Below are 52,965 nucleotides of genomic sequence, written 5' to 3'. Positions count from 1 at the left end.
GCCCCGCGGCGCCCCCGGGGCGATCACACCCGGGTTGGTTGACGGGTGGACGAACCAGGGCGGCGCGGGGGGGAGCCCGCGCGACCCCCCACGGTTCGAGGCCCCGAAGCGTGCGAGAGCGCGCGATCTCGTCAGTGGACCCAGCCCCGGCCAACCCGAGGACCGCTGTCAGCCCGCCGGGGTGAAGCGCTCCCGCCGGCCGGCCGTCACGAGGCGGAGCCACTCCCGGTACCCGCGGAGGTCTCGGCGCGTGACGAGGAAGAACCAGGTGAACCGCACGAGCTCCAGCGGGAACAGCCAGCGCATCCCGGGCTGGCGCATCAGGTACCCGCGGTTGCGGTAGGTGTAGAAGCGCTTCCAGTCCGTCTCGGGGTACTGCGCCGACAATCGCCCGCCGAGGATCGGCTTGAACTCGTCCCGGCCGTTGGGGTGCAGGTAGGTCGCGTCCAGCGCCGTCCCGAAGGGCAGCCCGGTCCGCACCAGCCGGCGGTGGATCTCGGTCTCGTCGCCGCGGGCGAACAGCCGCAGGTCCGGCACGCCGGTCTGCGCCAGGGTGGCGGCGGCGAACAGCGCGCCGTTGAAGAGCGAGGCGTAGCCCGGCAGGAAGTCCTCGCCGCCCAGGCGGTCCCGCTCCCCCCGCCAGCGCAGCCCGGTGCGCACCGGGAAGGCGAAGCTGCCGGGTGCGTCGATGTCGGCCACGGCGGGCGAGACCTCGGCCAGCCCGCGCGCCCGTGCCACCGACAGCAGGGTCGCCAGCACGTGCTCGTCGGCGGGCCGGCCGTCGTCGTCGGCACACCACACCCAGTCCGCGCCCTCGGCCAGGGCGGTGAGCATCCCCAGGGCGAAGCCCCCGGCGCCGCCCAGGTTGGCCTGCGAGAGCAGGTAGGTGTGCGGCAGCCCGCTGGCTCGCACGACCTCCTCGGCCGGCTGCTCGGGTCCGTTGTCGACCACGACGACCGAGTCGACCGGCCGGGTCTGGATCGCCAGCGCCTTCAGCGCCTGCGCGAGGGACTCCGGCCGGTGCCGGGTGACGATGACCGCGACGACGCGCTCGTCGTCCGGGCAGGTGGGGGTCCGCGGGGCCGCCTCGGACACTCAGCCCCCCGAGGCCGCGTGCTCGCGGCCCTTGTACGCGTCGAGGACCTCCTCGAGCGGCCCCTGCTGCCTGATGGTGCCGTGCTCCATCCACAGCGCCGAGGTGCACAGCTGCTTGAGCAGGTCGTCGGAGTGCGAGGCGAAGACCAGCAGGCCGGCGCGGTCCACCAGGTCCTTCAGCCGCCCCTTGGCCCGCTCGAGGAACGCCGCGTCGACCGCACCGATGCCCTCGTCGAGCAGCAGGATCTCGGGGTCGATGCTGGTGACGACGCCCAGCGCCAGGCGCACGCGCATGCCGGTGGAGTAGGTGCGCAGCGGCATGTGCAGGAAGTTGCCGAGCTCGGTGAACTCGGCGATGTCGTCGACCCGCGCCTCCATCTGCTTGCGGCTCATCCCGAGGAACAGGCCGCGCACGAGGATGTTCTCCAGGCCGGAGATCTCCGGGTCCATGCCGACACCGAGGTCGAAGACCGGCGCGACGCGCCCGTTGACCACGGCCTGGCCGCCGGTGGGCTCGTAGATGCCCGACAGCAGCCGCAGCAGCGTGGACTTGCCGGCCCCGTTGTGGCCGACCAGCGCCAGCCGGTCGCCCTCCTGCAGGTGCAGGTTGATCCCCCGCAGCGCCTCGATCACGACGACCTTGCGCTCGTTGGCCGCGACGTTGCCGCCCACGACACCGAGCACCGTGTGCTTCAGGGACCGCGACTTGGCGTCGAAGATCGGGAAGTCCACGCTCGCGTCGCGGACGTCGATGCTCACCATGGTGGCGTCCTCCTCAGACCCAGTACGCCACGCGGCCGCGGTAGCGACGCATGACCAGCAGCGTCAGGGCCCACCCGACCACGGCGATCCCGATGACGATGAACCACGTGCGCCACTCCTGGTCCTGACCCAGCATCGGCCGGCGGATGAGCTCCACGAAGTGGAACAGCGGGTTGATCTCCACCCACCGGGCCCGCTCGGCGACGGCCGGGTTCTCCAGCAGGACGTCGTACATCCAGACGATCGGCGTGAGGAAGAACAGCAGCTGCACGACGCTCTGGGTCACCGGCGGCAGGTCGCGGAACCGGGTGCTGACGATGCCGATGAGCAGCGCCACCCACATGCCGTTGACCACGAGCAGGCCGAACGCCGGGAAGACCGAGAGGTCGGTCCACCACAGCGGCTGCGGGAAGACCACCAGCATGACCGCGTAGACGATCAGGTTGTGGGCGAAGAACAGCGTCTGGCGCCACACCAGCCGGTACACGTGGATGCTGATCGGGGCCGGGAGGTGGGTGATCAGCCCCGAGTTGGCGACGAACACCTCCGACCCCTCGGAGATGCACCCGGCGATGAACGTCCACACGATCATCCCGACGAGGACGTGCGGCAGCAGGGTCGCCAGTTCGAGGCCGAACAGCGCCGAGTACAGGATGCCGAGCGCGATGGCGGTGACCGCCATGCTGATGGTGATCCAGATCGGGCCGAGGACCGAGCGCCGGTAGCGCTGGCGGATGTCCTGCCAGCCCAGCTGCAGCCACAGCTCCCGCTGAGCCCACCCCCGGCTCAGGTCACGGAAGGCGGACCGGAAGTCCCGCCCGGGCGGAGCCGGCATCGCCGCTGCTGCCTCCTGGCCGTTCGTGTGCCCGGCGACCACGTCCGGCTCCTGCTCGCGCGTGTGGCTCGACGACATCGCGGTTACTCGGCTCCGCCGTCGAACAGGCGCCGCCAGTTCTCCCGGCTGGTGAGCTCGGGCAGCGCGGCGCGGTACGCCGCGGCGGCGGCCGGTCCCTCGGTGGCGAGGCGCTTGCAGGCAGCCAGGCCCTCGCGGATCAGCCGCAGGCTGGTCTGCTTGTCGAACTCACGGATCCGCACGCCCTCCTGCGAGGCGTCGGTGACGACGACCTTGCGGAAGCGGGCGACGTGCCACCAGTGCGAGTCCTCGAGGGTGACGTTGGCCGCGCCGGCGTTCCGGCCGGTGAGCTGCCACAGGACGCGCTTGGCCAGCACCGCCTTCAGCATCGAGGGGTGGGGGGCGGCCCGCTCGGTGCTCTCGCCGCGCAGCGGGAGTCCCGGGACGTCGGACGCCGAGTGCCGGACCGTCTCGGGGTAGGCGCGGCGCAGCTCGCGGACCTCGGTCAGGGCCCGCTGCCCGCCGTCCCGCAGCAGCTCCGGGCCCTCCAGGAAGTCCTGGATGCCCTTGATCGCCGTGGCGGCCAGGCCGTACTGCATGGCGGTCACGTAGGCCAGCAGCCGGCCGAACAGGACCCGCGCCAGGCTCTTGCTGTTGAACTCCGAGTGCAGCGCCGCCGTGATCAGGCTGTTCCGGACGCTGAAGTACCGCGACCAGTCGTCCTGGTCCTTCCACGTGAAGTCGGCGTGCCAGACGCCCGCCCCCGGGAGGGTGACGGTGGTGAACCCGTTCTCCCGGGCCCGGTAGCCGTACTCGATGTCGTCCCACTGGAAGAACACCGGCAGCGGGTAGCCGGTGGCCGACACGATCTCCGAGGGGAGGATGGCGCTCCACCAGGCGTTGTAGACGCCGTCGACCCGGAGCTCCTGGTTCTCCTCGGTCATGTCCTCGTTCCACAGGGCGCCCGGCACGACCTTGCCCGCATCCAGGGTGGCGAGGTCGGCGTACTCCGCGCCCGTGTGCAGCCGCTTCGGGTGCAGCGCGTAGAGCATCTGCGCGCCGACGATGATCGGCTGCCGCGCCGAGTTGGCGAAGGAGGTGAGCCGGATGATCGACTCGGGCTCGAGCACGATGTCGTCGTCCATGAACAGGACGTTCGCGTGGTGCTCGTCCTCGACCTCGGTGATCTCGTACATGCCGCGGGTGAAGCCGCCGGCGCCGCCGAGGTTGGCCTGGGTGATGTAGCGCAGCCGCCCGGCCAGGTCCGCCTGCACCTTCTCGAACTCCGGCTGCGCCGAGACCCGCTTGTCGCCCTGGTCGATGACGTAGACGGTGTCCAGCTCGTCGAGCGCCGGCAGGTCGGCGGCCAGCGCCTGCAGCGTCTTGATGCAGTCGGTCGGCCGGTTGTGGGTGCAGATGACCACGGCGGTCTTCCGGGGCCGCGGCGGGTGCGGGATCGTCCACCGCGCCGAGGAGATCCGCAGGTCCCCCTCGCCGGACCGGAAGTCGGCCCAGATGGCGCCGCCGTCGACGAACTTGTCGACCGCCACGGTCAGCCGGACGTGGCCCGAGCCGAGCAGCTCCTGGCCCCCGACGGTCCGCTCCTCGCCGGCGAAGTCGCTGGCGAAGAGCTCGACCACGCCCTCGCCGGCGAACTCGGCCTCGAAGGTCATCTCCGTCACGCCGGTCCACCGCTGCCAGTAGGAGGCGGGGACGCGGCCGAAGTAGGTGTTGGTGCTGAGCGCCGCGTGCGGGTCGAGGGTGAACGCGGTGCGCTCCAGGTGCACCCGGCCCTCGACCGTCTTCGCGTACAGCTCGGCGGGCAGGCCCAGCGCCGGGGGCAGTGTGAGCACCCGCTGGGCCAGGCTGGCGATGTCAGTCGGCTCGCCCGCTGCGGTGGCGGGCTCGGCGGAGATGGTGCTCATTGTGATCTGCAGTCCTCAGGACGACGGCATGACGGGGCCGGCCCGCTCGGCGACTGGCCAGGCGCGGACAACCCACCGGCCGCATCGAGGACTCCTGACCCCGGGCCGGTTGATGTCCGCAGCATAACCGCGCACGGCGGTGGCGGCCCGGCACCGGCGGGAGTCGGGACCCCATCCGTCACACCGCCACCAGGAGGGCCCCGGCACCCCGGCGGAACGGGTCCGTCACGCTCTGGCGGCCGTGTCGGCAGGCCGTGACGGACCCCGGAGACGGACAGCGGCCGCCATCCCTCGCGGGGTGGCGGCCGCTGTCGTCGGTCCCGGACCTCAGGGGTGCCGGTGGGCGCTGGTGGTGCCGTCCGCGGCGACGGCGATGTAGCCGCCCTGGAAGTCGGTCCTCCTCCCGTCGCCGCTGGGCGCGGTGCTCCCCGTCGGGAACCCGAGGAAGGAGGTCGTCTCGCCCACCCGCGCGTAGGCACCGGCGGTCGGGCCGTCCAGCACGTGCGTCCCCGCGGTGGCCGACCAGTAGATGGCCCCGCCGTCGGCCAGCACGACCTTCGCGCCCCGGCCGGCCGGGATGTCATCGGTGATCGGGAAGCCCAGCGCTGCCGGCCCGCCGGCGGCCACGTAGCGCTCGAGGATGGCGCCGCGCACCACCCTGGGGCCCGTCGCCTCCGACCAGTACACCGTCCCGCCACGGAACACGGTGACCGCACCCCCCGGGGCGTTCGGCGTCGGGGCCTCCGAGGCCACCGGGTACCCGAGGGCACCCCCCTCGGCGCCCCACTCCCGCCACTTGGCCAGGATCCAGCCGCGGACCACGTGCGCCCCGGTCGCGGACGACCAGTACACCGAGCCCCGCTGCAGGTCCACCTTGGCGCCGCCGCCGGCCGCGGGGCCGTCGTGCCCGAGGGGGAAGCCCAGCGCCTGCGGCCCGCCCGCGGTGACGTACCGCTCCAGCAGCGCGCCGCGCACCACGCGGGCGCCGGTGGCCTCCGACCAGTAGATGCTGCCCCGGCGGAAGGCGGTCACGGCGCCGCCGGCGATCGGCGCCTCGTCGACGGTCGGGTAGCCGAGCTCCCCGCCCTCGGCACCCCATTCCCGGTACCGGGCCAGGATCCAGCCGCGGACCACGTGGGCGCCGGTGCCGGAGGACCAGTAGACCGCGCCGTGCTGGAGGTCCAGCTTGGCGCCGCCGCCGGCGGCCGGTAGGTCGTCGCTCGTGGGGAAGCCCAGCGCCGCGGGCCCCCCTGCAGCCACGTAGCGCTCCAGCAGCGCCCCCCGGACCACCCGGGCTCCCGTGGCCCCCGACCAGTACACCGACCCGCCACGGAACACGGTCACCGCACCACCCGGCGCGTTCGGCGTGGGGCCCTCCGAGGCGACCGGGTAGCCGAGGACGCCGCTCTCAGCACCCCACTGCCGCCACTTGGCGAGGATGTTGCCCCGCACGACGTGCGCCCCGGTCGCGGACGACCAGTAGATCGCGCCGCCCTGCAGCTCGGCTCTCGCTCCACCGTCGGCCGCCGCGATGTCATCCGTGGTGGGGAACCCGAGGACCGGCAGCCCGCCGTAGGCCAGGTAGCGGTCGAGGATGGCCCCGCGCAGGACCCGCGCGCCGGTGGACTCCGACCAGTACACGTGCCCGTTCTGGAAGGTGCTGCGGGCGCCACCGGGCACGACGGTCTCGTCGCTCGTCGGGTAGCCCAGCACGCCGTTCTCGGCACCCCATTCCCGGTACTTGGCCAGGATCCAGCCGCGGACCACGCGGGCGCCGGTCGAGGAGGTCCAGTACACGGCACCGTGGGTCAGGTCGACGGCCGCGCCGCCACGCGCGGCGGCGCGCTCGTCGGCCACGGGGAACCCGAGCGCCCCCGTGCCACCGGCCGCCTCGAAGCCCGCGAGCAGCGCGCCGCGGATCATCCGGGCACCGGTGGGAGCCGACCAGTACAGCGTCCCGCCCTGGAAGCGGGTGCGGTACCCGCCGGGGACCCCCTCGTCGCCACCCACCGGGTAGCCGAGCACGCCGGCCTGGGCCCCCTTGGCGCGCCACGTCGCGAGGAGGTCGCCGCGCACCTCGCGGGCCCCGGTGGCCTGCGACCAGTAGATCGCCCCGCCCTGGAAGTCGGTGTACCAGCCGGGGTTCACCGGCGCCGGGGTGTCGTCGCCGGTCGGGTAGCCGAGGTGGCCCGGCCCGCCGAGGGACAGGTAGCGCTGCAGGATCGCGCCGCGGACGACGTGGGGGCCGGTGTCCCGGTGCCAGAAGATGGTGCCCCCCTGGTAGCTGCGCCAGCAGCCGCCCCACGGGAGGTCGCAGGTCACCTCGGACGTCGAACCGCCCAGGTCCACCCCAGAGGCCTTGAGGTGGACGTACTTGTCGTTGATGGACGCCGGGCCGGACTGGGTGCTGCCGAACCAGTCGACGAAGTGGTGGAAGAAGTTCCGGTTGCCGTAGGCCGAGCAGCCGTCGCCGGTGCCGTAGCCGGCGTCCAGCGCCGCCCTGTTGGGGGTGTAGGGGGTGTAGTTGTAGAGCCCGGCGGTGGCCTGGTTCTGGATGTAGACGGCCACGGTGCCGCAGGCGGAGTTCGGGTGGTACCGGACGTTGTTGGTGACGCCCGCCCGGTGGCCGAACTTCGCCGGGTTGGCCCGGTAGTACTGGAACCGGTGAGCCGCGTTGTAGAGCTGGTTGTAGAAGCCGTAGTACTGGGTGTCACAGGGGGCGGTGTCCGGGCAGCCGTACCCGACCGCCTTCTGCAGCTTGGTCTCCGTCGGGGCCGTCGTCGTGACCAGCCCCTGCTCCTTCTGCAGGAGCACCAGGAGCGCCTGCGGGTTGATGCCGCAGGCGCGACCGACCTTGGCGATGATCGAGGCCGCCGTCTCACCGGCCTGCCCCGGGTAGGACGCGCAGTACTGGTCGGCGGCTCGGGTCCAGGTGTCCTGCCGGTAGTTCTTCAGGCACAGATCGCCGGAGCACGCGCTGCCCTTGGTGGTGAGGAAGCCCTGGACCTGCGCGGCGTCCATCGTGCCGGCGTTGTAGAAGATGTCGTCGTCGATGATGTTGCCCGGGTCGAACAACCCCAGGTCGGCCGACTCGGTCAGGTCGGGCTGCTGCGGCGCGGACCCGGCGGCGAAGACGAACGCCAGCCCCAGGGTGACCAGGCAGGTGGCGACCAGGCGGAGACGGGACCTCCTCACGGGACCATGACCTCGACGGCCGCGGACTCCCCGGCCGACGTCTCCGACGTGTAGCTCAGCACCGCCTCCCAGGTGCCGGAGGTCAGCGCGTCGCCGCCCACCCGCACCTCACCGCAGTCGGTCGTGGTCGCGCTGGGCGTGCCGAGCGCCTCGCCCCGCAACTCCACGCCCTCGCGCCGGAGGACCAGCGTGCAGGTGGCGTCGACCTCCACGACGTCGGCGGCGTACCCGCCGGCGACGACGGCCCCGGCAGCGGCGTCGTAGCCGGTGTAGGTCAGCGAGACGGCAACCAACGCGAGACCACCCGCCTCCTCCTCGGGCTCCGGTGTGGCGTTGGTCGCCGTCGGCCGCGACGGCGGCTCCGTCCCCTCCTCGCCGGCCGCCTCCGCCGTCTCCTCGGCGTCCTCCCACGGCGGGGGTGCCCAGGGCGCGGGTTCCGTCGGCGCGCTCGCCGACGTCGGGTCCGCGGTGGTGCCGGCGGCGGCCGGGGCGGGATCGCCGGCCCGGGTCCAGAGGACGAACGCCCCGACGGCCACCAGTGCCACGAGGACCAGGGCGGGACCACGACGGCTGCGGCGGGTCTTGCGGGACATGGGCACCCCCAGGTCGACCCACGGCAGGGGTCGGTCATCGCTGTCCGGCGGGAGACGTCGTCGTCCGCGCGCACGGTGGTCGCGGACGCACGTCGGCGTCCGTGTTCGGGAGGCTACTTCGGGTGACGACCCGCGTCGGGGATCGACGCGGTGCCCGCGGCGGGTGTGGTCACTGCGACACGGCGACGGCGCCGCTGGTCGCGTTCCACGTCATCGAGCCGCGCTGGAAGTCGGTGCGCGTGCCACCGGCGACGGGGTACGTCGAGCGCGTCGGGAAGCCCAGCGTGGAGCCGCTGCCGCCCCGGTCCCAGTAGGGCTGCGCCGTCGCGCCGGCCACGACCTGGGCGCCGGTGACCGGCGACCAGTACACGTCCCCGCCCTGGAACCGGACGACAGCACCGCGGCCGTCGGCGGTGGGCGCGTCACTGGTCGTCGGGAAGCCCAGCGAGCCACCCGAGCCGCCGGCGGCCAGCCAGGTGTCCCGGATCGCGCCGCGCACGATCCGGGCGCCGGTCGCCTGGGACCAGTAGACGTCGCCGCCCTGGAAGCGCACGACGTAGCCGCGCCCGTCGGGCGTCGGCGCGTCGCTGGAGACCGGGAAGCCGAGGAAGCCGGTCGGCCCGCCCACGGCGCGGTAGGCGTCGAGGATGTTGCCGCGGACGATGCGCGTCCCGGTCGTCGGGGACCAGTAGACGTCGCCGCCCTGGAACCGCACGAACGCCCCCCGACCGTCCGCGGTCGCCGCGTCGTCGGTGACGGGGAGGCCGAGGTAGCCGGTCGCGCCGCCGGTCTGCAGCCAGGTGTCCCGGATGGCGCCCCGCACGACGTGCGCCCCGGTCGCCTCCGACCAGTACACGTCCCCGCCCTGGAACCGGGAGAACGCCACCCGGCCGTCGGCGGTCCGCGCCTCGCTGGTCGTCGGGAAGCCGAGGAAGCCCGACGTCCCGCCGGTCCGGAGCCAGGTGTCCCGGATGGCGCCGATCACGATGCGCGCGCCGGTCGCCTCCGACCAGTACACGTCGGCGTTCTGGAACCGCGAGAACGCCCCTCGGCCGTCGGCGGTGCGCGCCTCGTTGGTCGTCGGGAAGCCGAGGAAGCCCGACGTCCCGCCGCTGGCCAGCCAGGTGTCCCGGATCGCGCCGAGCACGATGCGCGCCCCGGTCGCCTGCGACCAGTAGATGTCCCCGGTCTGGAAGCGCACGAGGTACCCGCGCCCGTCGGGCGTGGGCGCGTCGCTCGTCGTCGGGTAGCCCAGCCACCCGGTCGCGCCGCCGACCGCGCGGTAGGCGGCGAGGATGTCGCCGCGCACGATCCGGGTGCCGGTCGTGGGCGACCAGTAGACGTCGCCCCCCTGGAACCGCACGAACGCCCCCTTGCCGGCAGGGGTGTCGCTGGTCGTGGGGAAGCCGAGGAAGCCGGACGTGCCCCCTGCCGCCAGCCAGGTGTCCCGGATGGAGCCCATGACGATGCGGGCCCCGGTGGTCGCCGACCAGTAGATGTCGGCGCCCTGGAAGCGCACGAACCAGCCACGGCCCTCCGGGGTCCGCGCGTCGCTCGTCGTCGGGAAGCCGAGGCCGCCGGTGGCTCCGCCGGCGGCCAGCCACGCCGCCAGGATGTCGCCGCGGACCAGCTGCGAGCCGGTCGCCGGCGACCAGTAGACGTCGCCGTGCTGGAAGCGGACGAAGGCGCCGCGGCCCCCGGGTGTGGGTGCGTCGTCGGTGATCGGCGGTCCGAGCACCGCCGGCCCGCCGGCGGCGAGGTAGCGGTCGAGGATGCCGCCGAGCACCAGCCGGACGCCACCGACCGGCGAGGAGTACAGCCGGGCGCCGTTGGCGTAGACCTGCCAGGTGACGCCGGCCGCCGACTGCTCGCTCCCCACGGGCGCGCCGAGCCACGCCCGCAGCCCGGCGTCGGAGTCGTAGCGGGTGGCGATCGGGGACTTGGTGTTCGCCATCCGGGCGGCCGCCTTGTCGCGGATCTCGCCCAGCCGCGCGTAGCCGTACCTCCCGGGGCAGGCGGTGCTCTTGGTGTCGATGTGCCCGAACACCGTCGGCAGCGTCGCCCGGGCACCCGCGGGGTACTTGTCCGTGCCGCCCGACGTGAGCGTCGTCGTCCCCCTCGGGTCCACGCCGTACAGGGAGAACTTCCAGGCGATGATCGCCGCGACCGAGTCGACCATCGCCTGGGGCGTGTCGACGACGTCGTAGTTGCCCATCATCGACACCCCGAAGGTCGAGGTGTTGAAGCCGCCCGCGTGCGCGCCGACCACGGTGCTCGCCAGACCGCCGGAGCGGCCCTCCCAGATCCGGCCGAACTTGTCGACCAGGACGTTGTAGCCGATGTCGCCCCAGCCCAGGCTCCGCGCGTGGTAGGTGTACGTCGAGCGCAGGATCGCCGGCACCTGGTCGGCGGTGTAGCTGTTCGAGCCGGCGGTGTGGTGCAGCGTCGCGGCCTTGATGGTGCTGGCGTACTGCGGGTCCCAGGTCATGAGGCTCTCGTCGGCGCCCCACTGGGCGCGCGAGAAGACCGGCGGGATGGCGACCGCGGCGTCGGCGGTGTCCTGGATGTCGGGGTCACCGAGGGCTCCGTCGGCCGCGCTCTCCCCCGGGTCGACCAGGTCCAGCTGGACGTCGGTGGGCTGCGCGCCGGAGCGGGTGACCAGCTCGGCCTCCACCGCGGTGGCCGGGCCCGTCCACAGCGGCGCCGTCCCGCCGCGGACGGGGGTGCCCGTCTCGGCCTCGGCGGCCTGACCGACGTCCTCCGCACCGACCTCGGTCCACTCCCCCCAGGCGCCGTCGAGGCCGCGGACCCGCACCTGCACGACGGTGTCGGTGACCGCCGGGTCGTGGGCCCAGGTGACGCCGACGAGCGAGAACTCGGCGACGTCGGTGGCCCTCGCCGAGAGGGTCGGCACGGTGGCCGGGACCCCCTCGACGGGCTCGGTCGTGCCCTCCTGCACCTCGGCCGCGGGGGCCGGGGAGTCGAACGAGCCCATCGCCACCTCCTCGACCGAGGTCTCGACGGGCACGGCCTCGGGGGCCGGCTCGGCCACGACGGGCAGCACGAGGACGGCGCCGGTGAGGGCGACGACGGCGGTCGTTCCGGCGAGCAGGCGGCGACGCACGGGGTTGGTCCTCCGGTGGAGCGTGGCGGCTGCGCCCCGTACGTGGGCGCATCGGTCCACGGAGAGCATCGGCGCGTACACCGTCGGTCTTGAGCCGACGCGACCGCGACATGCGGGAGAACCGGTTCGTACCGCCCCGCTGACCACGGGGGTCCCACGGACCCGGGCCTCAGCGGGGCGGCCACCCCTGCAGCGCGAGGTGCAGGGCCGTGCGCCACGGTCGCGGAGCCGGCAGCCCCGCGGCCAGCCACGCGCTGCCGTCCAGCACCGACCACGCCGGTCGCGGCGCCGGGCGCGGGAAGGCCGCGGTCGTCGTCGGCGTGACCAGGCCGGGGTCGGCGCCGACCTCCTCGTAGACGGCGCGGGCCAGGCCGTACCAGCTGACCGCGCCGGCGTCGGTGCGGTGCAGCACCGGGGGCACCGGCCCGGGACGGGCACCGAGCGCCACCAGCCCCGCGGCCAGGTCGGCGGCCCACGTCGGCGAGCCGACCTGGTCGTCGACCACCGAGACCGGAGCCCCGTCGAGCGCGCGCCCGGCCATGGTGCGCACGAAGTTGCCGCCGTGCCGCCCGTACACCCACGCGGTGCGGACGACGGTGGTGTCGCCCCCGGCGGCCGCGACCGCGCGCTCCCCCGCCGCCTTGGTGCGGCCGTAGGCGGAGCGGGGCGCCACGGGGGCGTCCACCGGGTAGGGCTCGGTGGCCTCCCCGTCGAAGACGTAGTCGGTGGAGACGTGCACCAGCCGCCCGTGCCCGGCGAGCTCCTCGGCCAGCCAGCCGGGCGCGCGGCCGTTGACCAGCAGCGCGGTGTCCTCGTCGGTCTCGGCGGCGTCGACCGCGGTGTAGGCGGCGGCGTTCAGGACCACGGGACGGGCCCTCCGGACGCCGGCCAGCCAGTCGCGGACGACGGCGCGGACGCAGGCCTCGTCGGTCAGGTCCAGCTCCGCGCGCCCCAGCGCGGTGACGGAGTCCCCGGGACGGCCGGCCAGGACGGCGAGCAGGTCGCCGCCCAGCTGCCCGCGGGCCCCGGTGACCAGCCAGGCGGTGGCGGCGTCCCCGCTCATGCCCGGGCGGTGGCCGCCGCGACCTTGAGCGGCTCCCACCAGGCCCGGTTGTCCCGGTACCACTGCACGGTCAGGGCGAGCCCGTCCTCGAAGCTCATCCGCGGGGCGTAGCCGAGCCCGGCGGTCTTCGAGTAGTCCACCGAGTAGCGCAGGTCGTGGCCGCCGCCGCGCGGGTCGACGATGTTCTCCACGTAGCTCCAGTCGCGGCCGGTGGCCTCCAGCAGCTTCTCGGTCAGCTCCCGGTTGGACAGCTCGCGGCCGCCGCCGATGTTGTAGAACTCCCCGGGCCGGCCCCTCTCCACGACCAGCTGGATGCCGCGGCAGTGGTCGTCGACGAACAGCCAGTCCCGCACGTTGGCGCCCTCGCCGTACAGCGGCACCTTGTGCCCGTCGAGCAGGTTGGTGACGAACAGCGGGATGACCTTCTCCGGGAAGTGGTAGGGCCCGTAGTTGTTGCTGCACCGGGTGATCGAGATGTCCAGGCCGTAGGTCTTCGCGTACGCGCGGGCGATCAGGTCGCCGCCGGCCTTGGCCGCCGAGTACGGCGAGTTCGGCTCGAGGACGTGGTCCTCGGTCCACGAGCCCTCGTCGATCGAGCCGTAGACCTCGTCGGTGGAGACGTGCACGACCCGGCGGACGCCGTGCCGCAGGGAGGCCTCGAAGACCTGCTGGGCGCCGAGCACGTTGGTGAGCACGAACTCCGACGCCCCGGTGATCGAGCGGTCGACGTGCGACTCGGCGGCGAAGTTCACGACGACGTCGGAGCCGGGCAGCGCGGCGTCGAGGTCGGCGGCGCTGCAGATGTCCCCCCGGACGAAGCGGTAGCGGGGCGAGTCCGCCACCGGCGCCAGGTTGGCCGGGTTGCCGGCGTAGGTGAGCTTGTCGAAGACGGTCACCTCGGCGTCCTCGAACCCGGGGTATCCACCGGTCAGCATGGTCCGGACGTAGTGCGAGCCGATGAAGCCCGCTCCCCCGGTGACGAGCACGCGCATGCGCCGATCCTCCCGTCCACCGGCGGCCCGGGCATCCTCCCGCGGGGTGAGGCGTGTCGCGGGTCCTCCGGCCGGGGCGCCCGCCGCGTCGCCCTGGCACCGCTCGTCACACCCGTCCCGTTTCGCCACGGAACGTGAGCCGGGGGCGCTGACCGCGCCCCTAGCATCGACCGCAGCCCCCGGGTCGACGCCCGCCGCGCCGGCGGTGCGACCGAGGCCGGCCCCGGTCACGACGGATCGGCGTCGTGTCCGCGCGGACCAGCACGAGGAAGGACCTCCACGTGAGCCCGAAGAAGCCCGGATCCCCCGCAGCGGGCGGCGACCGGCAGCTGCCGGCGCGCCTGGACCCGCGGGCCGGCCGTTCCGGCTCGGGACGCGCCCGCTCCCGGCACCAGGCCGCCGACTCCCCCGACGAGCAGGCCCCGGAGCCGCGCCGGCGCACCGGTCGCGCCGCCACCGCCGCACGCGCCGTCGCCGGTGTGCTCTCGGTGGTCCTGCTGGCCGGGTCCGGCTGGGGCTGGTACCTCGGTCAGGTCGCGGAGGCCACGGTCAACCGCACCGACGCCATCCCCACCGACGGCAACGCCGACAAGGGCGACGCCCCCGAGGCGATGAACCTGCTGCTGGTTGGCAATGACAGCCGGGCGAACCTCACCGACGAGCAGCTGGCCGACCTCAACGCCGGCACCGACTCCGGCATCAACACCGACACCATGATCCTGGTGCACATCCCGGCCGACGGGTCGCGCGCCTCCTTCGTCTCCTTCCCGCGCGACTCCTACGTGGCGATCCCCGGCTACGGGATGGACAAGCTCAACGCCGCCTACGCGTACGGCTACGCCGAGACGCCGGACAGCGCGAGCGACGAGCAGCGGCAGGCCGGCGGCGCCCGCCTGCTGGTGCAGACGATCAGCGGGCTGACCGGCCTGCAGATCGACCACTACGCCGAGGTCGACCTGCTGGGCTTCTTCAACCTCAGCTCCGTGGTCGGCGGCGTCGAGGTGAACCTGTGCGAGCCCGTCGACGACTCCGAGTGGTCCGGCGCGGTGTTCCCTGCCGGCGTCCAGACCATCAGCGGCGCCGACGCGCTGAAGTTCGTCCGCCAGCGGCACGGCCTGCCGCGCGGTGACTTCGACCGGATCGTCCGCCAGCAGGTCTTCATCGCCGGCGTGCTGCGCAAGATGCTCTCCGAGGACGTCATGCTCGACCTCGGCAAGCAGCGCGAGCTCACCGAGGCCGCGTCCCAGTCGCTCACCATCGACCAGGGCCTGGACCTGTTCCGGCTGGCCGAGCAGATGCAGTCGGTGACCGCGGGCAGCATCCAGTTCCAGACGATCCCGAACGTCGGCACCGACCGTGACGCGCAGAACCGCTCGATCATCCGGCTGGAGGACGAGGACACCCTGCACGACTTCTTCGCCGACCTGTCGGCCGAGCCGGAGGCGCCGGCCGCGACGACGCCGGCGGCGCCGGAGACGGTGGCCCCGTCCGCGGTGACGGTCGACGTCTACAACGGCTCGGGCACCTCCGGGCTGGCCGCCCAGGCCGCCGGCGCGCTGCAGACCGCCGGGTTCGCCATCGGCACGACCGGCAACGCCGACTCCTCCTCCTACGACACCACCGTCATCCGGCACGCCGCGGGCGACGAGGCCCTGGCCGCCACGCTGGCCGCCGCGATCCCGGGCGCGGCCGTGGAGGCCAGCGAGGACGCGACCTCCGGCACGGTGCAGCTCGTGCTCGGCTCGGACTTCAACGCGGTCGGCCAGGCCGTGGACCCGGCCGCCCCGGCTGCCGAGGTCGAGGGCGAGGACCCCCGCACCGCGGCGGACACCGGCTGCATCTACTGAAGAAGGACCTCCCCGCCCCCCCGCTCGCAGGCTCCCGGTGGGACCCTGCGGGGAGGCCGGCGGCGGCCCCTGCAGGAGGGTCGCACCCTGGGAGACTGGGGGCGTGACCCCCGCCGACCTGCTCGCCGCCACGCTGCGCCACGCGCCGGCGGCGCCGCTGCTGACCTCCTACGACGACCTCGGCGGCGGGCGGGTCGAGCTGTCGGCGGCCACCCTCGCCAACTGGGTGGCCAAGACGGCCAACCTGCTGCAGGACGAGTTCGACGTCACCGGCGGCAGCAGGGTCGCCGTCGCCCTGCCGGTGCACTGGCAGACCGCGGCGGTGCTGCTGGGGGTGTGGAGCTGCGGGGCGACGGTCCTCGACACCGCGGCCGAGGACGACGGCCGGCTCGACGAGGCCGACGTCGTGCTGGCCGCGCAGGACCGGCTGCCGCCGCTCGAGGAGCAGCAGCTCCCCGAGCTGCTCGGCCTCTCCCTGCACCCCCTCGGGATGGGCATGACCGGGTACGCCGGCCCCGCCCGCGACTTCGCCCTCGAGGTCCGCGGGCACGGCGACGTCTTCACCCCCTGGCAGCGGCCCGACCCTGCCGCCCCGGGCCTGCTGCTGGGCGGGCTGGAGCTGACCCTCGGCGGCCTGGTCGACACCGCCCGGGAGCTGGCCGCTCGCCTGGGCCTGGTCGAGGGCGACCGGGTGCTGGTCGACGACCGCACCGCGGCCGAGGCCGGGCCGGTGGCCTGGCTGCTGGCCCCGCTGGCCGCCGGCGCGTCGATCGTGCTGGTCCGCTCCCCCGACCCGTCGCTGCTGCCCGGGCGCGCCTCGGCCGAGAGGGTCACCGCTACGCTCGGCCGGACGATCGACGGCATCCGCGAGCTGGGCCGTCCTGCCTGACGCAGCCGCCCAGCCGCCCGGACGGACGGACGGTGTGCGGCATGGACAAGGTGGTGGGCAGCGCCGCTGAGGCGGTGGCCGACGTGCCCGACGGCGCGGTGCTCGCAGTGGGCGGTTTCGGCCTGTGCGGGGTGCCGATCAGGCTGATCGACGCGCTGCTGGAACAGGGCGCCTCGGGGCTGACGACGATCAGCAACAACTGCGGCGTGGACGACAAGGCCCTCGGCGTGCTGCTCTACGCCGGGCGCATCACCCGCACGATCAGCTCGTTCGTCGGGGGCAACAAGGAGCTGGCCCGGCTGTACCTGAGCGGGGAGCTGTCGGTGGAGCTGACCCCGCAGGGCACGCTGGCCGAGCGGCTGCGCGCCGGGGGCACCGGCATCCCGGCCTTCTACACCCCCACCGGCGTGGGCACGATGGTCGCCGACGGCGGCATCCCGGTCCGCTACGACGCCGACGGCAATGTGGTGGAGACCTCCGCGCCCAAGGAGATCCGCGAGTTCGGCGGCCGCCAGTACGTGCTGGAGACCGCGCTGACCGCCGACTTCGGCCTGGTCCGCGCCGCGCGGGGTGACCGGCACGGCAACCTGGTGTTCCACGAGTCGGCGCGCAACTTCAACCCGCTGGCCGGGATGGCCGGGCGGGTCACCATCGCCGAGGTGGAGGAGCTCGTGGAGCCCGGCGAGATCACGCCCGAGGACGTGCACCTGCCCGGCGTCTTCGTCGACCGGGTGGTCGTCGTCGGACCCGAGGGCAAGGCCATCGAGAAGCGCACCACCCGCTCGCGCACCGACGACTCCACCGCGCCGGCCGCCGCCGGCGAGGAGGCCACGACCGACACGACCGGGGAGGCCCCGTCCCGATGACCCTGACCCGCGACCAGCTCGCCGCCCGCGTCGCCCTCGAGCTCGAGGACGGCCAGTACGTCAACCTCGGCATCGGCATGCCGACCCTGGTGCCCAACTTCGTGCCCGACGACGTGCACGTGGTGCTGCACTCGGAGAACGGCATCCTCGGCGTGGGCCCCTACCCCGTCGAGGGCGAGGAGGACCCGGACCTGATCAACGCCGGCAAGGAGACCGTCACGATCCTGCCCGGGGCCAGCTTCTTCGACTCGTCGCTGAGCTTCGGCATGATCCGCGGCCAGCACCTCGACGTCGCCGTCCTCGGGGCCATGCAGGTCAACCCCCGCGGCGACCTGGCCAACTGGCTCATCCCCGGCAAGATGGTCAACGGCATGGGCGGCGCGATGGACCTCGTCCACGGCGCCCGCACGGTGATCATCATGATGGAGCACGTCGCCCGGGACGGGTCGCCGAAGCTGGTCCAGGAGTGCACGCTGCCGCTGACCGGCAAGGCCTGCGTGGACCGGGTGGTCACCGACCTCGCCGTCGTCGACGTCACCCTGGACGGGTTCGTCCTCCGCGAGACCGCCCCCGGCGTCAGCGTCGAGGAGGTCCAGGCCGCCACCGGCGCCCCGCTCACCGTCGCCGACGACGTGCGGGAGATGCCGCTCCCGGCAGCTGTGTGACCTTCTCGGTCGTCGCCCGCGACCCGGCGACCGGTGAGCTGGGCATCGCGGTGTCCTCGTGCATCCTCGCCGTCGGCCGGGCGGTGCCCAGCGCCCGGCCGGGGGTCGGGGTGGTCGCCGTCCAGGCGCGCAGCCGGCGCGGGCTCGGCCAGTCGCTGCTGGCCGGGCTCGCCGACGGCGCCGACCCCGCCGACCTGGTGCGGGCGGCGGCGCACGCCGCCGAGGACGTCGACCGGCAGATCGCCGTCCTCGACGCGACCGGACGGGTCGCCGCCGACACCGGGCGCGGCTCGTTCCCGGTCAGCGGCCACCAGCTCGGCGACCAGCTGAGCGTGCAGGGCAACATGCTCGCCTCGGCCGAGGTGCTGCCGGCGATGGTGCAGGCCTACACCGCCGCCCGCGGCGATCTGCCCGACCGGCTGCTGGCCGCGCTCACCGCCGGCCAGGACGCCGGCGGCGACGTGCGCGGGCGGCAGTCCGCGGCGCTGCTGGTGGTGAGCGGCACGCCGGCCAGCGACGAGGACGACGGGGTGCGGGTGGACCTGCGGGTCGACGACTCCGGCGACCCGGTCGCGCAGCTGCGGATGCTGCGCAACCTGCAGCGCGCCTACGACGAGGGCGACTACGAGACCCTCGCGCTGTTCGCGCCCGAGGGAGCCCGCGACCTCTACGCCGCGCTGGCCGCCTCGCGGCGGGGCGACCGCGACGCGGCACGGGCCGCGCTGGAGTCGTTGCGGGCCCGGCCGGGCTGGTCGGCGTGGCTGGCCGCCATGGCCGGCGACGCCCGGCTGGCCGGGGTGTCGCGGCTGCTGGAGTGAGCGCGGGGCCGCCCGCCGGGACGGGCAGGCGGGCGGGCGACCCCGGGGCGGTCAGGCCGGCTCGACGCCGAACGTCAGCGCCAGCCGCTCGATCTTGCGGGCCCGGCCGAGCCGCGGCTTGTCGCTGCCGTCGCGGATGACCCGCCCGCGGGCCTCGAAGTCGGCCAGGAAGTCCCGCGCCCACGCCACGTCGGACGGCGTGGGGCTGATGACCTCGTTGATCACGGGCGTCTGCTCCGGGTCCAGGCACAGCTTGCCGGTGAGCCCGAGGGAGACGGTGACGGCGGTCTGCTCGCGCAGCACCGGGTGGCTGCTGCTCACCGTCGGGCCGTCGATGGGCCCCGGGAGCCCGCCGATCCGGCTGGCCAGGACCAGCCGCGAGCGCGGGTAGGCCATGGCCAGGTCGTCGGCGCTCGTACCGGTGTCGCGGCGGTAGTCGCCGCTGCCGAAGGCCAGCCGGAAGGCGCCGCGGGCGCGGGCGATGGAGACCGCCTCCTCGATGCCCAGCGCCGACTCGACCAGCGCCAGGACCGGGGTCGACCCGCCGAGCCGGTCGGCGGTCTCGGTGACCTGATCCGCGGCCTCGGTCTTGGCGAGCATGACGCCGAGCAGGCCGGGCACCCCGGCCAGCTTCGCGACGTCGTCGTCCCAGAACTGCGTCGAGCGGTCGTTGATCCGGACCCAGGCCGGCCGGTCCCCCGACGAGAGCCACTCGATGACGCCGGCGCGGGCCTCGTCCTTGTGCGCGGGGTCCACCGCGTCCTCGATGTCCAGCACGATCTGGTCGGCCCGGGAGTCGGCGGCCCGGTCGAACAGCTCGGTGCGGGCGCCGTTGACCAGCAGCCAGGAGCGGGCGTCCTCGGGACCGACCTTGCGTTGTCTCACCACGCCCCCATCCTCGTACGGGGGTCGCGGCCGCCTGCGACCGGGCAGTGCCGCAGCGTCAGGTGCCGGCCCGGATCTGCTCGATGATGGCCGTCGTCGACACCGAGGGGGTGCGGGCCAGGTAGACGACGCGGCAGGTGTCGGAGAACTCGTCGAACCGGCCCGCCCAGTCGTCCCCCATGACCAGCACGTCCGCGCGGTGCTCGACCAGGTAGTCCCGCTTCGCCTCGAGGCTCCGCTCCACGAACACGCCGTCGACACAGCGCAGGGCGGCCACGATGGCCATCCGGTCGTCGAGCCGGTAGACCGGCGCACGGCCCTTCTTGGCGAGGTTCAGCTCGTCGGAGCTGACCCCCACGACGAGCTCGTCGCCCAGGGCGGCCGCCCGCTCCAGCAGGCGCAGGTGCCCGGCGTGGAAGACGTCGAACGTGCCGAACGTGACCACGCGGGTGGAGGGTGCGGACCCGGCCCTCACAGCGTGTCCGGGCGGAGACGGCCGAGCACGGCCGGGTTGATCTCCCGGTCGTGCAGCGGCAGGACCAGTTCGGTGACGAGGTCGACGAGCTCGGCGACGCGGAGGTTCAGCCGCCGCGCCTCCTCCAACCCGTCCCGCAGCCCGTCGTTGGTCTCCTCGGCCGCCGCGAGCCGCGCGTCGCCGGCCTCGGCCCGGGAGCGGAGTCCGGCGGCGTCCTCGCGGACCTCGGCCAGGCCGGCGGAGAGCGCCTCGACCTGCCCGCGCAGGGTCGCGATCTCCGCGCGCAGGCTCACGGTCTCGGCGCTGAGCGCCTCGACCTGCCCCCGCAGCTCGAGGGCAGCCGGAGCGACCGCGCGGCGCACCGGGTGGGCCAGGCGCTGGACCAGCGCCCGGCCGCGGGGTGGATCTCCCTGTTCGGTCATCGTGCCCTCCGTCGGAACGTCATGCGGGTCAGCTCCACGAGCTGCTCGTCGGGAGCGCCGATCCACGTCATGGGCTCGGTCCGGCGGCTCGCCTCGGCCAGGACCAGACCGGCCGCGCCGGCCTCACCGACCAACTGGTCCACGGTCAGCCTCAGGTGGGGCGGCACCCCCTCGTAGGCGGGATCGGCGACGTCGAAGTGCGCCGTGCCCCCGCGCCGCAGCAGCATCGCGCAGAGCCGGAACACGTTGGCCCTCGGGATGGGGTCCAGGGCGTTGAGCAGCCGACGGCCGAACACCGTCCACGGCCGGTCCTCCGCCGCGCAGCGGGCACCGAGCCGGACCGCGGCCCGGAGGTCGAGCAGGTTGACCGACTCGAACTCCGGCCGGCCCCCGGCTCCGGCGTCCCGGGACCGCGCCACCTCCAGGGCGGGCCGCGAGAAGTCGACGGCGCGGACGTGCCGCCCGCGCCCGGCCAGCGCCCAGGCATCGACCCCGACCCCGCAGCCCAGCTCGAGGATCGCGTGGTCGGCGGGCGCCTGCCGGTCGACCTCCTCGGCGAAGCCGCTCGGCCGGTCCTCCGCCGGCAGCAGCGGGCCGGTGGCCATGAGGACGAGGTCCTCCCACGTCTCGCGCTCGGCGTGGTAGTCGCCGAACCAGTGCGCGAACCGGTCGGTCGTGCTCCGCGGCAGGGCGAAGGTGAACGCCGGGTCCGGGACCCGCCACCCCGGCCCGAAGAGCTCCCGGAGCATCACCTCCGGCTCCCGGGGGGCCGGCTCCTCCCGTCCCTCCACCACCACGGTGGTCGGGGGCAGGACGGCGGACGGCGGCACCTGCGCGCGGATCGCGAAGTGCTGGTACCACCAGCCCTCGAGGTGGAAGCCGGCGAAGACGTCGACGTAGTGGTCCGGCACGCCCTCGTGCCCGTAGTGCACCTGCACGTGCGCGGCCGTCAGCCGGATGGCCTCGTGCCCCCGTTCCCGGAGCAGCCGGCCGAGCTCGAACTGCTCGAGAGCGACGTCGGCCGGGTGCGACCGGGAGCTCAGGTACGCCAGGTCGGCGTCGTCGTCGTGCGGGATCAGCGCTCCACCGTCGCGGAGCGGCCCCAGCAGCGTGCCGCCGGTCACGAACACCACCGGCCCCAGGCGCTCGACGAGCTGGTCCCGGATCTCGTCCATGTGGTCGAGCATCCGGTCGACCATGCCCGGCGGGGCGTCGGCGAGCGTGTGCCCGAGCCGCTGCCACTTGTTGACCACCAGGGGCCGCCCGTGGACGTCGGTCAGGTCGGGCCGGGCCGACGGGTCGCCGAGGACGGCGACGGCGCCGGCGGTCTCACCCGTGTCCACGAGCCGCAGGTCCACGCGGAAGCGGCCGACGAGCCGGTCACGGAGCACCGCGGGCCACGGCGCGAACCGGAGGTCCGCCCCCTCCCGGTCCGTGGGGAGCAGCTCGGCGGGGGCGGCCTCCGCGGGCTCCCGGAACGACCAGATCCGGCGTCCGTCCACCAGCACGTCGATCGAGCGCCCCCCCGGCTCGTCGACCGCGAACAGCACGCCGTGCTCCGACGGCTGCACGGAACGGATCGGACACATGTGCCGACGCTAACAGCGGCCTCCCGGTCCTCCGGGCGGTGCTCAGGAGTGCCCGTGCCCGCCCCGGTGGTGGGCGTGCACGACGGCGTGACCCCTGCCGCGGCTGATCAGCCAGCGGTTGACCGGCAGGGTGACGACGAAGGCGACGGCGAGCGCGAACGCGAGCGCACCCCAGAACAGCCAGCTGTCCAGGTGGGCCTCCATCGCGCCGGGCACCAGCAGCAGGACGGCGTTGTCGACGATCTCCATGACGGTGATGGAGACGGTGTCGGCGGCCAGCGCGACCGGGATCGCGGCGCGCAGCGAGAGCCCGGAACGCAGAACCGGGCCGATGGTGAACGAGTACCCGAAGACGAACGCCAGGGCGACCGCGAGCACGATGGTCGACACGTCCGACCAGCCCAGCGCGGTGCCGATGACCATGCCGAGGACCTCGCCGATCGCGCAGCCGGTGAGGCAGTGCAGCGTGGCGGACACCGCCAGCCGGGTCAGGGCCGTGCCGGTGGGGCGCTCGGTGTACGTGGAGTGGTCCATTCCTGCTCCTCGGTCGGTGTGCCCGGTCCGTCTGCGAGCGGGCCGGACGGCGGATCAGCGGGTGGCGCCGGCGGGTGCGCCGCCGACCGCGGTGGTCGAGCGGGCAGCGGCGCCCTCGTCGGTCGGGTCGGGGGTCAGCGGGCGGAAGCGGCGCAGCCGCAGGCTGTTGGAGACGACGAACACCGAGGAGAACGCCATCGCCGCGCCGGCCAGCATCGGGTTGAGCAGCCCGGCCGCGGCCAGCGGCAGCGCGGCGATGTTGTAGGCGAAGGCCCAGAACAGGTTGCCCTTGATGGTGCCCAGCGTCCTGCGGGACAGCCGGATGGCGTCGGCGGCGGCCCGCAGGTCCCCGCGGACCAGGGTGAGGTCGCCGGCCTCGATCGCGACGTCGGTGCCGGTGCCCATCGCCAGGCCCAGGTCGGCCTGGGCGAGCGCGGCGGCGTCGTTGACGCCGTCGCCGACCATCGCCACGACCCGGCCCTGGTCCTGCAGCCGCGTGACGACGGCGGCCTTGTCGGCGGGCAGCACCTCGGCGATCACCTCGTCGATGCCGACAGCAGTGGCGACCGAGCGCGCGACGGTGGCGTTGTCGCCGGTCAGCAGCACCGGGGTCAGGCCCAGGCTCCGCAGCTGGCCGATGGCCTCGGCGGAGGTGTCCTTGACCGCGTCGGCGACCACCAGGACGCCGCGGGCGGCGCCGTCCCAGCCCACCGCGACCGCGGTCCTGCCCTCGGCCTCGGCCACGGCCTTCGCCTGCTCCAGGTCGGCGCTCAGGCGCACCGACCACTCCTCGAGGAGCCGGGTGCGGCCGACCAGCACCGCGTGCCCGTCGACGACGCCCTGCACGCCCAGGCCCTCGACGTTGGTGAAGCCCTCCACCGGCGGCAGGGTGCCGACCCGTTCCGTGGCGCCCTTGGCGATGGCGGCAGCGATGGGGTGCTCGGAGGCGTCCTCCAGGGCGCCGGCCAGCCGCAGCACCTGCTCGCGGTCCTCGCCGGGGGCGACGACGACGTCGAGCAGGGTCATCCGGCCGGTGGTCACGGTGCCGGTCTTGTCCAGGACGACGGTGTCCACCCGGCGGGTGTTCTCCAGCACCTCGGGGCCCTTGATCAGGATGCCGAGCTGGGCGCCGCGGCCGGTGCCGACCATCAGCGCGGTCGGGGTGGCCAGCCCCAGGGCGCAGGGGCAGGCGATGATCAGGACGGCGACCGCGGCTGTGAAGGCGGCGGCCAGCCCGCCGCCGGTGCCCAGCCAGAAGCCGAGGGTGCCCACGGCCAGGGCGATGACGACCGGCACGAAGATGCCCGAGACGCGGTCGGCGAGGCGCTGCACCGCGGCCTTGCCGTTCTGCGCGTCCTCGACCAGCCGGGCCATCTGGGCCAGCTGGGTGTCCGCGCCGATCCGGGTGGCCCGCACCACCAGCCGACCGCCGGCGTTGACGGTGGCACCCACCACGGTGTCGCCGGGGCCGACCTCGACCGGCACGGACTCGCCGGTGAGCATCGAGGCGTCCACCGCCGAGGAGCCCTCGGCGATCACCCCGTCGGTGGCGATCTTCTCGCCGGGCCGGACGACGAACAGGTCGCCGACGGCCAGCTGGTCGGTCGGGATGCGCTGCTCGCGCCCGCCGCGCAGCACCGAGACCTCCTTGGCGCCCAGCTCGAGCAGGGCACGCAGCGCGGCGCCGGCGCGGCGCTTGGAGCGGGCCTCGACGTAGCGCCCGGCCAGGATGAACGTGGTGACCCCGGCGGCGGCCTCGAGGTAGATGTTCCCCGACCCGTCGGTGCGGGCGATGGTCAGCTCGAACGGGTGGGTCATGCCCGGCTCGCCGGCGGTGCCCCAGAAGAGCGCGTACAGCGACCAGGCCAGCGCCGCGAGGGTGCCCATCGAGACGAGCGTGTCCATCGTGGCCGCGCCGTGGCGCAGGTTGGTCCACGCGGCCCTGTGGAACGGCCAGGCGCCCCAGACGACGACCGGCGCGGCCAGGGTCAGCGACAGCCACTGCCAGGAGGTGAACTGCAGCGCCGGGATCATCGCCATCGCGATGACCGGGACGGTGAGGACGGCCGAGATCAGCAACCGCTGCCGCAGCGGCCGGGTCGCGTCGTCGTCGGCCGGCTCGGCAGGGCGGGGCGGCCGCGGCTCGGGTAGCCGGGCGGTGTAGCCGGTCTGCTCCACCGTCGCGACGAGGTCGGCGGGGGTGACGTCACCGGTGAAGCTGACCTTCGCCTTCTCGGTGGCGTAGTTGACCGTGGCGGTGACCCCGTCGAGCTTGTTCAGCTTCTTCTCGATGCGCGCGGCGCACGAGGCGCAGGTCATCCCGCCGATCGCCAGCTCGACCTGGCCTCCGCCGGCTGCGGCCGGTGGGGTTGTGCGCTCGATCGCGGAGCTCATCGTCTTCTTCCTTCGGGACTGCTGGGGTTGGGATCGGACGTGCGTCGCCTCAGCCGTGGCCGTGGCCGTCGTCGATGTGGCCGCTGCCACCGTCAGTCGGGCCCGGAGTCGCCGTGGTGCCGCCGGCGCTGGTGGCCGCCGGGGCGGTGTCGCCGGCGCGGACGGTGAACTCGGCGGTGCGCACGACGTCGCCGTGCCGGAAGTCCAGGAACAGCCGGTAGTCCCCGGCCGAGGGGGCGGTGGCGGAGAAGGTGACGTCCGGCCCGGGCGCGGTGGTGCCGTCGCCGGGCTCACCGGCCGGGTGCACGTGCAGGTACGCCAGGTCCCCGTCGCGCAGCGCGACCAGGTGCCCGTAGGCGGCCAGGTAGGGCTGCAGGTCGGTGACCGGCTGCCCGTCCCGGGCGACCGACAGGGTCAGCCGGGACTCCTGGCCGGGCACCAGCTCGCCGTCGAGGGTGACGGTGTAGCCGTCGACCTCGGTCGAGGTCGAGGGCTCGGGCAGCGGCTGGGGCGCGTGGTCGCCGGCGACGGCGACGTCGGCACCCAGCACGAGTGCGGCGTCCGGACCGGCCGGGTCGAAGTCGCCGAACAGCCGCCACGTCCCGGCGGTCAGGTGCAGCGGGACCGACCAGGTGCCGTCGGCGGCCAGGTCGGGGTGCACGTGCTGGTAGCCGCTCAGGTCCCGGCGGACCGCGATCAGGTGCAGGTCCTCGTCGTGGGCGGTGTCGTAGGCGGTGACCGGGCGCCCGTCGGGGCCGAGGACCCGGAAGGACACCGGGGTGGCCGCGCCGGCCGGCAACTGGCGGGCGACGTCGAGGGTGTAGCCGTCCTGGGAGACCTGCAGCCCGCCGGGCAGGTGGGCGCCGGGGACGGCGAAGGTCTGCGGTGCAGTGGTGTCCGTCGGGGACTCCAGGTGGGGTCCGGTGTCGTGCGTGGTCGCGGCCGGGCCGACGGGGCCGACCGCGGAACCGATGCCGGCGGCCGTGCCGAGGACGGCGACCAGCCCGAGGGCGTAGGCGCCGAGTCTGGCGGGGGTGTTCATCGCAGGTCCTCCGGTTCAGGAGCGGACGAGACGGGCGATCGCCTCGGATGCCTCGCGCACCTTCGCGTCGGCCTCGGGGCCGCCCTTCTGCGCGGCGTCGACCACGCATCCGGCCAGGTGCTCGTCGAGCAGGCCGAGGGAGAACGACTGCAGGGCGCGGGTCGCCGCCGACACCTGGGTCAGGATGTCGATGCAGTACGCGTCCTCCTCGACCATGCGCTGCAGTCCACGGATCTGGCCCTCGATGCGACGCAGCCGCGTGCGGTGCTCGTCCTTCGCGTGGGTGTAGCCGGCCATGTCGTCCTCCTCGTGCTGTGGGCGGGACGGAGCGCCGGTTCCGGCCGAGGTCGGCGCTCCGTCCGGACCGGGATCAGGCGGGCACGACCTCGTAACCGGCCTCGTCGACGGCGGCGGCGACCGCGTCGGCGGACACCGGCTGGTCGGCCTCGACGGTCACCCGGCCGGCGGCCACGTCGACCTGCACGCCGGTGACGCCCGGGATCTTCGAGACCTCCTCGGTCACCGCGCCGGCGCAGTGGCCGCAGGTCATGCCGCGAACGGCGTAGTCGGTGGTGCTCACGGCGTTCCCCTCTCCGAACCGGGGTGGATACCCCCTAGTGGTATGCGGTACAAGTTGTACCCCCGGGGGGTACATTCCGCAAGAGTGTGTGCCGCCGGTCACGTCCGCATCGGTGTCCGTCAGCGGTCCGAGCGCCGGGCCAGGACGCGGTGCTGCGCCGGCGGGCTCGTAGCCTCGACCGCGTGGGGACGGCGGCGCGGGGCTGGGCGGCGGCACTGCTGTTCGCCGCGGTCCTCCTCGGGCACGGGCTGCAGTGCGGCTCGGCAGCCGACGGCGTCGTGCACGGCGTCCACGGCGGGGACGCCGCGGCCCTGTCGGTCGCGCTCACGGCCATCGACGCACACCTGAGCGGATCCGCGGCGGATCACGGGGCGGACGTCTCAGCGACGGCTCCACCGGCCACCCACCACGACGCCGCGCCGGCCACCACCGCGGGCAGTGCACCGGGCCACTGGCACGGCCTGCCCGGCCACCTGTGGGCCGTCTGCCTGGCCGTGCTCGCAGCCGGCCTGGCGATCCTCCTCGCCCTCGCCGCCCTCCGACAGCCATGGCCCACCGCATCGCCGGTGCGGCTCCGCGGGCTGTTCTGGCCCACCCCGCCGCGGCCTCCGGACCTGTTCTCCCTCTGCGTCCTGCGCACGTAGGTCCACTGCTCGACCGTCCCGTCCCAGCACAGCTGCCGCGGCGGCGGTCCACGCACGCCTGCACCCAGCGACGACCACAGGAGATCACCCCGATGACCCGCACCACCGCACGCCGTCCCGGCCTGACCGGCGCCCTGCTCGCCGGCACGCTCGCCCTCGCCGGCTGCTCCGGCGACTCCGGCCACGAGGGGATGTCGGGCATGTCCGGCAGCTCGTCGGCCAGCGCCTCCGCGAGCGCGTCCGACGACACCGCGGCCCGGTTCAACGACGCCGACGTCGCCTTCGCCCAGGGCATGCTCCCCCACCACGAGCAGGCCGTGGAGATGGCCCGGCTGGCCGTCGACCGGGCCGCCGACCCCCGCGTGGCAGACCTCGCCGCCCGCATCGAGGCCGCCCAGGCCCCCGAGATCGAGACGCTGTCCGGGTGGCTCGAGGCCTGGGGCGCCGAGGCCACCGGTCCCGTCGGCACGGCCCACGGGAGCACGGACCACGGCGACATGGGCGGGACGATGTCCGCCGAGGAGATGACGGCCCTTGCCGACGCGTCAGGCGCCGAGTTCGACCGGGCGTTCCTCGAGATGATGACCGCCCACCACGACGGGGCGGTGCAGATGGCCGAGACCGAGATCGCCGAGGGCGAGAACCCCGACGCGATCGCGATGGCCGAGGAGATCCGCGACACGCAGCAGGCCGAGATCGCCGAGATGCGACAGCTGCTCGCCGAGCTCGGCGGCTGAGTCCGACCCGCGGCGGGGCGGGCCAGACCCGGCCCCGCCCCGCCGTGGGGCGTCCGCCGCTCAACTCGCGCAGCCCGGAGGACCCGCATGCCCCTGACCCGTTCCACCACCCCCTCCGCCCGCGCGCTCGCCGTGGGCGCCGTCGCGACGGTCCTCGGCACGCTGCTGGCCGGCTGCTCGGGCGCCGGGCCGGCACCGGCGGCCGACCCGCCGGCGTCCGCCACGTCACCGCTGGAGCTCACCCACGTGCACGGCGCGGCATTCGACCCCGAGGACGGCTCCCTGCGGCTGGCCACCCACCACGGCCTGGTCGAGGTCGCCGGCGGTGCGCCCACCCCGGTGGGCCCGGTGATCGACCTCATGGGCTTCACCGTCGCCGGCCCCGGTCACTACCTGGCGTCCGGCCATCCGGGCCCGCACGTCGACCTCCCCCAGCCGGTCGGGCTGATCGAGAGCACCGACGGCGGACACACCTGGACGCCGGTGTCCCGGCAGGGGCAGTCGGACTTCCACGCCCTGACCGTCAGCGCCGCCGGGGTCCTCGGCTACGACGGGACGCTGGTGGCCAGCACCGACGGCCGGGCCTGGCAGCAGCTGCAGATCCCGGCCGAACCGCACACGCTGGCCGCCACCCCGGACGGCGGCCCGGTGCTGGCCACCACCGCACAGGGCCTGCTGCGGTCGACCGACGGCGGGACCTCCTGGACCGCGGTCGACGGTCCGCCGCCGCTGCAGGTGGCCGCCTGGGCCGACAGCACCACCGCGGTCGGCGTCGACCCGGGGGGCACCCTGTGGACCAGCACCGATGCCGCCACCACGTGGCAGGAGGGGCCGGAGCTGGGGTCACCACCGGAGGCGGTGGCGGCGACCACGGTCGAGGGCAGGTTGCGGATCGCCGTGGTGACCGCTGCAGGCGTCCTCGAGACCCGGGACGGCGGGCGGACGTTCACCGACGTGCTGAGCGGCTGATCCGTCCTGACGCCGCAGCCCGGCGTCAGGCGAGCGGACGCAGCCCGTCCAGGATGACGTCGACCAGCCGCTCCCGCGCAGCCGCACCGCGGAGGCCGGCCGCGGCTGAGGAGGCGGCCAGGACATAGCCGACGAGCTCGTCGGCGGGCACGTCGCCGCGCACGCAGCCGGCGCGGACACCCTCCGCCAACAGGTCGCCGATGAAGGCGCGCAGGTGCGCATGGGCCCGCCCCACGTGCTCCCCGCCGTGCAGCGACACCGCGAGGGGTGAGCCGTCGTGCCGACCGGTGGACGTGGCGTAGGCGCGCAGCACGGCCGCCAGGCGGGCCCGGACATCGCGGTGGGCGCCGTCGGCGGCCGCCACCAGCTGCTCGAGGTGGCGTCCGACCTGCCGCTCGTGCCATGCGCGCAGCACCGCGTCGAGGTCGGCGAAGTACTTGTACAGCGTGGCGCGGCCGATGCCGGCGCGCTCGGCGATCTGGGACATCGCCACCCCGGCCAGACCGTGCTCGGCGACCAGTTCGGCAGTCGCATCGAGGACGGCGTCGCGGACCGCGTGCCGGTGATCGGCGATCGTCTCCGTCCACAGCCTGGGCACGTGGCCAGCATACGAGCGGGACGCACCGCACATGGTGTAGACAGGTTGTCTCGATCCGATGCCGGTGTGCACTGGCGCCACCAGGGGAGCAGGCATGACCGATCCGTCCACCGGCCCGACGCCGGGAGCCGAGCGGTCGGGCGGGACACCGCGCTGGGTGAAGGTCCTCGGCGCCCTCGTGCTGCTCCTGGTCCTGCTGGTCGCGGTGCTGCACGCCACCGGCAACGGTGTGGGCGGCCCGGGCGACCACCTCGGCCTGACCGCGGGCGCCGGCGCCTCCAGCAACGACGGACCGGCCGCGGCGCCGCGGTGAACGCCGCGCTCATGCCGGCAGCCCTCCGTCGGTGGTCACTGACGGTGCACGTGGTCACCTCGGTGGGCTGGCTCGGCGCGGTGGCGGCGTTCCTCGCCCTGGCCGCCGCCGGCCTGACCGGGCGGGACGCGGCGACGGTGCGCGGCGCCCACGTCGGCGCCGAGATCCTCACGGAGGCGGTGATCGTGCCGCTGGCGCTGGCCTCGCTGGTCACGGGCGTGCTGCAGTCGCTGGGCACCCCCTGGGGCCTGCTGCGCCACTGGTGGGTGGCGGTCAAGCTGGCGCTCACGGTCGCGTCCACCGCCCTCCTGCTGCTGCACACCCAGCCGATCGGCCACCTCGGCGAGCTCGCGGCCAGCGGTGCGGCCTTCGGCGCCGATGCCCGCCACATGCAGGTGCAGCTGCTGGTCGACGCGGCCGCCGCACTGCTCGCGCTCATCGGCGCCACCGCGCTCGCCGTGGTGAAGCCGCGGGGGCTCACCCCCCTCGGTCGCCGGCGCGCCTGACCGTCGGGGAGCTCGGTCAGGCGGTGCGGGGCGCGTACATGATCACGGCCACCCGACCAGGCAGATGAGCGCCCCGACGACGTCGTAGCGGTCCGGCCGGAAGCCGTCGGCGATGACGCCCCACGCCAGCGAGCCGGTGACGAAGACCCCGCCGTAGGCGGCCAGGACCCGCCCGAAGTGGGCGTCGGGCTGCAGCGTGGCGACGAAGCCGTAGACGCCGAGGGCAGCCACTCCGGCACCCATCCACATCCAGCCGCGGTGCTCCCGCACGCCCTGCCAGACCAGCCACGCACCGCCGATCTCGGCCAGCGCGGCGAGGGCGAACAGCAGCAGGGACCGGGCGACCGTCATGGCCGCGATGCTGTCAGGCCCTCTGCCGCGGCCGGGTCCGGTCAGGTGGTGGTGCTGCGCCCGCGGAACTGGCGGCGGCGGTCGTCGTCGTCCGGGCGGACGACCCCTCCAGGCGCCGGTCCGGGTGCCCGAGCCGCGGACGTGCCCCACGACGCCGTAGCCCTCCCGACGAGGGCGGCGACCTCCATCCGGACGTCGGGGGGTGCGGCCCGGAACGGCGCCACCCAGTCCTTCGCCGCATGCGCGATCCCGGGGGCGTACAGCTCGTCGACCGCGTCGAGGGGGCGACCGTTGATGACCTCGGCGACCGCGCGGACCACCAGCGCCTCGTTCGCCGCCACGGCCGCCGGTGGCGCGGTCACGACCGGGCCGCCACGTCCGGCTCGTGGGCGGGTACGCGTGGACGACGGCGCTGCGGAGCTTCGGGATCGAGTGGGTGAGCCGGTGCTCGGCGTCGTGGGCGAGCCGGTGGGCGTCGGCCACGCTGACGTGGCCGTCGATGTCGAGGTCGGCCTCGGCGTGCAGCGAGTGGCCGATCCAGCGCATCCGCACGCCGCGCACCGCGGTCACGCCGGGGGTGACGAGCAGCGCCAGCTCCGCCCGGTCGACCAACTCGGGATCGACGGCGTCCATGAGCCGGCGGTAGACGTCACGGACGGCGGTGCGCAGCACGGCCAGGATGGCGACGGTGATGAGCAGTCCCACGACGGGGTCGGCGAGCGGGAACCCCGCGGCGACGCCGCCCGCGCCGGCGAGCACGGCCAGGGAGGTGAAGCCGTCGGTGCGGGCGTGCAGTCCGTCGGCGACCAGCGCGGCCGATCCGATGCTGCGCCCGACCCGGATCCGGTGGACCGCGACCAGTTCGTTGCCGAGGAAGCCGATCAGTCCGGCTGCGGCGACCCAGCCCAGGTGCTCGACCGGCGCCGGCTGACCCAGGCGGCGGATCGCCTCGACGGCGGCCAGGACCGCGGACACGGCGATCATCGCCACGACGACGAGGCCCGCGAGGTCCTCGGCGCGGCCGTAGCCGTAGGTGTAGCGCCGGGTGGCGGCCCGTCGTCCGACGACGAAGGCGATCCACAGCGGCACCGCGGTCAGCGCGTCGGAGGCGTTGTGGACCGTGTCGGCCAGCAGGGCCACCGAGCCGCTGGCGGCCACGACGAGCGCCTGCAGGACCGACGTCACCCCCAGCGCGACGAGGCTCGTCTTCACCGCGCGGATGCCCCGGACCGAGGACTCCAGCTCCGCGTCGACCGAGGCGGTCGCGTCGTGGCTGTGGGGGCGGACGAGGCCGGTCACCCAGCCGCGCACGCCTCGGGGGTGGTCGTGGTGGTGCGGATGGCGGTGGTCGTGGCCGGCGTGGGCGTGCCGCGAGCCCATCTCATGCCCTCTCGGCACCGCTGTGCAGCTGCACCAGGTCGGAGTCGGCGAGGTGGTGCCCCGGCACACCCGGGCTGGTGTGCTCGGCGTTGTGGATGGCATCGGTCACCAGCTGGGCCACGTGCTCGTTGTCCAGCCGGTAGAACACCTGGGCGCCCTCCCGCCGGGTCTGCACCATGCGGGTCATGCGGAGCTTGGCCAGGTGTTGGGACACCGACGCGGGCGGCTTCCCGACCTGGGCCGCCAACTCGTTGACCGACAGCTCCCGGCCGATCAGCGCCCAGAGGATCCGGACCCTGGTGCCGTCGGCGAGCATCCGGAACCCCTCGACGACCAGGTCGACCTGGTCGTCCGGCAGGGGTCGTCGGCACACCTGGTCATCTGCGCGCATGCGCAGACAGTAGAGCGAGGAGCGTACTGGGCGACACTGCCAGGAGTTCCCCTGGCCGCCGACGTCCTCGCGGGTGGGCTCAGGGCCGCTCTGGCGCGGGGGCGGTCGCGTCGGCGGTGGCCGCCCAGCTGGCCAGCAGCTTGAGGCCGTCCTCGGACGCTGACCCGGGTTCGGCGGTGTAGACGGTCAGGCGGAGGTCCGAGCGATCCTCGGTGGGCAGGTCGAGGGTGCAGTAGCTGAGGTCGAGAGTGCCGACGACGGGGTGGTGGAACTGCTTGGCGCCGTTGTGGTGGATACGCACGTCATGGGCGGCCCAGCGGGTCCGGAACTCCTCGCTGACCGTCGAGAGCTCCCCGACGAGTTCACGCAGCTGCGTGTCGTGCGGACGGCGGCCGGCCTCGGCGCGGAGCAGGGCGACGGTGGTGTTGGCCGCGCCCTCCCAGTCCTGGTAGTAGTCGTGCGCCTGCGGGTCGAGGAACTGGAACCGGGCGAAGTTCGCCGGCCGCCGCGGGCTGTCGAACACCGGTGAGTGCAGTGCCCACCCCAGGGTGTTGGTCGCGAGGATGTCCAGGCGGCCGTTGGCGACGAACGCGGCCGACCCCGTCATCGAGTCCAGCATCCACTGCACCCGCGGTTGGATCCGGGCCTTGCTGCGGCGCTGCGGCGCGCGGGTCGGCTTGGCGGCGGCGCGAGCCAGGTCGAACAGGTAGGTCCGCTCGGCCTCGTCCAGCTGCAGCGCCCGCGAGACGGCGTCGAGGACGCCGTCGGAGATGCCGGCGATGTGCCCCTTCTCCAGCCGGGTGTACCAGTCGGTGCTCACGCCCGCGAGGACGGCGACCTCCTCGCGGCGCAGCCCGGGGACCCGCCGCCGGCCACCGCCGGGGAGCAGCCCGGCCTGCTCCGGGGTGATCCTGGCCCGGCGACTGGCGAGGAAGTCGCGGATGTCGGAGCGGTTGTCCACCGCATCGACGGTACGGCGACCCGCCGGTCCAGGGAGGTCGTGCTTCCACCCCCCACAAACCCGACCCCCCGCGCGTGCGTCCGGCGCGGTTCGGTGGGGTGGACAACTCAACCGCCTCCGAAGGAGCACCGTCTTGCGAGCAGCAGTCCTGCACGCCCCCGGCGACGTCCGCGTCGAGGACCGCCCCGACCCGGCGATCGAGCAGCCCACCGATGCGGTCATCCGCCTGGCCGCCACCTGCGTGTGCGGCTCGGACCTGTGGCCCTACCGCGGCGTCGAGGCCGTCAACGGGCCGTCGCCGATGGGTCACGAGTACGTCGGCGTCGTCGAGGAGGTCGGCAGCGCGGTCAGCACGATCGCGCCCGGCCAGTTCGTCGTCGGCTCCTTCTTCGCCTCCGACAACACCTGCGAGATCTGCCGGGCCGGGTACCAGACCCACTGCGTCGACCGGCAGCCCGGCGCCCCCACCGGCGCGCAGGCGCAGTACGCCCGCATCCCGCTGGCCGACGGCACCCTCGTCGCCACCCCGGGCATGCCCGCCGACGACCTGGTCCCCGGCCTGCTGGCCGCCTCCGACGTGCTCGGCACCGGCTGGTTCGCCGCCGTCGCCGCCGAGGCCGGCCCCGGCAGGACCGTCGCCGTGGTCGGTGACGGCGCCCGTCGGCCTGCTCGGCGTCCTGGCGGCCGAGCAACTGGGCGCCGAGCGGATCATCGCGATGAGCCGGCACGAGGACCGGCAGGAGCTGGCGCTGGAGTTCGGCGCCACCGACCTCGTCGCCGAGCGCGGCGACGAGGGCGTGGCCCGCATCAAGGAGCTCACCGGCGGCCTGGGCGCGCACTCGGTGATCGAGGCCGTGGGCACCCAGGAGTCGATGATGCAGGCCACCCGCCCCGGCGGGCACGTCGGCTACGTCGGCGTCGCCCACGGTGTGGCACTGCCCGGTGAGGAGCTGTTCTTCTCCGGCGTCCACCTGCACGGCGGACCCGCCCCGGTGCGCCGGTTCCTGCCCGACCTGATCAACCTCATCTGGAACCGGACCATCGACCCCGGCAGGGTCTTCGACCTCGAGCTCCCGCTCGACGAAGCCGCCGAGGGCTACCGCGCCATGGACGAGCGCCGCGCCGGCAAGACGCTCCTGCGCCCCTGACCGACGAGCACACCGCACCCCCGGGGAGAGGAACGACCGTGCAGATCACCCGGAGCTCGATCGACACCGTCAAGGGGCCCACCGACCGGTTCACCGGCGACGTGTACATCGACGCCATCGCCGCCGCGCCCGCGCCGTCCCGCGTCACCGCCAACCTGGTGCACTTCATGCCCGGCGCCCGCACCCACTGGCACCGCCACCCGCTGAGCCAGACCGTCTTCGTCACCGAGGGCGTCGGCCTGTGCCAGCGCCGGGGCGGACCGGTCGAGGTCATCCGCCCCGGCGACCGCGTCCTGTTCCAGGCCGACGAGGAGCACTGGCACGGCGCCGCGCCGAACCGGCTCATGGTCCACCTGGCCATCAACGAGGGCGACGCCGACCACGCCGTCATCCACTGGCTGACCCCCGTCACCGACGAGGAGTACGCCGCCGCCCCCGCCGTCGACTGACGGCCACCACCCCGAAGCCCTTGAACGAGGAGCACTCCCGCATGCGCGTCAACGCCTACGCCGCCCCCGCCGCCGGCCGGCCCCTGACCCCCACCACCATCGAGCGCCGGGATGTCGGCCCGAACGACGTCCTCATCGAGATCCGGTACGCCGGCATCTGCCACTCCGACATCCACACCGTCAACGGCGACTGGGGCCCGCAGCCCTTCCCGGTCGTCCCCGGCCACGAGATCGTCGGCGTCGTCACCGAGGTCGGTGCCGACGTCACCCGGCACCGGGTCGGCGACCGCGTCGGCGTCGGCTGCATGGTGAACTCCTGCGGCGAGTGCACCAACTGCCGCAACGGCGACGAGCAGTACTGCCTCCAGGGCATGGTCCCCACCTACGCCGGCACCGACCGCGACGGCAGCACGACCCAGGGCGGCTACTCCACCCACGTCGTCGTGGACGCCGACCACGTCCTGCGGGTGCCGGACGGCATCGACCCCGCGGCCGCCGCGCCGCTGCTCTGCGCGGGCATCACGACCTACGCCCCGCTGCGTCGCTGGGGCGCCGGTCCCGGCAAGAAGGTCGCCGTCGTCGGCCTCGGCGGACTCGGCCACATGGCCGTCAAGCTGGCGCACGCCATGGGCGCCGAGGTCACCGTGCTGTCGCAGTCGTTGAAGAAGCAGGAGGACGGGCTGCGGCTGGGTGCCGACCACTACCACGCCACCAGCGACCCGGACACGTTCACGCAGCTGGCCGGCCGGTTCGACCTCGTCGTCAACACCGTCAGCGCGCCGATCGACGTCGACGCGTACCTGTCCCTGCTGGCCGTGGACGGGGCGCTGGTCAACGTGGGTGCGCCCGCGGAGCCGCTGAGCCTGAACGTGATGTCGCTGATCGGCGGCCGGCGCACCTACGCCGGCTCGATGATCGGTGGCATCGCCCTGACCCAGGAGATGCTCGACTTCTGCGCCGAGCACGGCATCGGCGCCGAGGTCGAGGTCATCGCCGCCGACCGGGTCAACGACGCCTACGAGCGCGTCCTGGCCTCCGACGTCCGCTACCGGTTCGTGATCGACACCGCGACCCTGGGCTGACCCCGGCCCGCCCGGCCGCCATCCCCGGCGGCCGGGCGGGGGCGCTCCGCGGATGGACCCTGTGCCTACTTCAGCAGGCTCCGCGCGATCACCATGCGCTGGATCTGGTTGGTGCCCTCGTAGATCTGGGTGATCTTGGCGTCGCGCATCATCCGCTCGACCGGGAAGTCCTGCGTGTAGCCGGCCCCGCCGAAGAGCTGGACGGCGTCGGTGGTGACCTGCATGGCGACGTCGGAGGCGAACGCCTTGGCCGAGGCGGAGACGCGGGTGACGTCGGGGCGGCCCTGCTCGCCGGCGGCCGCGGCGACGTAGACCAGGTGGCGGGCCGCCTCGATCCGCATCTCCATGTCGGCGAGCATGAACTGCACGCCCTGGAACTCGCCGACCGCCTTGCCGAACTGGCGGCGCTCCTTGACGTAGGCCACCGACGCGTCCAGCGCGCCCTGCGCGATGCCGACGGCCTGCGCACCGATGGTCGGCCGGGTGAAGTCCAGCGTCCGCAGCGCGGTCTTGAAGCCGGTGCCGGGCTCGCCGATGACCCGGTCGGCCGGGATGGTGCAGTCGGTGAAGTACAGCTCGCAGGTGGGCGAGCCCTTGATGCCCATCTTGCGTTCCTTGGGGCCCACCGCGAAACCGGGGTCGTCGCGGTGGACGGCGAAGGCGGAGATGCCGTTCGCACCCTGCTCCGGGTCGGTGACCGCCATGACCGTGTACCACTCGGAGATCCCGGAGTTGGTGATCCATGCCTTGGTGCCGTTGAGCACCCAGCTGTCGCCGTCCAGGCGCGCGCGGGTCCGCATCGCGGCGGCGTCCGAGCCGGCCTCCCGCTCGGAGAGGCCGTAGCTGATCATCGCGTCGCCGGCGGCGATCGGCCGCAGCACCCGCTGCTTGAGGTCCTCGGACGCCGCCAGGATGACCGGCATCGAGCCCAGCTTGTTGACCGCCGGGATCAGCGAGGCGGACGCGTCGACCCGGGCCACCTCCTCGATCACGATGCAGGTCGCGATCGCGTCGGCGCCCTCGCCGCCGTAGGCCTCGGGGATGTGGGTGGCGTGGAAGCCCGCCGCGGTGAGCGCCTTCTGCGCCTCGACCGGGAAGCGCGAGTCGGCGTCGACCTCGGCGGCGTGGGGCGCGATCTCCCGCTCGGCGAGATCGCGGACCGCCTCGCGGACCGCCTGGTGCTCCTCGGTGAGGGCGTACAGCCCCGCAGCGTTGTTACCCACGGGTACGGATAGTAGGACGTCCTGCTATCCGTGGGAAGCGAGCCGCTCCTGCAGCGTGGCGTCCCGGGCCACCACGGATTCGGCGAGGTCGGCCTGGAAGCGCTCGACGGCGGCCCGCAGCTCCGGGTCGGCGGCGGCGAGGATCCGCACGGCGAGCAGCCCGGCGTTGCGGCCCCCGCCGATGGACACCGTCGCGACCGGCACTCCCGCCGGCATCTGCACGATCGACAGCAGGCTGTCCAGCCCGTCGAGCCGGTCCAGCGGACGCGGGACGCCGATGACCGGCAGCGGCGTGGCCGCCGCGACCATCCCGGGCAGGTGGGCCGCTCCCCCGGCACCGGCGATGACCACCCGCAGCCCCCGCCCGGCGGCGGTCTCGGCGTACTCGAGCATCCGGCGCGGCGTGCGGTGCGCGGACACCACGTGCGCCTCGTACGGGACGCCGAACTCGGCCAGCGCCGCGGCGGCGGGCTCCATCACCGGCCAGTCGGAGTCGCTGCCCATGACGATGCCGACGATCGGGTCCACGCCGCTCCTCAGTGCTCGGTCGGGAAGGCGAACGCCGGATCGACCTCGCCGTCGGCCAGGTAGCGGGCCGCCGCGCCCGCCCGGGCGCGCACCTCGTCGAGGTCGGTGCCCAGGGCCGTGACGTGGCCGAGCTTGCGACCGGGGCGCTGGCCCTTGCCGTACCAGTGCAGTTTCACGTCGGGCCAGTGCGCCATGAGGTGGTGCACCCGCTCGTCCAGCGACGGCCCGGTCCAGCCCTCCGCGGCCGCGCGCCCGCCGAGCACGTTGGCCATCACGACGACCGGCGCGGCCATCGCGGTGCCGCCCAGGGGGTAGTCGAGGACGGCGCGCAGGTGCTGCTCGAACTGGCTGGTGCGCGAGCCCTCGATGGTCCAGTGCCCGGAGTTGTGCGGCCGCATGGCCAGCTCGTTGACCAGGACGCCGTCCGCCGTCTGGAACAGCTCGACGGCGAGCACGCCGACGACGCCGACCCGGTCGGCCACCCGCACCGCGAGCTCCTGGGCGGCGGTCGCGGCGGCCTCGTCCAGCCCCGGTGCCGGGGCGAGCACCTCGGTGTTGATGCCGTCGCGCTGCACGGTCTCCACCACCGGCCAGACCGCGACCTGGCCGAAGGGCGAGCGGGCGACCAGCGCCGACAGCTCCCGGACCATCGGGACCCGCTGCTCGGCCAGCAGGACGTCGTACCGGGTGAAGATCTCCGCGACGTCGTCCGGGGCGTCGACGACGAAGACGCCCTTGCCGTCGTAGCCGCCGCGCGGCGTCTTGATGACCACCGGCCAGCCGTGCCGGTCGCCGAAGGCCGCGACCTCGTCGACGGAGGCGACCTCGGCCCAGGCCGGCTGCGGCTCCCCCGCCGCGGCCAGCGCCCGGCGCAGGACCAGCTTGTCCTGGGCGTGCACCAGCGCGTCCGGGCCGGGCGCGACCCGGTGCCCGGCGGCCTCCAGGGCACGCAGGTGCTCGGTGGGCACGTGCTCGTGGTCGAAGGTCACCACGGTGGCGCCGTCGGCGACGGCGAGGAGGGCGTCGAGGTCGCGGTGGTCGCCGAGGCGGACGTCGGCGGCCACGAGCGCGGCCGACTCGTCGGGGCCGGTGGAGAGCACCCGCAGCGACTGGCCCAGCGCGATCGCGGCCTGGTGCGTCATGCGCGCGAGCTGGCCGCCGCCGACCATCGCCACGACGGGCAGTCCGGTACGTGGATCGAGTCGGGACGCCATGGTGCGCCCGAGCCTAGCGAGGTGGGGAGACCGGGATCTCGGGCCGGTGTCCGGCGATGGACGGCCTCGGCCCGGCCCGGTTCCGTACAGTCGACGGTCATGCCCCTCCTCGACGACCTGGCCCGCCGGGCCGGCACCACCTGGCGGCTGCTGCTCAAGGAGGTCGGCGCCTTCGGCGTCGTCGGCGGTGCGTGCTTCCTCGTCGACATCGGGCTGTTCCAGCTGCTCTACGCGTACGCCGACGTCCCGGCGGTCATGGCGAGGCTGGTCTCGACGCTGGTGTCCATGACGCTGGCCTACATCGGGCACCGGCACTGGTCGTTCTCCCACCGCGCCCGGACCGGCGTGCGCCGCGAGTACACGGTGTTCGCCGTGGTCAACGGCCTCACCCTGGCGCTGAGCCTGGGGCTGGTCGCGTTCGTCCGGTACGGCCTGGACCAGGAGGGCGCCCTCGTCCTCCAGCTGACCAACGTGGTCTCGATCGGCCTCGGCACGGTCGTCCGCTTCCTCTCCTACCGCCGCTGGGTCTTCCCCACCGTGGAGGTGCCGGGCGCGGTCGCCCCTGCCCGCCAGTGAGGCCCGGCGACCGGCGCCCCGGCCTCGGTCGGGCCGGGTCGCTCGCCGCCGGCGTCCTGCTGACGCTGACCGCGTGCTCGAGCGGCACCGAGGCCACCCCGCCGGCGCCGCCGGCTCCACCCACTCCCACTGCCGCACCGGGCACCACCCGGTTCCAGGTGGCCGGCGTGGACGCCGTCCTGCGGGTGCCGGAGCAGGCCAACGGCCGGCTGGTGGTCTACCTCCACGGCGCCGGCGGGACGGCGGAGAGCATCCTGGGCACCGAGCCGCGGGCCCGGCTGGTCGAGGGGCTGGTGGACGAGGGCTACGCGGTCGTCGCCAGCGACGCGCACGGTGACGCCTGGGGCAACGCGGAGTCCGTCGCCGCCCACGCCGCCGCCGCCGAGGAGGCCGCGGCGCGCACCGGGACGACGTCGGTGTTCCTGCTGGCCGAATCGATGGGTGGCCTGCCCGGTGCCCAGCTGACGACCGGGTCCGAGCTCGACGAGGTCGAGGCACTGGCCGGCATCTACCCCGTGTGCGATCTGTCGTCGGTCTACCCGCGCTTCGCCGACTCCGTCGACGCCGCCCACGGGGACGACGTGGACGCGGCCCTCGACCGGCTCTCCCCCGTCGACCCGGCTGGCTCGGTGCCGGTCATGGTGTGGGCGTCCCCGCAGGACACCGTCGTCCCGAAGGCCGCCAACGGCGACGCCTGCGTCCGGCAGGCCCGGGAGGCCGGCGCCGACGCGATCGTGGTGGAGAGCACCGGCGAGCACGGGGACCCGTCGCACTTCGACCTGCCGACGGTGCTGGCCTTCTTCCACTCCTCCGCCGGGGAGGGCTGACCGGTCGTGCCCGCCGCGCGGGCACGACCGGCGCCGTCAGCCGCGCGAGCGGGGGGTCCGCCCATCGCCGGCGGCCAGCGGCGCGTCCACGGGCAGGCCCGCGGCAGCCGCCGTCCGCGGCTGCGGGGGCGTCGCCAGGGGCCACGCCCGGCCGGAGGCGCTGGGCAGCGGCGTCAGCCAGCGAGCGGTCGCGTGCTCCCCCGCGGGAACGGCGTCGGGAGCCGGCTGGGCCTGCTCCGCCGCGGGAGCCGGGTCGATGACGCGCCGGCCACCCCAGAGGCGGACCAGTCCTCGGCGGACCGGCTCCTCGACGCCGTGGTGGAGCCCGGCGGCGAGGGCGAAGCAGACCACGACGAGGACGGGGACGGCGAGCGCGCCGCCCGGCGACTGCGCACCGGCACCGGCCGGGTCGCGCATGATCACGGCCATGCCGACGTCCCGCACGGTCCAGTGCACGAGGTACAGGCAGTAGGAGATGCGGCCGCCGTAGACCATGGCGTCCCGTGCCAGGAACCGCGCCGGCCCACCGTCGGTCAGCGCGAGGCCGGCGATCAGCGGCGGCCAGCACAGGACGGCCACGGCCGCGTACTTGCCCATCTCGCCGCCGGTCGTGAGGTCCTGGCCGGTCCGCCAGTTGGCCCAGAGCAGGACGACGCCCGCGGCGACCAGCCCGGCGGTGGTCAGCCGCTGGCCCCACCGCTCGCCGCGCTGGGTGCCCTCCAGCTGGGTGACGGCGCAGGAGGCGAGGATGCCGGCGACGAAGCTGCAGGCGATGCGCAGCACCCAGTTCATCTCGATGTCGTCGGTGCCGTGCAGGAACGACGTCAGGGCCAGCGGGGACATCGCCGCGGTGGCGAGGACCAGCGCGAGCGCGGGGTGGACGCGCAGCATCGGGCGCATCGCCAGGGCGAGCAGCGGGAAGGTGAGGTACGCCAGCCACTCGGCGCTGATCGACCAGCCCGGCGGCACCCAGCTCACGTCGACCAGCGAGGACTCGCCCCACATCTGGGTCATGGTCACCTGGCGGAGCAGGACCGTGAGGTCCAGCGGGGGGTGGGTGCTGACGACGTGCGGGTCCAGCCCCAGCCGCGGGGCGGCGAGGAGCCACGCGCAGGCGGCCACCGTCACCGCCATCCAGGCCGGCCACACGCGGGCGAAGCGGTTGGCCACGAACCGGGCCGCGCCCGCGGTGGACCAGCGCCGACCGCACTCCTCCAGGTAGCTGCGGGCGATGACGAAGCCGCTGAGCACGAAGAACAGCTCCACGCCGATCCACCCGGCACTGATGACGGCGTGGGACCCGGGCAGCTGGTCGACGTAGGGCATCAGCTGGCCCTCGAAGTGGAACAGCACCACCCACACCGCGGCGACGATCCGCAGCCCGGTCAGGGCCCGGATCTCGGACCGCGACCGGCGGGGAGCGTCGGTCGACGAGGGACGGGCGGCAGGTGCGCTCGGCGCTGCGGACATCGGCGTCTCCCGGGGAAGGGGTGGTGTCGACCCGGCGATCGGGACCCCCTGGACGCTAGTCACGCTCCGCACACGGTTGTTGACTCGAAAGTCACTGAAATCCGGCCGGGAAAGCCCAGAAGCTGCCAGGACGAGTCACACTCGACCCAGCAGTCCCCCTCGCCCCCGGGGCGGGTTGGGGTTGCCTGCGCCGAGGGGCCGCTGTGACCCCTGTGCCCCGGGAGGCCGGACGAGGCGACACCTCCCGCCTCCTGGCCGGCCGCGCCCGCGACGCTCGGCAGACTGGACGGCGTGCAGCTGCTCGAGCCCGGGGAGTCGGACCTGCGGGCCTGGGACGCGGCGGTGGCCCAGCTGGTCCGGGTCGCGGTCGATGCCGAGGCTCGGCTGGCGCGGCTGGTGCGGGTCCTCACGCGGCTCGACCACCCGGCCGCTGCGGTGCTGCTGCCCGCGCAGGTCTCGACGACCGCCGACGTGGCCGACCGGCTGGTCACCGTGGTCGTCCGCGACCCGCGGCTGCGCGACGACCTCCGCGGCTGGGTGACCGCGGTGACGCGGTTGTGCCGCCTCCGCGACACGGTGGTGCACACCGTGTGGGAGCGCGGGGAGGGCGACCGGGAGTCCACCATGTGGCCGGTGTGGTCCCCGGACCCGCTCGAGCCCGCGCGCACGACCGCCACCGAGCTGCGTCGCACCCTGTCCGCGCTGTCCCGGCGGTGCGGCCCCGCGTCGGACGAGCTGCTGCTGCGCCTGGACAAGTCCCAGCCGGAACTCGAGGTCTACAGCCGGGTCTGACGGTCAGCCGGCCAGGCGGTCAGCCGGCCAGGCGGGACCCGTGCCGCCCGGCGACGACCTCCAGCCGGGTGGGGATGCGGGTGCGCAGCTCCTCCAGGTGGCTGATGACGCCGACCGTCCGGCCACCGCGACGCAGCTCGTCCAGGACGTTCATCACCGCGTCGAGGGCCAGCGCGTCCAGCGTGCCGAACCCCTCGTCCACGAACAGCGTGTCCATCTGGATGCCGCCGGCCTCGGCGGTGACCACGTCGGCGAGCCCGAGTGCGAGCGCCAGCGACGCCATGAAGCTCTCCCCGCCGGAGAGCGTCTTCGTCGGGCGCCGGGTGCCGGTGTACTCGTCGAACACGTCCAGGCCCAGCCCGCCGCGGGCGCCGTGCCGGGCCTGGGCGTCGCTGTGCAGGAACGTGTAGCGGCCGCCGGACATCTCCTGCAGCCGCCGGCTGGCGACCTCGGCGACCTGCTCGAGGCGGGCGGCCAACACGAAGGACTGCAGGCGCATCCGCAGCGTGTTGGCGCCACGGCCCGCGACGAGGTCGGCCAGGCCTGCGACCCGCCCGGCCCGGGCGCGGCGCTCGGCGAGCTCCAGCTCGGCGGAGACCACCTCGCCGGCCAGCCGGTCGAGCGCGGTGGAGCAGCGCCGGGCCCGCTCCAGCGCGGTGACGGCCTCCTCCCGGCGGGCGGTCAGCTCCGCGCAGCGCTGCTGCAGCGCCGGGACGTCGGGCCGCGCGGGCAGGTCGGTGAGCTCGGGGTCGGCGAGCGTCGCGGCGGCGACCGACCGGGCCTCGTCGTGCTGCCGCAGCCGCCGCTCGAGGCCGGCCAGCTCCCCCGCGTCGAGCAGCGCGTCGGCGGCGTCGAGCGGGTCGGCGAAGCCGGCGGCGGTGGCGCGCGCGGCCGCGGTCTCCCGCGCGGTGTCGGCGGCGGCCCGGGCCCGCAGCTCCTCGGCCTCGGCGGACAGCACGGCCTCGCAGCGTTCGGCGGCCCGGGTCAGCCGACGGACCCGCGCCGGCAGGTCGGCGTCCTCCCCGCGGGCGGCGTCGAGCCGCATGGTGAGCTCGGTCAGCGCCTGCGCGCGCCCCTCGCGCTCGGCGGTGCGCCGCTGCAGCTCCTCCCGGTCGGCGGCCAGCGCGGCCGCCGCGGCGTCCCGGCCGGCCTCCCGGGCGGCCAGGTCCCGGCGGGCCGCCTCGACCCGTCCGGCGAGCGCGGCGACCTCGTCGCGCTCCGCGCGGGCCTGCCGGGCCCGCGCGGCGAGCTCGGCGGCCGGCAGCTCCCCGGCCCGCTCGCGCAGGACGGCGAGCTCGCGCTCGCGCTCCTCGACGACCCGGCGGGCGGCGACGGTGCGCTCCTCGGCCGCGTCGACGACCGCCCGCGCCCGCTCCTCGTCGTCGGGGGAGACGCGCGGGCCGCTGTGCCCGGCCGGCCGGGGGTGCTCGGTGGCGCCGCAGACGGGGCAGTCGGCGCCGGGCACCAGACCGGCGGCCAGTTCGGCGGCCATGCCGTCGAGGCGGGCGGCACGCACCTCGAGGAGCGCCTCGCGGGCGTCGACCCAGGCGGCACGGGCGGCCTCCGCCGTCGACCGGGCGGCGGCCAGGTCGGCGGCGACCCGCTCGGCGCGGGCGGCGGCGTCCAGCGCCGTGCCGGCGGCGTCGGCGGCCGCGGTGAGCCCCGGCAGCCGGGCGGCGGCGGCCGAAGCGGCGTCCAGCCGGGCCTGCGCCTCGGCGACGCGCTCCGGCCAGCCGGCCGCGGTGCGCGCGCCCTCCGCGCAGCGCGCGGTGAGCGTCTCGACGTCCCGGTCCAGCCGGGTGAGCTCCCGGGCGAGGCCGGCCGCGCGCTCGGCCTCGGGCACCAGCGCCCGCGCCGCGGCGGCCTCGTCGCGCAGCTCCCGGGCGCGCAGGGTGTCGGCCGCGCCGCCACCGGCCACCTCGGCCCAGGCGGCGCGCGCCGACTCCAGCGCGGCGGACGCGGCATCGGCGGTCACCGCTGAGCGGCCGGCGGCCTCCAGGACGTCGCGCAGCACCTCGGCCCGGCGCCCGGCGTCGGCCCGTGCCCGCAGCGGGCCGAGCTGCTCCTCCTCGGCGGCGAGGCGGGCCAGCTCCCCGCGGGCGCGGTCGCGCCGGGCGTGCCGGTCGGCCAGGGCGCGGGCGTCGGCCAGCTCGGCGTCCAGGCGAGTGCTCGCGGCGGCGGCCGCCTCGGCCGCGGCGGTGACGGCGGTGAGGTCCCCAGCGGCCCGGCTGCGCACGGCCGCGACCCACGCGTTCACCGATGCTCCGGGCCGGGCGCCGACCAGCTCGGGGGCCAGCTCCTCGGGCACCGCCACGTCGGCGGCGTGCGCGATCCGGTCGAGCAGCCGGCCCAGCCGCTCCCGGTCCGTGCGCAGCGTCTCCTCGGCGGCCCGGCGCTCGGCGGCCAGCCAGTCCTCCGCCCGGGCGAAGCGGCCCACGTCGAAGAGGGTGCGCAGCAGGCGGGCGCGGTCCTCCGGCTCGGCGCGCAGGAAGCGGGCGAAGTCGCCCTGCGGAAGCAGCACCACCTGGCAGAACTGCTCGGCGGACAGGCCCAGCCGCACCCGCAGGTACTCCGAGCCCTCGTCGATGCGGGTGCTGACCGGTGCCCAGGCGGCGCCGTCCCACCGCTGCACGGTGAGCCTGGCCTGCTCGGTGGTCTCGCCCGCGCCGCGCTTCTTCGGCCGGGTCTGCTCGGGCCGGCGGACGACGAGCAGCCGCTCGCCGGCGAGGGTGAGCTCGCAGGAGACCTCGGTGCGGGTGGCGGCGTCGGCGTGGTCGCTGCGCAGTCGCTTCTCCTCGCCGCGCGCGCCCGGGACGGTGCCGTAGAGGGCGTAGACGACGGCGTCGAGCAGCGTCGTCTTCCCCGCGCCGGTGGGGCCCCACAGGAGGAAGAGCCCGTCGCGGGCGACGGCGTCGACGTCGACGGTCTCGGTGCTGGGGAACGGCCCGAACGCGGTGAGCGACAGGGAGTGCAGCCTCACCGGGCCAGCTCCTCCCGGGCCGCCGCACCGAGTGCCCGGAGCAGCAGCTCCCGCTCGGCGTCGCTCACGCCGACCCCGTTGCGGACGTGGGTGACGAACTCCCCGGCCACCTCCAGGTCGCTGCGGCCGCGCAGCCGCTCCTGGTAGCTGCGGCCGTCGCCCGCGCCGGTGCCGCCGGTCCACTCCAGGTGCACGCAGCGCGCGAAGCGGGTCTGCAGCCGCCGCATCGGGTCCGCCGGGCGCACGTCGTCGGTCAGCCGGGCCGAGACGAAGTGCTCCTCGACGCCCGTGTGGGCCGGGTCGGCGAGCAGCTCGTCCAGCGTGCCGGTGAGCACGGTCAGCGGACGCGGGGTGGGCAGCGCCAGCGGGCGGGCACCGGCCAGCCCGGTGGCGTCGAGGTCGACCAGCCACACCTGCTTCTCCTGCCCGGCCTCGCCGAAGGAGTATGCCAGGGGCGAGCCGCTGTAGCGCAGCCGCGGGGTGATCGTCTGCGGCCGGTGCAGGTGACCCAGTGCCACGTAGTCGACGCCGTCGAAGACCGCCGCCGGCACCAGGTCCACGCCGCCGACGCAGATGTCCCGCTCGCTCTCGCTGGGCACCCCGCCGCCGACGAAGGCGTGCGCCAGCACCACCGACCGGGCGCCGGGGCGCAGGAACAGGTCGCGCCGCACCCGCTCCATCGCCTCGGCCAGCACCGCCTCGTGCGAGCGGGCGCCCGGCACCCCCAGCTCGTGCCGGGCCAGCTCCGGCTCGAGGTAGGGCAGCCCGTAGACGGCGACCTCGCCGTGCTCGTCGCGCAGCAGGACCGGCTCGTCGAGCGCGCTGGTGGCGGCCCGCACGTGCACGCCGGAGCGCGCCATCAGACCGGCCCCGAAGGAGAGCCGCCGCGCCGAGTCGTGGTTGCCCGGCGTGAGGACCACGACCGCCCCCGCGCTGCGCAGCCGCATCAGCACCCGGTCGAGCACGCCGGTCGCGTCGGCGGAGGGCACGGCGCGGTCGTAGACGTCACCGGCGACGACCACGACGTCGACCGCCTCGGCCGCGACGACGTCGGCCAGCCCGGAGAGCACCGCCTCCTGCTCGCGCAGCAGGTCGGCGCCGTGCAGTGAGCGGCCGATGTGCCAGTCCGAGGTGTGCAGCAGCCGCATGGGCGCAGAAGGTAGGTCGGGGTACCGACAGAACCGCCCAGCCACGCCGGAACGGGCCGGTCACAGCCCGGTCAGAGGCGGGTGGTGCGCTGCTGGGGCGTCCAGCCGGCGGGGGTCCAGCCGTCGTCGTCCCACCCGTCGCGCGGGAGCGGCACACCGGCGCCGCCGCGCCGGTCGGCGTCCTCCTCCATCAGCGCGACGAGCAGCTGCTGGACCCCGTCGCTGTCGGGCACCCGCTCGAGCACGGTGGCGCCGCCGTCGCCCACCGTCTCGATGGTGAGCGTGCCCGAGCGGACCAGCCGCTGGCCCAGGGTCTGCCGGTAGGAGACGTCGGCGATCCGGGACAGCGCGATGTCGCGGCCCCGGCGGGCGAGGACGCCCTCCCGGAGCAGCACCCGGCGCGTCGTGATCACGTAGTGCGTGGAGCGCCAGCGCAGCACCGGCCGCAGGACGGCGGCGGCGAGGAGGAGCAGCGCGAGCCCCGTGACGACCGCCCGCACCGTGCCCTGCGACGGCCCCGCGGGTACCAGCGCCGCGCCGAAGGAGGCACCGCCCACCACGAGCAGCAGGACGAGCACCGGCCTGGCGAGGGTCAGCCAGTGCGGGTGCAGGTGCCGGACGACCTCTTCGTCCTCGGCGAGCAGCTTGTCCGGGTAGGCCACCAGCTCAGGATGACGGAGGGCGACCCTCCGATCACGCCTCCCGCGCCGGTGCGCGCACGTGTCGCACGTCGCCGCTGGTCAGCTCCACCGTGCCCTGCGCCGTCCGGACGACGAGCCGGCCGTCCCAGTCGACCGACTCGGCGACCCCTTCGAGGGTGGAGCCGTCGGGCAGCGTGACGACGACGACGGCCCCGACCGTGGAGGACCACGCGAGGTAGTCGCGGGCCAGCCCGCTGGAGACCGGGTCGCCGAGGCTCTGCACCCACGCGAGGTAGCGGCGCTCGAAGCCGCGGAGGAACTGCAGCAGCACCGCCGCGCGGTCGACCGGCCGCCCGGCCACCAGCGCGAGGGAGGTGCCGGTCTCCGGCAGCTCGTCGGCGCGGGTGGAGACGTTGAGTCCCACGCCCACGACGACCGCGGGTGGGCCGGGTGCAGCACCGCCCGCCTCGGCGAGGATGCCGGCGAGCTTGGCGCCGTCGGCGGCGAGCAGGTCGTTGGGCCACTTCAGCGACGCCCGCACCCCCGGGACCTCGCCCACGGCCTCGGCCAGCGCGACACCGGTGAGCAGCGGCAGCCACCCGCGGCGGGCGCTCGGCACGTCGGGGCGCAGCAGGAAGGAGACGGTGATGCCCGCGCCCGGCGGGGAGGTCCAGACCCGGTCCAGCCGCCCCCGGCCGGTCACCTGGTGCTCGGCCACCAGGACCGTCCCCTCGGGAGCGTCGTCGGCCGCGGCCGCGAGCAGCGCGGCGTTCGTGGAGCCGATCTCGGGGACGACCTCCAGCGAGCGCCACAGGTGGCTGTCGGCGGTCAGCGCGGTCGCCAGCGACGGACCGTCGAGCGGGGCCCGCGAGGGGTCGGCGGAGGGGGACGGCGGGCGCTCGGGCACTCTTCTACGCTACGGAACCCGTGAGCGACGGAGCTCACGCCCGGGCACGGCAGCGCACGGTCGCCGCCGGCGAGCCCCACCGAGGAGAGATGCGTGAGCGCTGCTGAACTCGAGAGCGCCGGGGACTCCGTCCCTGGCGGCGTCGACCTGCACACCACCGCCGGCAAGCTGGCCGACTTCGAGCGCCGCGTGCAGGAGGCCACCCACGCGGGGTCCGAGCGCGCCGTGGAGAAGCAGCACGCCGCGGGCAAGATGACCGCCCGAGAGCGGATCGAGGCGCTGCTGGACCCGGGCTCGTTCACCGAGCTCGACGAGTTCGCCCGCCACCGCTCCACCAACTTCGGCATGGACTCCAAGCGGCCCTTCGGGGACGGCGTCGTCACCGGCTACGGCACCGTCGACGGCCGCCCGGTCTGCGTCTTCTCCCAGGACGTCACCGTCTTCGGCGGCAGCCTCGGCGAGGTCTACGGCGAGAAGATCGTGAAGGTGCTCGACCTCGCGATGCGCAACGGCTGCCCGGTCATCGGGATCAACGAGGGCGGCGGCGCGCGGATCCAGGAGGGCGTGGTCTCCCTCGGCCTCTACGGGGAGATTTTCCGGCGCAACGTGCACGCCTCCGGCGTCATCCCGCAGATCTCGCTGGTCATGGGCGCCGCGGCCGGCGGGCACGTCTACTCCCCCGCGCTCACCGACTTCATCGTGATGGTCGACCAGACCAGCCAGATGTTCATCACCGGCCCCGACGTGGTGAAGACCGTGACCGGCGAGGACGTCACCCTCGAGGAGCTCGGCGGCGCCCGCACCCACAACACCAAGTCCGGCGTCGCCCACTACCTGGCCGAGGACGAGGCCGACGCCCTGGACTACGTCAAGGCGCTGCTGTCCTACCTGCCGAGCAACAACCTCGACCCGCTGCCGGCGATCGAGGTCGCCCCGGCCGACACCACGACCGACGGCGTCACCGACGACGACCGCGAGCTCGACACGTTCGTCCCGGACTCGGCCAACAGCCCCTACGACATGCACACCGTCATCGAGCACGTGCTCGACGACGGCGAGTTCCTCGAGGTGCAGGCGCTGTTCGCGCCGAACATCGTGGTCGGCTTCGGCCGGGTCGAGGGTCGGCCGGTCGGCGTCGTGGCCAACCAGCCCACCCAGTTCGCCGGCACGCTGGACATCGACGCCAGCGAGAAGGCGGCGCGGTTCGTGCGCACCTGCGACGCCTTCAACATCCCGGTGCTGACCTTCGTCGACGTCCCCGGGTTCCTGCCGGGCACCTCGCAGGAGTGGGAGGGGATCATCCGCCGAGGCGCCAAGCTGATCTACGCCTACGCCGAGGCGACCGTCCCGAAGATCACCGTGATCACCCGCAAGGCCTACGGCGGCGCCTACGACGTCATGGGCTCCAAGCACCTCGGCGCGGACCTCAACCTCGCCTGGCCGACGTCGCAGATCGCCGTCATGGGCGCGCAGGGCGCGGTGAACATCCTCTACCGGCGCGAGCTCGCCGACGCCGAGGACCCCGACGCCCGCCGCGCCGAGCTGATCACCGAGTACGAGGACGCGCTGCTCTCGCCGTACATCGCGGCCGACCGGGGCTACGTCGACCAGGTGATCCGCCCGTCGGAGACCCGCATCGAGGTCACCAAGGGGCTGCGGCTGCTGGCCAACAAGCGCCAGACCCTGCCGCCGAAGAAGCACGGGAACATCCCGCTGTGACGACGACATCGTCGTCCTCCGGACGACCACCGCGGCCAGCGGAAGGACCCCACTCCTCACGACCTCCGTTGTTGCGTGTCGTCAAGGGCGAGCCCTCGGCCGAGGAGCTCGCCGCACTCACGGTCGTCGTCGCCGCGCTGTCCCAACGGCGCCCCCGTCGACGGCCCACCCCGGTCGGGGCCTGGGCGTCATCCGGTGACGCCCACCGGCGTCCGCTGCGTCCCGGCCCTGGTGGTTGGCGCGCGTCCGGGCGGTTCGCGTGAACGAGCTCGCGGGTCCGTGCGGCAGGACGGCGGAGCGGCGGATGCTGACGACGGGCACCAGTGAGGAGAGAGCATGAGCGTGGACCGCCGTCTGGTGCTGGCCTCGGCGTCGCCGGCCCGCCTGACCCTGATGCGCCAGGCCGGGCTGACGCCGGAGGTCGTGGTCAGCCAGGTCGACGAGTCGTCGGTGCGGGCTCCGCGGGTCGGCGAGCAGGTCGCCCTGCTGGCCGCCGCCAAGGCCCGGGCCGTCGCCGAGCAGGAGTCCGACGCGCTGGTCGTGGGTGCCGACTCGCTGCTGGAGTTCCGCGGGAAGCCGCTCGGCAAGCCCGCCGACGTGCACGACGCCCGCGACCGCTGGCAGCGGATGAGCGGTCGGAGCGGCGTGCTGCACACCGGTCAGGCGCTCTTCGACGTCCAGGACGGCCAGGTGGTCAGCCGGGACGTCGCCGTCGTCTCCACCGTGGTGCACTTCGCGAGCCCGACGCCCCAGGAGATCGAGGCGTACCTCGCGACCGGCGAGCCGCTGGCCGTGGCCGGCGCGTTCACCCTCGACGGGCTCGGCGCGCCGTTCGTGCGACGGGTGGACGGCGACCCCGCGGCGGTCGTCGGCCTGTCGCTGGCCACGCTGCGCGACCAGCTCGCCAAGCGCGGGCTGGCGATCACCGATCTCTGGCGGCGCTGAGCTCCGCTCGCCCGCCCAGCCCCGCAGACTGAGCAGTACGAGACCGAGGGAGAACACCGGTGGAGAAGGTCCTGATCGCCAACCGCGGCGAGATCGCGGTACGCGTCGCCCGCGCCTGCACGGACGCCGGGCTGACCAGCGTGGCCGTCTACGCCGAGCCCGACCGCGACGCGCTGCACGTGCGCGCGGCCGACGAGGCCTTCGCCCTCGGGGGGACGACGCCCGGCGACTCCTACCTGGTGATCGACAAGATCCTGGACGCCGTGAAGCGGTCCGGCGCCGACGCGATCCACCCCGGCTACGGCTTCCTGTCGGAGAACGCCGACTTCGCCCAGGCGGTCATCGACGCCGGCCTGACCTGGATCGGCCCCTCCCCCGAGGCGATCATCGCCCTCGGCGACAAGGTGCAGGCCCGGCACATCGCCATGGCCGCCGGCGCGCCGCTGGTGCCCGGCACCAAGGACCCGGTGGGTGGCGCCGACGAGGTCGTCGCCTTCGCCGAGGAGCACGGCCTGCCGGTCGCGATCAAGGCGGCGTTCGGCGGCGGCGGGCGCGGGCTGAAGGTGGCCCGCACCGTGGCGGAGATCCCCGAGCTCTTCGACTCCGCCGTCCGCGAGGCCGTGTCGGCCTTCGGCCGCGGCGAGTGCTTCGTCGAGCGCTTCCTGGACAGACCGCGGCACGTCGAGGCGCAGGTGCTGGCCGACACGCACGGCAACGTCGTCGTCGTCGGCACCCGCGACTGCTCGCTGCAGCGGCGCAACCAGAAGCTGGTCGAGGAGGCCCCGGCGCCGTTCCTCACCGACGAGCAGCGGGCGCGCATCCACTCCTCGGCCAAGGCGATCTGCCGGGAGGCCGGCTACCACGGCGCCGGAACCGTGGAGTACCTCGTCGGCGTCGACGGCTCGATCTCCTTCCTCGAGGTCAACACCCGGCTGCAGGTCGAGCACCCGGTCAGCGAGGAGACCAGCGGCATCGATCTGGTCCGCCAGCAGTTCCGCATCGCCGACGGGCTGCCGCTGTCGATCACCGAGGACCCGACCCCGCGCGGGCACAGCATCGAGTTCCGGATCAACGCCGAGGACGCCGGGCGCAACTTCATGCCGGCCCCCGGCCCGGTGACCCGGCTGGAGATCCCGCAGGGCCCCGGCGTGCGCTGGGACTCCGGCGTGGAGACCGGCGGGGAGGTGGCCGGCGCGTTCGACTCGATGCTGGCCAAGCTCATCGTCACCGGCGCCAGCCGGGAGGAGGCTCTGCAGCGGGCCCGCCGCGCGCTCGACGAGCTGGTCGTCGAGGGCATGCCCACGGTCGTCCCGTTCCACCGGGCGGTGGTCCGCGACGCGGCGTTCACCAGCGAGCCGTTCACCGTGCACACCCGCTGGATCGAGACCGAGTGGGACAACCAGGTCCCGCCGTACACCGCCGCCCCGGCCGGGCATGAGGAGCCCGAGGAGCGGCAGACCGTCGTCGTCGAGGTCGGCGGGCGCCGGCTGGAGGTGTCGCTGCCCGCGGGCCTGGCCGCGGGCGGGGGTGCCCCGGCCGCGGCCGGCGGCGCCAAGCCGCGCAAGCGTGGCGGCGGGCACGGCGGGTCGGCGGCGTCGGGTGATGCCCTGACCAGCCCGATGCAGGGCACCATCGTCAAGGTCGCCGTCTCCGACGGGGACACCGTCGCCGAGGGCGACCTCGTCGTCGCCCTCGAGGCGATGAAGATGGAGCAGCCGATCACCGCGCACAAGGCCGGGACCGTCAGCGGCCTGTCCGCCGAGGTGGGCGCCACGGTCACCAGCGGCGCGGTCATCTGCACCATCGCCGACGCGGGGTAGCCGCCCGGCCGACGAGGGGCCGCCACCGGTTCTCCGGT

Annotated in this window: 50 protein-coding genes and 1 pseudogene; 21 read left to right on the top strand and 30 right to left on the bottom strand. The window is 74.7% G+C overall.

The annotated features are described in order from the left end of the window. Positions 1-168 precede the first annotated feature (168 nt). The 9 genes from glfT1 to rfbB all read right to left on the bottom strand — a co-directional run bounded on the left by glfT1 (position 169) and on the right by rfbB (position 13,602). Positions 169-1,095 (bottom strand): galactofuranosyltransferase GlfT1, encoded by a 927-nt coding sequence (glfT1, locus tag ACI78Z_RS17335; RefSeq protein WP_457037787.1) that lies wholly within the window; start codon positions 1,093-1,095, stop codon positions 169-171. Further along, positions 1,096-1,857 carry a galactan export ABC transporter ATP-binding subunit Wzt/RfbE gene (gene wzt / locus ACI78Z_RS17330; protein ID WP_457037786.1) on the bottom strand — a complete coding sequence of 254 codons (762 nt, stop codon included), beginning with the start codon at positions 1,855-1,857 and terminating at the stop codon, positions 1,096-1,098. It lies immediately after the preceding gene. 13 nt (positions 1,858-1,870) lie between these two features. After that, on the bottom strand, positions 1,871-2,770 hold the full coding sequence (gene wzm / locus ACI78Z_RS17325; protein ID WP_457037785.1) for a galactan export ABC transporter permease subunit Wzm/RfbD: 900 nt from the start codon (positions 2,768-2,770) through the stop codon (positions 1,871-1,873). Between the two features lie 5 nt (positions 2,771-2,775). Continuing rightward, entirely contained in the window at positions 2,776-4,635 is a 1,860-nt protein-coding gene (locus tag ACI78Z_RS17320) for a glycosyltransferase (RefSeq protein ID WP_457037784.1), read from the bottom strand. 327 nt (positions 4,636-4,962) lie between these two features. Continuing rightward, on the bottom strand, positions 4,963-7,830 hold the full coding sequence (locus ACI78Z_RS17315) for a hypothetical protein (RefSeq protein ID WP_457037783.1): 2,868 nt from the start codon (positions 7,828-7,830) through the stop codon (positions 4,963-4,965). Beyond that, positions 7,827-8,423, bottom strand: coding sequence for a hypothetical protein (locus ACI78Z_RS17310; RefSeq protein ID WP_457037782.1), 597 nt, complete (start codon positions 8,421-8,423; stop codon positions 7,827-7,829). The genes ACI78Z_RS17315 and ACI78Z_RS17310 overlap by 4 nt, the downstream gene beginning before the upstream one ends. Positions 8,424-8,592: 169 nt before the next feature. After that, on the bottom strand, positions 8,593-11,547 hold the full coding sequence (locus ACI78Z_RS17305) for an N-acetylmuramoyl-L-alanine amidase (protein ID WP_457037781.1): 2,955 nt from the start codon (positions 11,545-11,547) through the stop codon (positions 8,593-8,595). Between the two features lie 169 nt (positions 11,548-11,716). After that, the gene (gene rfbD, locus ACI78Z_RS17300) at positions 11,717-12,610 is read right to left on the bottom strand and encodes a dTDP-4-dehydrorhamnose reductase (RefSeq protein WP_457037780.1); all 894 of its coding nucleotides are present in this window, start codon (positions 12,608-12,610) and stop codon (positions 11,717-11,719) included. Further along, positions 12,607-13,602 carry a dTDP-glucose 4,6-dehydratase gene (gene rfbB / locus ACI78Z_RS17295; RefSeq protein WP_457037779.1) on the bottom strand — a complete coding sequence of 332 codons (996 nt, stop codon included), beginning with the start codon at positions 13,600-13,602 and terminating at the stop codon, positions 12,607-12,609. The genes rfbD and rfbB overlap by 4 nt, the downstream gene beginning before the upstream one ends. 281 nt (positions 13,603-13,883) lie before the next feature. On the opposite strand from rfbB, the gene ACI78Z_RS17290 reads away from it, so the two are divergent. From ACI78Z_RS17290 to ACI78Z_RS17270, 5 genes are all read left to right on the top strand, one after another. Next, positions 13,884-15,449 (top strand): LCP family protein, encoded by a 1,566-nt coding sequence (locus tag ACI78Z_RS17290; protein ID WP_457037778.1) that lies wholly within the window; start codon positions 13,884-13,886, stop codon positions 15,447-15,449. Positions 15,450-15,552: 103 nt separating this feature from the next. Continuing rightward, complete coding sequence (locus tag ACI78Z_RS17285) at positions 15,553-16,338, top strand: TIGR03089 family protein (protein WP_457037777.1); 786 nt, start codon at positions 15,553-15,555, stop codon at positions 16,336-16,338. Positions 16,339-16,379: 41 nt separating this feature from the next. Further along, positions 16,380-17,204, top strand: coding sequence for a CoA transferase subunit A (locus ACI78Z_RS17280; protein WP_457037776.1), 825 nt, complete (start codon positions 16,380-16,382; stop codon positions 17,202-17,204). Further along, positions 17,201-17,869, top strand: a complete 669-nt coding sequence (locus tag ACI78Z_RS17275) for a CoA transferase subunit B (RefSeq protein ID WP_457037775.1) — start codon at positions 17,201-17,203, stop codon at positions 17,867-17,869. Before ACI78Z_RS17280 ends, ACI78Z_RS17275 begins: the two co-directional genes overlap by 4 nt. Then, complete coding sequence (locus ACI78Z_RS17270) at positions 17,866-18,687, top strand: DUF1028 domain-containing protein (RefSeq protein WP_457037774.1); 822 nt, start codon at positions 17,866-17,868, stop codon at positions 18,685-18,687. The genes ACI78Z_RS17275 and ACI78Z_RS17270 overlap by 4 nt, the downstream gene beginning before the upstream one ends. 51 nt (positions 18,688-18,738) lie before the next feature. On the opposite strand, the gene ACI78Z_RS17265 is transcribed toward ACI78Z_RS17270, so the two are convergent. From ACI78Z_RS17265 to ACI78Z_RS17225, 9 genes are all read right to left on the bottom strand, one after another. Continuing rightward, a complete protein-coding gene (locus ACI78Z_RS17265; RefSeq protein WP_457037773.1) occupies positions 18,739-19,572 on the bottom strand; it encodes an HpcH/HpaI aldolase/citrate lyase family protein in 834 nt (277 codons plus the stop codon). A gap of 58 nt (positions 19,573-19,630) precedes the next feature. Further along, complete coding sequence (locus ACI78Z_RS17260; protein WP_457037772.1) at positions 19,631-20,017, bottom strand: adenylyltransferase/cytidyltransferase family protein; 387 nt, start codon at positions 20,015-20,017, stop codon at positions 19,631-19,633. Positions 20,018-20,043: 26 nt separating this feature from the next. After that, positions 20,044-20,469 carry a DUF6752 domain-containing protein gene (locus ACI78Z_RS17255; protein WP_457037771.1) on the bottom strand — a complete coding sequence of 142 codons (426 nt, stop codon included), beginning with the start codon at positions 20,467-20,469 and terminating at the stop codon, positions 20,044-20,046. Next, on the bottom strand, positions 20,466-22,058 hold the full coding sequence (locus tag ACI78Z_RS17250; RefSeq protein WP_457037770.1) for a methyltransferase domain-containing protein: 1,593 nt from the start codon (positions 22,056-22,058) through the stop codon (positions 20,466-20,468). The genes ACI78Z_RS17255 and ACI78Z_RS17250 overlap by 4 nt, the downstream gene beginning before the upstream one ends. Before the next feature lie 42 nt (positions 22,059-22,100). Continuing rightward, positions 22,101-22,592 carry a DUF4396 domain-containing protein gene (locus tag ACI78Z_RS17245; protein WP_457037769.1) on the bottom strand — a complete coding sequence of 164 codons (492 nt, stop codon included), beginning with the start codon at positions 22,590-22,592 and terminating at the stop codon, positions 22,101-22,103. Between the two features lie 54 nt (positions 22,593-22,646). Continuing rightward, positions 22,647-24,986 carry a heavy metal translocating P-type ATPase gene (locus ACI78Z_RS17240; RefSeq protein WP_457037768.1) on the bottom strand — a complete coding sequence of 780 codons (2,340 nt, stop codon included), beginning with the start codon at positions 24,984-24,986 and terminating at the stop codon, positions 22,647-22,649. A 49-nt stretch (positions 24,987-25,035) separates the two neighbouring features. Beyond that, on the bottom strand, positions 25,036-26,028 hold the full coding sequence (locus ACI78Z_RS17235; RefSeq protein WP_457037767.1) for a hypothetical protein: 993 nt from the start codon (positions 26,026-26,028) through the stop codon (positions 25,036-25,038). A 15-nt stretch (positions 26,029-26,043) separates the two neighbouring features. Continuing rightward, positions 26,044-26,325, bottom strand: a complete 282-nt coding sequence (locus tag ACI78Z_RS17230; RefSeq protein ID WP_457037766.1) for a metal-sensitive transcriptional regulator — start codon at positions 26,323-26,325, stop codon at positions 26,044-26,046. Between the two features lie 73 nt (positions 26,326-26,398). Beyond that, complete coding sequence (locus tag ACI78Z_RS17225; RefSeq protein WP_457037765.1) at positions 26,399-26,608, bottom strand: heavy-metal-associated domain-containing protein; 210 nt, start codon at positions 26,606-26,608, stop codon at positions 26,399-26,401. A 182-nt stretch (positions 26,609-26,790) separates the two neighbouring features. On the opposite strand from ACI78Z_RS17225, the gene ACI78Z_RS17220 reads away from it, so the two are divergent. From ACI78Z_RS17220 to ACI78Z_RS17210, 3 genes are all read left to right on the top strand, one after another. Beyond that, positions 26,791-27,252 carry a hypothetical protein gene (locus ACI78Z_RS17220; RefSeq protein WP_457037764.1) on the top strand — a complete coding sequence of 154 codons (462 nt, stop codon included), beginning with the start codon at positions 26,791-26,793 and terminating at the stop codon, positions 27,250-27,252. 92 nt (positions 27,253-27,344) lie between these two features. Then, a complete protein-coding gene (locus tag ACI78Z_RS17215) occupies positions 27,345-27,989 on the top strand; it encodes a DUF305 domain-containing protein (protein ID WP_457037763.1) in 645 nt (214 codons plus the stop codon). An 87-nt stretch (positions 27,990-28,076) separates the two neighbouring features. After that, positions 28,077-28,958 carry a F510_1955 family glycosylhydrolase gene (locus ACI78Z_RS17210; protein WP_457037762.1) on the top strand — a complete coding sequence of 294 codons (882 nt, stop codon included), beginning with the start codon at positions 28,077-28,079 and terminating at the stop codon, positions 28,956-28,958. Positions 28,959-28,983: 25 nt separating this feature from the next. Here ACI78Z_RS17210 and ACI78Z_RS17205 read toward each other — a convergent pair whose 3' ends face one another. Beyond that, positions 28,984-29,556, bottom strand: coding sequence for a TetR/AcrR family transcriptional regulator (locus ACI78Z_RS17205; protein WP_457037761.1), 573 nt, complete (start codon positions 29,554-29,556; stop codon positions 28,984-28,986). Positions 29,557-29,650: 94 nt separating this feature from the next. Here ACI78Z_RS17205 and ACI78Z_RS17200 point away from each other — a divergent pair, with 94 nt between their 5' ends. Together ACI78Z_RS17200 and ACI78Z_RS17195 are read left to right on the top strand one after the other, a co-directional pair. Further along, entirely contained in the window at positions 29,651-29,869 is a 219-nt protein-coding gene (locus ACI78Z_RS17200) for a hypothetical protein (RefSeq protein WP_457037760.1), read from the top strand. A gap of 11 nt (positions 29,870-29,880) precedes the next feature. Beyond that, positions 29,881-30,375 (top strand): hypothetical protein, encoded by a 495-nt coding sequence (locus tag ACI78Z_RS17195; RefSeq protein ID WP_457037759.1) that lies wholly within the window; start codon positions 29,881-29,883, stop codon positions 30,373-30,375. A gap of 42 nt (positions 30,376-30,417) precedes the next feature. Here ACI78Z_RS17195 and ACI78Z_RS17190 read toward each other — a convergent pair whose 3' ends face one another. The 3 genes from ACI78Z_RS17190 to ACI78Z_RS17180 all read right to left on the bottom strand — a co-directional run bounded on the left by ACI78Z_RS17190 (position 30,418) and on the right by ACI78Z_RS17180 (position 33,458). Continuing rightward, the gene (locus ACI78Z_RS17190; protein ID WP_457037758.1) at positions 30,418-32,037 is read right to left on the bottom strand and encodes a YnfA family protein; all 1,620 of its coding nucleotides are present in this window, start codon (positions 32,035-32,037) and stop codon (positions 30,418-30,420) included. Positions 32,038-32,107: 70 nt separating this feature from the next. Next, complete coding sequence (locus ACI78Z_RS17185; RefSeq protein WP_457037757.1) at positions 32,108-32,497, bottom strand: ArsR/SmtB family transcription factor; 390 nt, start codon at positions 32,495-32,497, stop codon at positions 32,108-32,110. Between the two features lie 79 nt (positions 32,498-32,576). After that, positions 32,577-33,458 carry a helix-turn-helix transcriptional regulator gene (locus ACI78Z_RS17180; protein WP_457037756.1) on the bottom strand — a complete coding sequence of 294 codons (882 nt, stop codon included), beginning with the start codon at positions 33,456-33,458 and terminating at the stop codon, positions 32,577-32,579. On the opposite strand from ACI78Z_RS17180, the pseudogene ACI78Z_RS17175 reads away from it, so the two are divergent. From ACI78Z_RS17175 to ACI78Z_RS17160, 4 genes and pseudogenes are all read left to right on the top strand, one after another. After that, positions 33,439-33,900: pseudogene (locus ACI78Z_RS17175) on the top strand (alcohol dehydrogenase catalytic domain-containing protein); the annotation flags it as partial. The gene ACI78Z_RS17180 and the pseudogene ACI78Z_RS17175 overlap by 20 nt on opposite strands. Before the next feature lie 205 nt (positions 33,901-34,105). Next, positions 34,106-34,606 (top strand): zinc-binding dehydrogenase, encoded by a 501-nt coding sequence (locus tag ACI78Z_RS17170; RefSeq protein ID WP_457037755.1) that lies wholly within the window; start codon positions 34,106-34,108, stop codon positions 34,604-34,606. Between the two features lie 38 nt (positions 34,607-34,644). After that, positions 34,645-35,055, top strand: a complete 411-nt coding sequence (locus tag ACI78Z_RS17165; protein WP_457037754.1) for a (R)-mandelonitrile lyase — start codon at positions 34,645-34,647, stop codon at positions 35,053-35,055. A gap of 41 nt (positions 35,056-35,096) precedes the next feature. Further along, complete coding sequence (locus ACI78Z_RS17160; RefSeq protein WP_457037753.1) at positions 35,097-36,137, top strand: NAD(P)-dependent alcohol dehydrogenase; 1,041 nt, start codon at positions 35,097-35,099, stop codon at positions 36,135-36,137. Between the two features lie 65 nt (positions 36,138-36,202). Here ACI78Z_RS17160 and ACI78Z_RS17155 read toward each other — a convergent pair whose 3' ends face one another. The 3 genes from ACI78Z_RS17155 to ACI78Z_RS17145 are packed head-to-tail and all read right to left on the bottom strand — an operon-like array spanning position 36,203 to position 39,102. Further along, positions 36,203-37,360: an acyl-CoA dehydrogenase family protein gene (locus ACI78Z_RS17155; protein ID WP_457037752.1), complete on the bottom strand. Its 1,158-nt coding sequence runs from the start codon at positions 37,358-37,360 to the stop codon at positions 36,203-36,205. A gap of 24 nt (positions 37,361-37,384) precedes the next feature. Further along, positions 37,385-37,888 (bottom strand): 5-(carboxyamino)imidazole ribonucleotide mutase, encoded by a 504-nt coding sequence (gene purE, locus ACI78Z_RS17150; protein ID WP_457037751.1) that lies wholly within the window; start codon positions 37,886-37,888, stop codon positions 37,385-37,387. Between the two features lie 8 nt (positions 37,889-37,896). Continuing rightward, positions 37,897-39,102 carry a 5-(carboxyamino)imidazole ribonucleotide synthase gene (locus ACI78Z_RS17145; protein WP_457037750.1) on the bottom strand — a complete coding sequence of 402 codons (1,206 nt, stop codon included), beginning with the start codon at positions 39,100-39,102 and terminating at the stop codon, positions 37,897-37,899. A 99-nt stretch (positions 39,103-39,201) separates the two neighbouring features. Between ACI78Z_RS17145 and ACI78Z_RS17140 the strand changes: the two genes are divergently transcribed. Both ACI78Z_RS17140 and ACI78Z_RS17135 read left to right on the top strand, forming a co-directional pair. Continuing rightward, entirely contained in the window at positions 39,202-39,678 is a 477-nt protein-coding gene (locus ACI78Z_RS17140) for a GtrA family protein (protein ID WP_457037749.1), read from the top strand. After that, a complete protein-coding gene (locus ACI78Z_RS17135; RefSeq protein WP_457037748.1) occupies positions 39,675-40,505 on the top strand; it encodes an alpha/beta hydrolase family protein in 831 nt (276 codons plus the stop codon). The genes ACI78Z_RS17140 and ACI78Z_RS17135 overlap by 4 nt, the downstream gene beginning before the upstream one ends. A gap of 36 nt (positions 40,506-40,541) precedes the next feature. On the opposite strand, the gene ACI78Z_RS17130 is transcribed toward ACI78Z_RS17135, so the two are convergent. Further along, on the bottom strand, positions 40,542-41,975 hold the full coding sequence (locus ACI78Z_RS17130; RefSeq protein ID WP_457037747.1) for an acyltransferase family protein: 1,434 nt from the start codon (positions 41,973-41,975) through the stop codon (positions 40,542-40,544). A gap of 291 nt (positions 41,976-42,266) precedes the next feature. Between ACI78Z_RS17130 and ACI78Z_RS17125 the strand changes: the two genes are divergently transcribed. Continuing rightward, on the top strand, positions 42,267-42,767 hold the full coding sequence (locus ACI78Z_RS17125) for a hypothetical protein (RefSeq protein WP_457037746.1): 501 nt from the start codon (positions 42,267-42,269) through the stop codon (positions 42,765-42,767). 19 nt (positions 42,768-42,786) lie between these two features. On the opposite strand, the gene ACI78Z_RS17120 is transcribed toward ACI78Z_RS17125, so the two are convergent. The 4 genes from ACI78Z_RS17120 to ACI78Z_RS17105 all read right to left on the bottom strand — a co-directional run bounded on the left by ACI78Z_RS17120 (position 42,787) and on the right by ACI78Z_RS17105 (position 48,443). Then, entirely contained in the window at positions 42,787-45,747 is a 2,961-nt protein-coding gene (locus ACI78Z_RS17120) for an AAA family ATPase (RefSeq protein WP_457037745.1), read from the bottom strand. Beyond that, positions 45,744-46,895, bottom strand: a complete 1,152-nt coding sequence (locus ACI78Z_RS17115; protein ID WP_457037744.1) for an exonuclease SbcCD subunit D — start codon at positions 46,893-46,895, stop codon at positions 45,744-45,746. The genes ACI78Z_RS17120 and ACI78Z_RS17115 overlap by 4 nt, the downstream gene beginning before the upstream one ends. 71 nt (positions 46,896-46,966) lie before the next feature. Next, the gene (locus ACI78Z_RS17110; RefSeq protein WP_457037743.1) at positions 46,967-47,557 is read right to left on the bottom strand and encodes a PH domain-containing protein; all 591 of its coding nucleotides are present in this window, start codon (positions 47,555-47,557) and stop codon (positions 46,967-46,969) included. A gap of 31 nt (positions 47,558-47,588) precedes the next feature. Beyond that, positions 47,589-48,443 (bottom strand): biotin--[acetyl-CoA-carboxylase] ligase, encoded by an 855-nt coding sequence (locus ACI78Z_RS17105; protein ID WP_457037742.1) that lies wholly within the window; start codon positions 48,441-48,443, stop codon positions 47,589-47,591. A gap of 93 nt (positions 48,444-48,536) precedes the next feature. Between ACI78Z_RS17105 and ACI78Z_RS17100 the strand changes: the two genes are divergently transcribed. From ACI78Z_RS17100 to ACI78Z_RS17085, 4 genes are all read left to right on the top strand, one after another. After that, positions 48,537-50,162, top strand: coding sequence for an acyl-CoA carboxylase subunit beta (locus tag ACI78Z_RS17100; protein WP_457037741.1), 1,626 nt, complete (start codon positions 48,537-48,539; stop codon positions 50,160-50,162). After that, positions 50,159-50,425 carry an acyl-CoA carboxylase subunit epsilon gene (locus ACI78Z_RS17095; RefSeq protein ID WP_457037740.1) on the top strand — a complete coding sequence of 89 codons (267 nt, stop codon included), beginning with the start codon at positions 50,159-50,161 and terminating at the stop codon, positions 50,423-50,425. Before ACI78Z_RS17100 ends, ACI78Z_RS17095 begins: the two co-directional genes overlap by 4 nt. A gap of 73 nt (positions 50,426-50,498) precedes the next feature. Next, entirely contained in the window at positions 50,499-51,107 is a 609-nt protein-coding gene (locus ACI78Z_RS17090; RefSeq protein WP_457037739.1) for a Maf family protein, read from the top strand. A gap of 59 nt (positions 51,108-51,166) precedes the next feature. Then, on the top strand, positions 51,167-52,927 hold the full coding sequence (locus ACI78Z_RS17085) for an acetyl/propionyl/methylcrotonyl-CoA carboxylase subunit alpha (protein ID WP_457037738.1): 1,761 nt from the start codon (positions 51,167-51,169) through the stop codon (positions 52,925-52,927). The last annotated feature ends 38 nt before the right edge of the window (positions 52,928-52,965 follow it).

The organism is Geodermatophilus sp. SYSU D01176, from assembly GCF_054050015.1.
Note: the sequence above shows the minus strand (reverse complement) of the source record. Positions and strands in the feature narration are given on the sequence as shown.

What these genes read in the sequence shown, in the direction of transcription:
- wzt (WP_457037786.1), bottom strand. Translation starts at nt 1,857, where the DNA reads ATGGTGAGCATCGACGTCCGCGACGCGAGCGTGGACTTCCCGATCTTC.
- wzm (WP_457037785.1), bottom strand. Translation starts at nt 2,770, where the DNA reads ATGTCGTCGAGCCACACGCGCGAGCAGGAGCCGGACGTGGTCGCCGGG.
- ACI78Z_RS17320 (WP_457037784.1), bottom strand. Translation starts at nt 4,635, where the DNA reads ATGAGCACCATCTCCGCCGAGCCCGCCACCGCAGCGGGCGAGCCGACT.
- ACI78Z_RS17310 (WP_457037782.1), bottom strand. Translation starts at nt 8,423, where the DNA reads ATGTCCCGCAAGACCCGCCGCAGCCGTCGTGGTCCCGCCCTGGTCCTC.
- rfbD (WP_457037780.1), bottom strand. Translation starts at nt 12,610, where the DNA reads ATGAGCGGGGACGCCGCCACCGCCTGGCTGGTCACCGGGGCCCGCGGG.
- rfbB (WP_457037779.1), bottom strand. Translation starts at nt 13,602, where the DNA reads ATGCGCGTGCTCGTCACCGGGGGAGCGGGCTTCATCGGCTCGCACTAC.
- ACI78Z_RS17280 (WP_457037776.1), top strand. Translation starts at nt 16,380, where the DNA reads ATGGACAAGGTGGTGGGCAGCGCCGCTGAGGCGGTGGCCGACGTGCCC.
- ACI78Z_RS17275 (WP_457037775.1), top strand. Translation starts at nt 17,201, where the DNA reads ATGACCCTGACCCGCGACCAGCTCGCCGCCCGCGTCGCCCTCGAGCTC.
- ACI78Z_RS17255 (WP_457037771.1), bottom strand. Translation starts at nt 20,469, where the DNA reads ATGACCGAACAGGGAGATCCACCCCGCGGCCGGGCGCTGGTCCAGCGC.
- ACI78Z_RS17250 (WP_457037770.1), bottom strand. Translation starts at nt 22,058, where the DNA reads ATGTGTCCGATCCGTTCCGTGCAGCCGTCGGAGCACGGCGTGCTGTTC.
- ACI78Z_RS17245 (WP_457037769.1), bottom strand. Translation starts at nt 22,592, where the DNA reads ATGGACCACTCCACGTACACCGAGCGCCCCACCGGCACGGCCCTGACC.
- ACI78Z_RS17240 (WP_457037768.1), bottom strand. Translation starts at nt 24,986, where the DNA reads ATGAGCTCCGCGATCGAGCGCACAACCCCACCGGCCGCAGCCGGCGGA.
- ACI78Z_RS17235 (WP_457037767.1), bottom strand. Translation starts at nt 26,028, where the DNA reads ATGAACACCCCCGCCAGACTCGGCGCCTACGCCCTCGGGCTGGTCGCC.
- ACI78Z_RS17230 (WP_457037766.1), bottom strand. Translation starts at nt 26,325, where the DNA reads ATGGCCGGCTACACCCACGCGAAGGACGAGCACCGCACGCGGCTGCGT.
- ACI78Z_RS17215 (WP_457037763.1), top strand. Translation starts at nt 27,345, where the DNA reads ATGACCCGCACCACCGCACGCCGTCCCGGCCTGACCGGCGCCCTGCTC.
- ACI78Z_RS17210 (WP_457037762.1), top strand. Translation starts at nt 28,077, where the DNA reads ATGCCCCTGACCCGTTCCACCACCCCCTCCGCCCGCGCGCTCGCCGTG.
- ACI78Z_RS17200 (WP_457037760.1), top strand. Translation starts at nt 29,651, where the DNA reads ATGACCGATCCGTCCACCGGCCCGACGCCGGGAGCCGAGCGGTCGGGC.
- ACI78Z_RS17195 (WP_457037759.1), top strand. Translation starts at nt 29,881, where the DNA reads ATGCCGGCAGCCCTCCGTCGGTGGTCACTGACGGTGCACGTGGTCACC.
- ACI78Z_RS17185 (WP_457037757.1), bottom strand. Translation starts at nt 32,497, where the DNA reads ATGCGCGCAGATGACCAGGTGTGCCGACGACCCCTGCCGGACGACCAG.
- ACI78Z_RS17160 (WP_457037753.1), top strand. Translation starts at nt 35,097, where the DNA reads ATGCGCGTCAACGCCTACGCCGCCCCCGCCGCCGGCCGGCCCCTGACC.
- ACI78Z_RS17145 (WP_457037750.1), bottom strand. Translation starts at nt 39,102, where the DNA reads ATGGCGTCCCGACTCGATCCACGTACCGGACTGCCCGTCGTGGCGATG.
- ACI78Z_RS17140 (WP_457037749.1), top strand. Translation starts at nt 39,202, where the DNA reads ATGCCCCTCCTCGACGACCTGGCCCGCCGGGCCGGCACCACCTGGCGG.
- ACI78Z_RS17130 (WP_457037747.1), bottom strand. Translation starts at nt 41,975, where the DNA reads ATGTCCGCAGCGCCGAGCGCACCTGCCGCCCGTCCCTCGTCGACCGAC.
- ACI78Z_RS17115 (WP_457037744.1), bottom strand. Translation starts at nt 46,895, where the DNA reads ATGCGGCTGCTGCACACCTCGGACTGGCACATCGGCCGCTCACTGCAC.
- ACI78Z_RS17090 (WP_457037739.1), top strand. Translation starts at nt 50,499, where the DNA reads ATGAGCGTGGACCGCCGTCTGGTGCTGGCCTCGGCGTCGCCGGCCCGC.